General features: G+C 63.4%; 60 protein-coding genes and 1 tRNA gene (2 of these 61 only partly in view). 54 read left to right on the top strand and 7 right to left on the bottom strand.

Annotation, left to right across the window (positions count from 1 at the left end; genetic code table 11):
- On the bottom strand, nt 1-1,517 hold the 5' portion of the coding sequence (locus BLU88_RS15210) for a biotin carboxylase (RefSeq protein WP_231939454.1). The gene continues 229 nt to the left of window position 1, outside the view; the window shows 1,517 of its 1,746 coding nt (coding positions 1-1,517); it begins with the start codon at nt 1,515-1,517; its stop codon lies off the left edge, out of view.
- A 184-nt stretch (nt 1,518-1,701) separates the two neighbouring features.
- Between BLU88_RS15210 and BLU88_RS15205 the strand changes: the two genes are divergently transcribed.
- The 9 genes from BLU88_RS15205 (at nt 1,702) to rplA (ending at nt 8,306) form a co-directional block, all read left to right on the top strand.
- Entirely contained in the window at nt 1,702-2,151 is a 450-nt protein-coding gene (locus BLU88_RS15205) for an FAS1-like dehydratase domain-containing protein (RefSeq protein WP_092015743.1), read from the top strand.
- Complete coding sequence (locus BLU88_RS15200) at nt 2,148-2,591, top strand: MaoC/PaaZ C-terminal domain-containing protein (RefSeq protein ID WP_092015739.1); 444 nt, start codon at nt 2,148-2,150, stop codon at nt 2,589-2,591. Before BLU88_RS15205 ends, BLU88_RS15200 begins: the two co-directional genes overlap by 4 nt.
- On the top strand, nt 2,588-3,697 hold the full coding sequence (locus tag BLU88_RS15195) for a UDP-N-acetylmuramate dehydrogenase (protein ID WP_092015736.1): 1,110 nt from the start codon (nt 2,588-2,590) through the stop codon (nt 3,695-3,697). Before BLU88_RS15200 ends, BLU88_RS15195 begins: the two co-directional genes overlap by 4 nt.
- Before the next feature lie 10 nt (nt 3,698-3,707).
- Nucleotides 3,708-5,354 (top strand): metallophosphoesterase family protein, encoded by a 1,647-nt coding sequence (locus tag BLU88_RS15190; protein ID WP_231939453.1) that lies wholly within the window; start codon nt 3,708-3,710, stop codon nt 5,352-5,354.
- 125 nt (nt 5,355-5,479) lie between these two features.
- Nucleotides 5,480-5,552, top strand: a tRNA-Trp gene (locus tag BLU88_RS15185).
- Between the two features lie 95 nt (nt 5,553-5,647).
- Nucleotides 5,648-5,926 (top strand): preprotein translocase subunit SecE, encoded by a 279-nt coding sequence (secE, locus tag BLU88_RS15180; RefSeq protein WP_092015733.1) that lies wholly within the window; start codon nt 5,648-5,650, stop codon nt 5,924-5,926.
- Between the two features lie 82 nt (nt 5,927-6,008).
- On the top strand, nt 6,009-6,851 hold the full coding sequence (gene nusG / locus BLU88_RS15175) for a transcription termination/antitermination protein NusG (RefSeq protein WP_092015730.1): 843 nt from the start codon (nt 6,009-6,011) through the stop codon (nt 6,849-6,851).
- A 257-nt stretch (nt 6,852-7,108) separates the two neighbouring features.
- A complete protein-coding gene (gene rplK, locus BLU88_RS15170) occupies nt 7,109-7,546 on the top strand; it encodes a 50S ribosomal protein L11 (RefSeq protein WP_025776636.1) in 438 nt (145 codons plus the stop codon).
- 64 nt (nt 7,547-7,610) lie between these two features.
- Nucleotides 7,611-8,306: a 50S ribosomal protein L1 gene (gene rplA / locus BLU88_RS15165; protein WP_092015727.1), complete on the top strand. Its 696-nt coding sequence runs from the start codon at nt 7,611-7,613 to the stop codon at nt 8,304-8,306.
- A 110-nt stretch (nt 8,307-8,416) separates the two neighbouring features.
- Here the strand turns inward: rplA and BLU88_RS15160 are convergent, their stop codons facing one another.
- Entirely contained in the window at nt 8,417-9,493 is a 1,077-nt protein-coding gene (locus tag BLU88_RS15160) for an IS110 family RNA-guided transposase (RefSeq protein WP_092015724.1), read from the bottom strand.
- 441 nt (nt 9,494-9,934) lie between these two features.
- On the opposite strand from BLU88_RS15160, the gene BLU88_RS15155 reads away from it, so the two are divergent.
- From BLU88_RS15155 to BLU88_RS15110, 10 genes are all read left to right on the top strand, one after another.
- Nucleotides 9,935-11,212: a helix-turn-helix domain-containing protein gene (locus tag BLU88_RS15155; protein WP_092015721.1), complete on the top strand. Its 1,278-nt coding sequence runs from the start codon at nt 9,935-9,937 to the stop codon at nt 11,210-11,212.
- A gap of 145 nt (nt 11,213-11,357) precedes the next feature.
- On the top strand, nt 11,358-12,881 hold the full coding sequence (gene exaC / locus BLU88_RS15150; protein WP_092015718.1) for an acetaldehyde dehydrogenase ExaC: 1,524 nt from the start codon (nt 11,358-11,360) through the stop codon (nt 12,879-12,881).
- A 125-nt stretch (nt 12,882-13,006) separates the two neighbouring features.
- Nucleotides 13,007-14,026: an alcohol dehydrogenase AdhP gene (gene adhP / locus BLU88_RS15145; protein ID WP_092017544.1), complete on the top strand. Its 1,020-nt coding sequence runs from the start codon at nt 13,007-13,009 to the stop codon at nt 14,024-14,026.
- A 115-nt stretch (nt 14,027-14,141) separates the two neighbouring features.
- The gene (locus BLU88_RS15140; RefSeq protein WP_092011929.1) at nt 14,142-14,711 is read left to right on the top strand and encodes a helix-turn-helix domain-containing protein; all 570 of its coding nucleotides are present in this window, start codon (nt 14,142-14,144) and stop codon (nt 14,709-14,711) included.
- Between the two features lie 8 nt (nt 14,712-14,719).
- Complete coding sequence (locus BLU88_RS15135) at nt 14,720-15,586, top strand: IS3 family transposase (RefSeq protein ID WP_231939705.1); 867 nt, start codon at nt 14,720-14,722, stop codon at nt 15,584-15,586.
- A gap of 339 nt (nt 15,587-15,925) precedes the next feature.
- Nucleotides 15,926-16,459 (top strand): 50S ribosomal protein L10, encoded by a 534-nt coding sequence (gene rplJ, locus BLU88_RS15130; RefSeq protein ID WP_062244493.1) that lies wholly within the window; start codon nt 15,926-15,928, stop codon nt 16,457-16,459.
- A 59-nt stretch (nt 16,460-16,518) separates the two neighbouring features.
- A complete protein-coding gene (gene rplL / locus BLU88_RS15125; RefSeq protein WP_062244490.1) occupies nt 16,519-16,905 on the top strand; it encodes a 50S ribosomal protein L7/L12 in 387 nt (128 codons plus the stop codon).
- A gap of 185 nt (nt 16,906-17,090) precedes the next feature.
- Nucleotides 17,091-18,323, top strand: a complete 1,233-nt coding sequence (locus tag BLU88_RS15120) for a hypothetical protein (protein ID WP_092015715.1) — start codon at nt 17,091-17,093, stop codon at nt 18,321-18,323.
- Entirely contained in the window at nt 18,323-19,135 is an 813-nt protein-coding gene (locus tag BLU88_RS15115) for a hypothetical protein (protein ID WP_092015712.1), read from the top strand. Before BLU88_RS15120 ends, BLU88_RS15115 begins: the two co-directional genes overlap by 1 nt.
- Nucleotides 19,132-20,367 carry a hypothetical protein gene (locus BLU88_RS15110; RefSeq protein ID WP_092015709.1) on the top strand — a complete coding sequence of 412 codons (1,236 nt, stop codon included), beginning with the start codon at nt 19,132-19,134 and terminating at the stop codon, nt 20,365-20,367. The genes BLU88_RS15115 and BLU88_RS15110 overlap by 4 nt, the downstream gene beginning before the upstream one ends.
- 28 nt (nt 20,368-20,395) lie before the next feature.
- Here BLU88_RS15110 and BLU88_RS15105 read toward each other — a convergent pair whose 3' ends face one another.
- On the bottom strand, nt 20,396-21,196 hold the full coding sequence (locus BLU88_RS15105) for an MBL fold metallo-hydrolase (protein ID WP_092015706.1): 801 nt from the start codon (nt 21,194-21,196) through the stop codon (nt 20,396-20,398).
- Between the two features lie 99 nt (nt 21,197-21,295).
- On the opposite strand from BLU88_RS15105, the gene BLU88_RS15100 reads away from it, so the two are divergent.
- The 3 genes from BLU88_RS15100 to BLU88_RS15090 all read left to right on the top strand — a co-directional run bounded on the left by BLU88_RS15100 (nt 21,296) and on the right by BLU88_RS15090 (nt 29,992).
- A complete protein-coding gene (locus BLU88_RS15100; protein WP_092015703.1) occupies nt 21,296-22,354 on the top strand; it encodes a GNAT family N-acetyltransferase in 1,059 nt (352 codons plus the stop codon).
- Nucleotides 22,355-22,571: 217 nt separating this feature from the next.
- Complete coding sequence (rpoB, locus tag BLU88_RS15095) at nt 22,572-26,051, top strand: DNA-directed RNA polymerase subunit beta (protein WP_092015700.1); 3,480 nt, start codon at nt 22,572-22,574, stop codon at nt 26,049-26,051.
- A gap of 68 nt (nt 26,052-26,119) precedes the next feature.
- A complete protein-coding gene (locus BLU88_RS15090) occupies nt 26,120-29,992 on the top strand; it encodes a DNA-directed RNA polymerase subunit beta' (RefSeq protein ID WP_092015697.1) in 3,873 nt (1,290 codons plus the stop codon).
- A gap of 168 nt (nt 29,993-30,160) precedes the next feature.
- Here the strand turns inward: BLU88_RS15090 and BLU88_RS15085 are convergent, their stop codons facing one another.
- Both BLU88_RS15085 and BLU88_RS15080 read right to left on the bottom strand, forming a co-directional pair.
- Nucleotides 30,161-31,186 carry an ATP-dependent 6-phosphofructokinase gene (locus BLU88_RS15085; RefSeq protein ID WP_092015694.1) on the bottom strand — a complete coding sequence of 342 codons (1,026 nt, stop codon included), beginning with the start codon at nt 31,184-31,186 and terminating at the stop codon, nt 30,161-30,163.
- A complete protein-coding gene (locus tag BLU88_RS15080; protein ID WP_092015691.1) occupies nt 31,183-31,869 on the bottom strand; it encodes a DUF1707 SHOCT-like domain-containing protein in 687 nt (228 codons plus the stop codon). The genes BLU88_RS15085 and BLU88_RS15080 overlap by 4 nt, the downstream gene beginning before the upstream one ends.
- A gap of 146 nt (nt 31,870-32,015) precedes the next feature.
- Between BLU88_RS15080 and BLU88_RS15075 the strand changes: the two genes are divergently transcribed.
- Genes BLU88_RS15075 through BLU88_RS15060 form a run of 5 tightly spaced genes read left to right on the top strand, consistent with a single transcriptional unit; the run spans nt 32,016 to nt 35,658 of the window.
- Complete coding sequence (locus BLU88_RS15075) at nt 32,016-32,663, top strand: glycosyltransferase (protein WP_092015688.1); 648 nt, start codon at nt 32,016-32,018, stop codon at nt 32,661-32,663.
- A 39-nt stretch (nt 32,664-32,702) separates the two neighbouring features.
- Nucleotides 32,703-33,227: a hypothetical protein gene (locus BLU88_RS18420; protein ID WP_197678143.1), complete on the top strand. Its 525-nt coding sequence runs from the start codon at nt 32,703-32,705 to the stop codon at nt 33,225-33,227.
- A gap of 28 nt (nt 33,228-33,255) precedes the next feature.
- Nucleotides 33,256-33,417 (top strand): hypothetical protein, encoded by a 162-nt coding sequence (locus BLU88_RS18190; RefSeq protein WP_157689151.1) that lies wholly within the window; start codon nt 33,256-33,258, stop codon nt 33,415-33,417.
- Between the two features lie 16 nt (nt 33,418-33,433).
- Nucleotides 33,434-34,150: a response regulator transcription factor gene (locus tag BLU88_RS15065; protein ID WP_092015685.1), complete on the top strand. Its 717-nt coding sequence runs from the start codon at nt 33,434-33,436 to the stop codon at nt 34,148-34,150.
- The gene (locus BLU88_RS15060) at nt 34,147-35,658 is read left to right on the top strand and encodes a sensor histidine kinase (RefSeq protein ID WP_092015683.1); all 1,512 of its coding nucleotides are present in this window, start codon (nt 34,147-34,149) and stop codon (nt 35,656-35,658) included. Before BLU88_RS15065 ends, BLU88_RS15060 begins: the two co-directional genes overlap by 4 nt.
- A 433-nt stretch (nt 35,659-36,091) precedes the next feature.
- Here the strand turns inward: BLU88_RS15060 and katG are convergent, their stop codons facing one another.
- On the bottom strand, nt 36,092-38,299 hold the full coding sequence (gene katG / locus BLU88_RS15055) for a catalase/peroxidase HPI (protein ID WP_092015680.1): 2,208 nt from the start codon (nt 38,297-38,299) through the stop codon (nt 36,092-36,094).
- Between the two features lie 121 nt (nt 38,300-38,420).
- On the bottom strand, nt 38,421-38,894 hold the full coding sequence (locus BLU88_RS15050) for a Fur family transcriptional regulator (RefSeq protein ID WP_231939452.1): 474 nt from the start codon (nt 38,892-38,894) through the stop codon (nt 38,421-38,423).
- 555 nt (nt 38,895-39,449) lie between these two features.
- Here BLU88_RS15050 and rpsL point away from each other — a divergent pair.
- The 27 genes from rpsL to map form a co-directional block, all read left to right on the top strand.
- Nucleotides 39,450-39,824 carry a 30S ribosomal protein S12 gene (gene rpsL / locus BLU88_RS15045; protein ID WP_092015674.1) on the top strand — a complete coding sequence of 125 codons (375 nt, stop codon included), beginning with the start codon at nt 39,450-39,452 and terminating at the stop codon, nt 39,822-39,824.
- Nucleotides 39,824-40,294 (top strand): 30S ribosomal protein S7, encoded by a 471-nt coding sequence (rpsG, locus tag BLU88_RS15040; RefSeq protein ID WP_039206341.1) that lies wholly within the window; start codon nt 39,824-39,826, stop codon nt 40,292-40,294. Before rpsL ends, rpsG begins: the two co-directional genes overlap by 1 nt.
- A gap of 99 nt (nt 40,295-40,393) precedes the next feature.
- A complete protein-coding gene (gene fusA, locus BLU88_RS15035; RefSeq protein ID WP_092015666.1) occupies nt 40,394-42,499 on the top strand; it encodes an elongation factor G in 2,106 nt (701 codons plus the stop codon).
- A gap of 116 nt (nt 42,500-42,615) precedes the next feature.
- A complete protein-coding gene (gene tuf / locus BLU88_RS15030) occupies nt 42,616-43,809 on the top strand; it encodes an elongation factor Tu (RefSeq protein ID WP_092015663.1) in 1,194 nt (397 codons plus the stop codon).
- A gap of 513 nt (nt 43,810-44,322) precedes the next feature.
- Nucleotides 44,323-44,631: a 30S ribosomal protein S10 gene (gene rpsJ, locus BLU88_RS15025; protein ID WP_009379191.1), complete on the top strand. Its 309-nt coding sequence runs from the start codon at nt 44,323-44,325 to the stop codon at nt 44,629-44,631.
- A gap of 11 nt (nt 44,632-44,642) precedes the next feature.
- Nucleotides 44,643-45,317: a 50S ribosomal protein L3 gene (gene rplC / locus BLU88_RS15020; protein ID WP_025777931.1), complete on the top strand. Its 675-nt coding sequence runs from the start codon at nt 44,643-44,645 to the stop codon at nt 45,315-45,317.
- 5 nt (nt 45,318-45,322) lie between these two features.
- Nucleotides 45,323-45,976, top strand: a complete 654-nt coding sequence (gene rplD / locus BLU88_RS15015) for a 50S ribosomal protein L4 (RefSeq protein WP_092015661.1) — start codon at nt 45,323-45,325, stop codon at nt 45,974-45,976.
- Nucleotides 45,973-46,272 (top strand): 50S ribosomal protein L23, encoded by a 300-nt coding sequence (gene rplW / locus BLU88_RS15010; RefSeq protein ID WP_025777929.1) that lies wholly within the window; start codon nt 45,973-45,975, stop codon nt 46,270-46,272. The genes rplD and rplW overlap by 4 nt, the downstream gene beginning before the upstream one ends.
- Before the next feature lie 30 nt (nt 46,273-46,302).
- On the top strand, nt 46,303-47,139 hold the full coding sequence (rplB, locus tag BLU88_RS15005) for a 50S ribosomal protein L2 (protein ID WP_092015658.1): 837 nt from the start codon (nt 46,303-46,305) through the stop codon (nt 47,137-47,139).
- 15 nt (nt 47,140-47,154) lie between these two features.
- Nucleotides 47,155-47,436, top strand: coding sequence for a 30S ribosomal protein S19 (gene rpsS / locus BLU88_RS15000; RefSeq protein WP_039206333.1), 282 nt, complete (start codon nt 47,155-47,157; stop codon nt 47,434-47,436).
- Nucleotides 47,437-47,478: 42 nt separating this feature from the next.
- Nucleotides 47,479-47,865 (top strand): 50S ribosomal protein L22, encoded by a 387-nt coding sequence (rplV, locus tag BLU88_RS14995; RefSeq protein WP_092015655.1) that lies wholly within the window; start codon nt 47,479-47,481, stop codon nt 47,863-47,865.
- A complete protein-coding gene (gene rpsC / locus BLU88_RS14990) occupies nt 47,865-48,680 on the top strand; it encodes a 30S ribosomal protein S3 (protein WP_039206332.1) in 816 nt (271 codons plus the stop codon). Before rplV ends, rpsC begins: the two co-directional genes overlap by 1 nt.
- Before the next feature lie 3 nt (nt 48,681-48,683).
- Nucleotides 48,684-49,100 (top strand): 50S ribosomal protein L16, encoded by a 417-nt coding sequence (rplP, locus tag BLU88_RS14985; protein ID WP_025777924.1) that lies wholly within the window; start codon nt 48,684-48,686, stop codon nt 49,098-49,100.
- 2 nt (nt 49,101-49,102) lie between these two features.
- Nucleotides 49,103-49,354, top strand: a complete 252-nt coding sequence (rpmC, locus tag BLU88_RS14980; RefSeq protein ID WP_025777923.1) for a 50S ribosomal protein L29 — start codon at nt 49,103-49,105, stop codon at nt 49,352-49,354.
- Nucleotides 49,354-49,641, top strand: coding sequence for a 30S ribosomal protein S17 (rpsQ, locus tag BLU88_RS14975; RefSeq protein WP_092015652.1), 288 nt, complete (start codon nt 49,354-49,356; stop codon nt 49,639-49,641). Before rpmC ends, rpsQ begins: the two co-directional genes overlap by 1 nt.
- Nucleotides 49,642-49,786: 145 nt before the next feature.
- A complete protein-coding gene (rplN, locus tag BLU88_RS14970; RefSeq protein ID WP_025777921.1) occupies nt 49,787-50,155 on the top strand; it encodes a 50S ribosomal protein L14 in 369 nt (122 codons plus the stop codon).
- A 2-nt stretch (nt 50,156-50,157) separates the two neighbouring features.
- Entirely contained in the window at nt 50,158-50,526 is a 369-nt protein-coding gene (rplX, locus tag BLU88_RS14965; protein WP_092015649.1) for a 50S ribosomal protein L24, read from the top strand.
- A complete protein-coding gene (rplE, locus tag BLU88_RS14960) occupies nt 50,526-51,095 on the top strand; it encodes a 50S ribosomal protein L5 (RefSeq protein ID WP_092015646.1) in 570 nt (189 codons plus the stop codon). Before rplX ends, rplE begins: the two co-directional genes overlap by 1 nt.
- Nucleotides 51,096-51,162: 67 nt before the next feature.
- Nucleotides 51,163-51,561, top strand: coding sequence for a 30S ribosomal protein S8 (rpsH, locus tag BLU88_RS14955; protein WP_025777918.1), 399 nt, complete (start codon nt 51,163-51,165; stop codon nt 51,559-51,561).
- A 17-nt stretch (nt 51,562-51,578) separates the two neighbouring features.
- The gene (rplF, locus tag BLU88_RS14950; protein ID WP_092015643.1) at nt 51,579-52,115 is read left to right on the top strand and encodes a 50S ribosomal protein L6; all 537 of its coding nucleotides are present in this window, start codon (nt 51,579-51,581) and stop codon (nt 52,113-52,115) included.
- 2 nt (nt 52,116-52,117) lie between these two features.
- Nucleotides 52,118-52,498, top strand: a complete 381-nt coding sequence (rplR, locus tag BLU88_RS14945) for a 50S ribosomal protein L18 (RefSeq protein WP_092015640.1) — start codon at nt 52,118-52,120, stop codon at nt 52,496-52,498.
- Nucleotides 52,495-53,169 (top strand): 30S ribosomal protein S5, encoded by a 675-nt coding sequence (gene rpsE, locus BLU88_RS14940; protein ID WP_092015637.1) that lies wholly within the window; start codon nt 52,495-52,497, stop codon nt 53,167-53,169. Before rplR ends, rpsE begins: the two co-directional genes overlap by 4 nt.
- Nucleotides 53,169-53,351 carry a 50S ribosomal protein L30 gene (gene rpmD / locus BLU88_RS14935; protein ID WP_092015634.1) on the top strand — a complete coding sequence of 61 codons (183 nt, stop codon included), beginning with the start codon at nt 53,169-53,171 and terminating at the stop codon, nt 53,349-53,351. The genes rpsE and rpmD overlap by 1 nt, the downstream gene beginning before the upstream one ends.
- Nucleotide 53,352: 1 nt before the next feature.
- Nucleotides 53,353-53,805, top strand: coding sequence for a 50S ribosomal protein L15 (gene rplO / locus BLU88_RS14930; RefSeq protein WP_025777913.1), 453 nt, complete (start codon nt 53,353-53,355; stop codon nt 53,803-53,805).
- 260 nt (nt 53,806-54,065) lie between these two features.
- Nucleotides 54,066-55,367 carry a preprotein translocase subunit SecY gene (gene secY, locus BLU88_RS14925; RefSeq protein WP_092015631.1) on the top strand — a complete coding sequence of 434 codons (1,302 nt, stop codon included), beginning with the start codon at nt 54,066-54,068 and terminating at the stop codon, nt 55,365-55,367.
- A gap of 49 nt (nt 55,368-55,416) precedes the next feature.
- Entirely contained in the window at nt 55,417-55,983 is a 567-nt protein-coding gene (locus BLU88_RS14920; RefSeq protein WP_092015628.1) for an adenylate kinase, read from the top strand.
- On the top strand, nt 55,980-56,521 hold the 5' portion of the coding sequence (map, locus tag BLU88_RS14915; protein WP_092015624.1) for a type I methionyl aminopeptidase. Its footprint extends 295 nt past the window's final position; 542 of the gene's 837 nt are visible here — the first part of the coding sequence; its start codon is at nt 55,980-55,982; the stop codon falls past the right edge of the window. The genes BLU88_RS14920 and map overlap by 4 nt, the downstream gene beginning before the upstream one ends.

The raw sequence follows: 56,521 nt of genomic DNA, 5'->3' as shown, positions 1-56,521 counted from the left end.
TCATTGCCGTTCTGCAGAGGGTGCCAGTCCAGGGCCGCACGTTTGTACGTCAGGGTTCCGTACTGATCGAGATGGTACTGACCGGTCAGCGGCGAATGCGTGATGTACTCGGTGATGGGAGCCGACTCCTTGATGATCATCTGGCTCCACTCATCGGCGCCGGAGAGCTCCTCCCAGCGCTCGTTGATCTCCTTGACGTCGAGGTCGAATTCGACATCGAGGTATTCGAGCAGGTGGAACAGGAACAGCGGCACATCGGCATAGGCGCCCGCGGTGACGTTCGTTATCGCCGACGCTCCGGAGATGCGCGGGTTGAGCTCACCGAGGTAGCAGTCGTCGGTGTCGAGATCGACGAGGACATCGACTTCGAAGAACCCGCGGTAGCCGCGCTTGCGCAGACCTTCGCCCATTTTGCGCACGAGCTCACGGGTCTGTGCGCGCTGCTCGGCATTGAGCACATCGGGTTTCATCTCGTTGCCGCACCAGCCGCCCTTGTACGGGGTGAGCTCGGCGAAGCCGGCCAGCTCGGTCAGATACGGACCGACGACGACGCCGCTGGAGGTGATGACCGCCTCGACGGCGACCGGGGTGTTGTTGATCCGTTTCATCACCTTCAGCTGCTCGCCGATGATGTCGTCCTTGTGCGTTTCCCAACCGGAGGCATCGGAGATGAAGAACGTTGTCTTCCCCGAATCACCATAGGGAGTCTGCACGACGAGATCCGTGCCCAGCCCCGCCTCGGCGGCCCGATCATTGAGCTCTTCATAGGTGTCGGCGGTAGTCAGTACGTTCGGGACGGAGAACGCACCGGCCTCATTGCCGAGCTTCGTCGTCTCGATCTTCGAATCGAGCTGATTGCGCAGCGCCGCCGACGGCAGGATGAGGTCATATCCGAGCTCCCGGCAGATCCGCTCCGTCTCCTCGTCGAAGAAGACCATGGCGACCTTGACCCGCTCACCATGGGGGACATTGCTCGTCATGTGCGCGCGCACCTCGGCGTTGAGCAGCAGCCAGTTGTTGATCGCCTCACCCGATTCGAACTCGACATAGGGCTTGTAGCGCGGGGAGAAGACGCGCGGATGACCTCCGTCCCAGCCGTCGTAGTAGGTGATGTAGGAGAAGTTGCGCACCCACCGGTCGAGACCCAGCAGGTTGAACGGGGTGGCGCCGACGAAATAGATCGGAGTCTGATTGGTGCGGAAGAAGTGCCGAACCTCGGAGACGTTGCGCAGCGGTCGGCGCAGCTGGACTCTGCCGGCTTCCTTACCGGCATAGGCGGCGTCCGTGGCCACGGCCACCTCGACCTGCGGCGGGGCGGCATCGGCTGACGCCGGTGCCCGACTGGAGTCAGCGGCAGCAGACGGCGCAGCGGCTGCAGTCTGCGCGGCGACTGCGGGGGTGCCGGGACCGGGCTTGTGCGGTGACGGGACCGCGACAGCATCTTTGACTCGTGGGCTGGGATTCGCCGTCTGTGCCTCGGGGCTCTGCGGGTCGGCGTTGGGGGATTCGTTCGTCATCGCACTACTCCTTACCGAATGTGATGTGGACAACATATATCAGTTTCGAAGCCATGAGCCCGATGGTGCGTCACTTGTATGAACCGGATACGAACGCGCGATCAATTCTTCGCCGGTGAGCCTCATCCAGAAGCCGTGCTTTAGGCTGGTGTCGATATTGAACCCAGCGGAAGAGAGAGCGCATATGCCGGTGAATACGGAGAAGCAGGGGGCAACGTTCTCCCTGCCTCAGTCCTATGAGGTCTCCAGGGAGGCGATCGCCGAATTCGCGCTCGCCACCGGGGCGAATGCCGAATACCATTTCGACACCGAGGTGGCCACCGCACTGGGCTACCGCGACGTTGTCGCACCGACCACCTTCGCCGTGATCATCGCCCAGAAATCGGAAGCGGCCTATATCTCCGATCCCGATTCGGGCATCGACTTCTCGAAGGTCGTCCACGGTTCCGAACAGTTCTCGTTCACCCGCCCCATCGTCGCCGGTGACGTCCTGTCCGCCGTCACCCATGTCGACGGAGTACGAGTCGCCGGCAGCAATGCCATGATCACCACCCGCACCGAGATCACCGATGTCGCGCAGCAGCCCGTCGTCACCGTGACCTCGACCATCGTCGTGAGAGGAGACGGAGAATGAGCGCCATCGACTTCTCCACACTGACCATCGGAGACACCGTCGTGGAATCCGAGATTCCGCTGTCGCGTGCCTCTCTGGTGGACTACGCCGCAGCCTCGGGCGATCACAACCCGATCCACTGGAACGAGCGCTTCGCCCGCGAGGTCGGGCTCGACGACGTCATCGCCCACGGCATGCTCTCGATGGCGGCGGTCATCGCACCGGTGGCCGAATGGCTCGGCGACCCAGGTGCGATCGTCGACTATCGGACCCGCTTCTCCGCACCCGTCGTCGTTCCCGATGCCGAAACCGGATCACCGGCGACCCCGACGACCTCGCTCAAGCTCGCCGCCACCGTCGGCGCCGTCGATCCTGCCGTTGGCACCGCCCGCATCGACATCACCGTGAAGTCCGGTGAGGCCGATGTCCTCAGCCGCACTCAGGTTCGGGTCTCGGCGTGACCGAAGCCCACCCACAGGAACTGTCGGCGTTCACCACCTTCCGCCTCGGTGGACCGGCCCCGCAGGTCACCGTCGCGAGCACCCGCGACGAGCTGCTCGACTTCTGTGCGGCCCACCCGCTCGAGCTCAGCGGTCAGGAGCGGTCGCAAGTGCTGTTCATCGGCGGCGGATCGAATCTGCTCATCGCCGATGCCGGGTTCGACGGTGCGGTCTGCGTGGTCCGAACCACCGGAGTGGAGACCACGGAGACCACGACGACCGATACCCGGGTCACCGCCGAGGCGGGGGAGGACTGGGACGCATTCGTCGCCCATACCCTCGACCTCGGTCTCTCGGGGCTCGAAGCGCTGTCCGGGATCCCGGGATCGGTCGGTGCGACCCCGATCCAGAACGTCGGCGCCTACGGCACTGAGGTCGGCGAGCTCATCTCCTCCGTCGAGGTCTTCGATCGTGTGGCCGGTCAGATCCGTCACCTCACCGCCGTCGAACTCGAATTCGGCTACCGCACCTCGGCGCTCAAGCGCGCTCAGATTGCGGCCGGAACCCCGCAGTTCGTCGTGCTCTCGGTGACCTTCGACCTCCAGCGCAGCAGTGAATCGCTGCCGGTTCGCTACGCTCAGCTGGCCTCGACCCTCGACGTCGAGATCGGCACCCGTGTGGCGGCTGCGCATGTGCGTGAGAACGTCATTGCGCTGCGTCGGTCGAAGGGCATGGTCCTCGACGCAGCCGACCACGACTCCTGGTCGGCGGGGTCCTTCTTCACCAACCCCATCGTCGACGACGTTGAGGTCCTGCCCGCCGAGGCGCCTCGCTACCCGGTGACAGACCCGCTCAGCGGAGCGAAGATCGAGGGGAAGACGAAGACCTCGGCGGCCTGGCTGATCGAGCACGCCGGGTTCTCAAAGGGCTTCAGCATCGGTGAAGGTCGAGCTTCGCTGTCGACCAAGCACACTCTGGCGCTGACGAATCGGGGACACGCGAGCACGGCCGATGTGATCGATCTCGCCTCGACCGTCGTCGCCGGGGTCGAGGACGCCTTCGGCATCACCCTTGAACCCGAACCGACCTTCATCGGCTGCTCCATCGACGACGGGATACGTCTTTAGACTGGTGGCCGTGTCAGCACGTCGGAGAATCACTGCGCTCGTCATCACTTTGGCGGCGGTTGCACTCGTGACCCTGCCCTGGGCGCTGTTCACCTCGCGGGCCGATCTCAGCTTCGGCCCGCATGAGGCGCAGTATCGGGTCACCGCCGACTCTCGGCTCACAGTCGATTTCGGCCCTTTGGGCAAGCTGCTCGTCCCCGCCGAGGATGTCGTCCCCCTCGGTCTGGGAATGCACGTCGACATCGGCGAGATCCCCGTGTCTGGTGAGTCCAGCGACGACGAGCGACCCGCGGCCGACCCCGAGAAGGTAGCGGATCCCGGTGGGGGCACCGTCGACGCCCTCGGAGGCGACATCGCCTCCTACGCCTCGCTGTTCTCGGCCCCGCAGGCGCAGATCGACCAGGTCATCGAAGGGCTCAGCCAGGAGATCCTCACCCGCTGGGCTTTGGCCGTCTGCATCATCACCGGAGGGCTCGTCGGCCTGGCCCTGTTCCTCGGACCCACCCGGGTCGAAACCATCACCCGCGCTTTCGTCGGCAAGGAGCTCCTCGGCGTCGGGCTGGTGCTCGTGCTCGTCCTCACCGGCCTGGGCACCGTCGTGCTCAACCGTCCGAAGCCGATCTCCGCCGATCCGGCGTTCGAGGGCACGCCGCTGGCCGGATCCCAGGTCACGGGCCGCCTCGGCGGGATCATCGACACAGCGTTCGGCGCAGTGCAGGACTTTGCGGCCGAAAACTATGCCTTCTATGACGATGTCCTCGAGACCCTGCGGGCGCAGTGGGTCGACCGTCCGATCACCGGCAACTGGACCGATCGGGGACTCGTTCCATCCGCGGGAGTCGGGGCATCCGCCGCCGGCACCGGTGAAAGTGCCGGGCAGAAGGGCGTGACCACGTTCGTCTACGGCTCCGATATCCACTGCAATATCGGAATGGCCCGCGTTGTCGGCGTCGTCGCAGGGATGAGCCGGGCCGATGCCTATATCGACGGCGGGGACATCTCCATGACGGGCACATCAGCCGAGAACTACTGCCTCGACGTCCTCGACGACGAACTGCCGGAGAAGCTGCCGCGCATGATCGTCAAGGGCAACCACGATTCGATGGGCACGACTCAGCACGCGAAAGCCCGCGGCTGGAAGGTGCTCGAGGACTCCACGGCGGAGATGGCCGGGGTGAGGTTCTTCGGTGCCGCCGATCCGCGTCGCACCGTGTTCGGGTCCGGCCCGCAACTGGAGACGGACCTCACCGCCGACCAATATGCGCAGCGTCTGCGCGACGAGGCCTGCGCTGCCGATTTCGACATCATGCTCATCCACGATCCTGCCGTCGGCGGACCGAGTCTGCGTTCGGGCTGCGCCGACTACGCTCTCAGCGGACATTGGCACCGCCGGGTCGGACCGGAGAACTTCGGTGCCGGAACCCGCTATGTCAACTCGACGACTGGGGGAGCCCTGGCGAATGCGTTGACACCGGGACCGCTGAAGATGAACGCGGAACTGAGCATCATCCGCGTCGACAACGAGACGAAGCGGCCCATCGACGTGCAGATCATCACCGTCACACCGGATAAGAAGGTGCAGATCGACCCGTGGGTGCGCTTCCCCGAACCCAGGCCTCTCGTGGGCCAACCGCCGGTCGACGAACCCGGTCGCTGAGTGAGCGTCGACACGTTCGAGACATTGCTTCGAGGCTCGGTTCGACGAACGGCCGTCGGGCACGGTATGCTCGTTTCTCGTGGTCGGACACCACGGGAGCGACAAGGTCTATCAGGTCCGATCAGAGGGGTGTGGCGCAATTGGTAGCGCAACGGTCTCCAAAACCGTAGGTTGCAGGTTCGAGTCCTGTCACCCCTGCGCAGTTGACTCTGCCGAAGTCTCATCGGCCAGGCGCCGTCCTCGACAGGCACGAACAATTGTGAAGCCAAACGAAACCGACCGAGTGAGGATGTGTGAGCGACACACCGGCAAAGAAGACTGGCAGCGCACCCGACAGTGCCTCCGGTCCTAAGAAGCTCGGATTCTTCGGACGAATCCTGCAGTTCTTCCGCGAAGTTGTGGCAGAGCTCAAGAAGGTCGTCACTCCGACCCGGAAGCAGCTGCTCAACTACACGCTCGTGGTGCTGGGCTTCATCCTGTTCATGATGCTTCTCGTCACGGGCCTCGACCTGGTATTCGGCAAGCTCGTCGGATGGGCGTTCGGCGGAACTCCGCTGTGGCCCCTGTGGTGACACGGCTTCAGCCGTGACCTACCCTAAGCTCAAACTTCACTCCCGAATGGGAGTCACAAAACGCGAAGCGAGGAATTGATCGGTGTCGGATACCAACTCACCTGAGCAGGAGACCCCTGAGACCCAGGACGTCACTCCCGAGGAGTCGGGTGCCGCTGTGGTGCCCGAAACCGAAGAGACGGCCAACGACGCCGAGGCGACCGCGCCCGAGACTGCCGACGTCGAGTCCGCAGATGCCGAGTCCGCTGACGCGGCCGACGGCGAGCAGGACGAAGCCGCTGTCGACAGCGCTGCCGCCGACGAGGTCGACCCGGCCGAGGAATTCAAGGCCGAGCTGCGCATGCAGGAGGGTGACTGGTACGTCATCCACTCCTACGCCGGCTACGAGAACCGCGTGAAGCAGAACCTCGAGAATCGCACCGTCAGCCTCAACCTCGAAGAGTTCATCTTCGAGTCGCAGGTGCCGATGGAAGACGTCGTCGAGATCAAGAACGGGCAGCGCAAGCAGGTCCGCCGCGTGCGCATCCCCGGCTACGTGCTCGTCCGCATGGAACTGACTGACGAGTCGTGGGGCGCCGTCCGCCACACCCCGGGTGTCACCGGATTCGTCGGCAACGCCTACGACCCCACCCCGCTGTCGATCGACGAGGTCTTCTCGATGCTCGCGCCGATCTTCGAAGAGCGCCAGGCCGAAGCCGCCGCATCCGAAGGCCCGGCCGCCGAAGCCGCAGCGAAGTCCGCGCCCATCACCGAGGTGGAGTTCGAGGTCGGCGAGTCCGTGCTCGTCAAGGAGGGATCCTTCGAGGGTCACCCCGCCACGATCCAGGAGATCCGTCCGGAGTCGCAGAAGCTCACCGTGCTGCTGTCGATCTTCGAACGCGATGTTCCCGTCGAACTCGGCTTCGACCAGGTCTCGAAGCTCTGACGACCGCACAGCTGTGCTGATCGCCTCGGCGCGATCATGACCGAAGGGGCCCGGATTTTCCGGGCCCCTTCGGCGTTTTCCGGGTCGGCCGCCTCGGCGAGGCATCGATCCGGTGATGCGCATCACGAGCATTTGCCCACATGTGTGCGCGCATGGAATACTGGTGTGGTTTGATCGCGGCCCTTATCGGAAGGCCGCCGTCGAACGATGTGCTGTATATGTCTGGCACATCGAAACCTCAAGATTAAGGACCGTACATGCCTCCCAAGAAAAAGGTAGCCGGCCTCGTCAAGCTCCAGATTCAGGCAGGTGCCGCTAACCCGGCTCCTCCGATCGGTCCGGCGCTTGCCCAGCACGGCGTCAACATCATGGAATTCTGCAAGGCCTACAACGCCGCCACAGAATCCCAGCGCGGAAACATCGTTCCCGTCGAGATCACCGTGTACGAAGATCGTTCGTTCGACTTCGTGCTCAAGACCCCGCCGGCAGCCGAGCTGATCAAGAAGGCCGCCGGAGTGAAGTCGGGTTCGGCCACCCCGCACACCGTCAAGGTCGCTCACCTGAGCGCCGACCAGGTGCGCGAGATCGCCACCACGAAGATGCCCGACCTGAACGCCAACACTCTGGATCAGGCCGACCGCATCGTCGCCGGAACCGCGCGTTCCATGGGCATCACCACCGACATCGAGGTCTGAGACCTCACCCCACACAGTGGCAGGGCCCACGCAGCCCACACCACGACTGCAAGGAGTAAAGCAGATGGCAAAGCGTTCCAAGGCCTACCTGGCCGCGGCCGAGAAGATCGCCGCAGATGTGAACTATGAACCGGCTCAGGCAATCGCCCTGGCCAAAGAGACCAGTGTGGCGAAGTACGACGCCACCGTCGAGGTCGCTCTCCGCCTGGGTGTTGACCCCCGCAAGGCGGACCAGATGGTGCGCGGCACCGTCAACCTTCCGCATGGTACCGGTAAGACCGCTCGGGTCCTGGTGTTCGCTGCCGGCGACCGTGCAGAAGCTGCCCGTGAAGCAGGTGCTGACTTTGTCGGTTCCGATGACCTGCTGGAGAAGGTGGCCGGAGGGTTCACCGACTTCGATGCCGCTGTTGCGACCCCCGACATGATGGGCAAAGTCGGTCGTCTCGGTAAGGTGCTGGGTCCCCGCGGCCTGATGCCGAACCCGAAGACCGGCACCGTGACCATGGACGTCGCCAAGGCGGTCAACGACATCAAGGGCGGAAAGATCGAATTCCGCGTCGACAAGCACTCGAACCTGCACTTCATCATCGGAAAGGTCTCCTTCTCCGAGGAAGCTCTGCAGGCGAACTTCGATGCTGCGATCGAAGAGATCCTGCGTCTGAAGCCGTCCTCGTCGAAGGGCCGCTATATCAGCAAGGCTACGATCACGACCTCGAACGGCCCGGCCGTTCCGGTCGACCACTCGGGTCTGCGCATCTGATCGATTCGATGCGCTGAGAGAGGGCGGGAAGCGAGCAATCGCTCCCGCCCTCTCCCCTTCCCAATTGCTACCTGACGGCGGCCCAGATACCTCGATCCTTCTATGTCTTGTCAAGCGGGTTGAGGAACGGTATCGAGCGCGTTGAGGATCTTGTAGACCCGGCGCGCTAGATACCGTTTGAGGTTGCGCTTGATCTCCCTCTTGGATTTCTTCGTCGGTTCTTCACCGTAGTGGCGGGCCACGTAGTTCCTGGTCCGTTCGTCATGGACCATTCGGTTCATGACCACTGTGTGTAGGGCCCGGTTCAACTGCCGATCCCCGCCCCGGTTCAACCGGTGCCGGCGCGTGTTGCCCGACGACGCAGGTATCGGGTTCACTCCCGCCAGAGCTGCGAACGCGGCCTCGTTCCGCACCCGCCCCGGGTGGGACCACGCGGTGAAGCACACAGCGGCGCTGAATGGGCCGATCCCGGGCTCATCCAGCAAGGGTGCGGCCGGACTAGCTTCAACAAGCTCGGTGAGCCTGTCATGGTTGGTCTGCAGATCATCGTTCAAAACGAGGACGCGTTTGGCCAGACGGATCGCTTCTTCCCGGGCGGTGGACAAGTCGACGTCTTCGTTGCGGGTCCGCCATTTCGCGATCTCGTCGACCTGGTCACTGGTCAATGACTTGCGGGCATCGATGCCCAGATCGATGGTGCGCACCAGAGCTGTCAGGGAGTTGATCATCCGAGTCCGTTCCGTGGTCATCGCGTCCCGGGCTGCCAGCAGGACACGCAGCGCCTGCCGGACACCTTCACCGTGACGCGGCCACCGCAGTTGATCGGCGTCGAGAGGCAATACAGATGCCGCGATCCGGCGGGAATCAAGCTCGTCGCTCTTACCGACACCGTGGCGGGCTTTGGCATCCATACGCCCGGCTTCGACTACCGGATACCCGGCTGCGGCGATGTGTCCGGTCAGCACCGCACCGTACGAGGCAGCACCTTCAACGACCCAGAGGGTGTCGAGGTCACCGCTGGTGCGCCTGCCGGCCCAGGTGAGGGCTCGTTTGATTCCTGCTGACGTGGTGGGGAAGGAACGGGTTTCGACGAGAATTCCAGTGTTGGTGACGATGGAATACGCGTGGTTTCTGGCGTGTGTATCAACACCGATGAAGAAACTGTATAAGTGCGCGACAATAGACATAGCGGTTCGAAGCTCCCTGTTTGACCGATGGGTTGCGTGGCCGCTTGCGGCCGGTACCGGTCCGGGTTAGAGATCACTTCGGAACAACACTGTGATGAGTCACGCCCCTGGATTTTCGGGGGGTGGACAGCCTTCTGATCAAGTTACCGATGTGGGCCGAGCTGGTGCCGGCCGCACCATCCATGTGATCGGACAAATCGAGGGCAAGACACCACGGTGTGGGTCAGCGCGAGGTGGAGTCACGATTACTGGACGGAGAGGCCAACACCTACTCTGCCAGCCAGTCCCAGACCAGCCACTGTCAATACTCACAGCGCGAGGTAGCTGGGCCGCCGTCAGGTAGTTCTAGGGGTGGACGGGGCCTTGTTCACGGAACGGTTCGCGATTAGATTATGAGCAGTCTCTCTTCCGACACCCGCCGATGGAGGTGGACCGTCCGCCATGGATTCGACGCTGCTGCTCGAGGACACCTATCAGCGTGCCGTTCGACGTGCACATGAGCGTCTGGCCGGACCATCGGAGTCGAGCCTCCAACTGCCGTCCTCAGGGCCGGGCGTGCGGGCCTCGGTCTTGGAATCATGGGACCGGTCCCTGGCCCGGTTGCGCGATCCCGACAGCGTGCAGGTCCAAGTCGCCTTGGAAACCGATCGTCTCGCGGAGGTGCGGCGACGCCATCCCTTCCACGCGATCATGCCGCTGCTGCGATCCCACCTCATCGAACCCGCCAGAGACGCCGGACTCCTCGCCGCCCTCGGCGACGAACAGGGTCGACTGCTGTGGGTCGAGGGGGAGCGGGGCGTGCGCAACCGCGCCGAAGCCATGGGATTCGTCACCGGCTCGGACTGGTCGGAAGAGGTCATGGGCACCTCCGCCCCGGCGTTGGCGCTGCGTTCGGGGCAACCCGTGCAGGTCAGCCGCGCCGAGCATTTCGCTCCCGACGTCCATTCCTGGAGCTGCAGTGCGGTCCCCGTCACTCACCCGCTGACCGGGCAGGTCATCGGCATCATCGACGTCACCGGGGGAGACGACGCCGTGTCCTCCATCGTGCTGCCGCTGCTGTCATCGACGGCGAAGGCCGCCGGTGCGCAGCTGTCCCAACTCTTCACCCCGCAGCAGATGCACAACGGCGCCGAGGCGGCCGGAACCAGACTGACCGTGCTCGGCCCCAGCCCCGCCTTGGAAAGCCCCGGCGGAACGCGTATTCCCCTGACCCGCCGACATGCCGAGATCCTGCTCCTGCTGCACCGGTTTCCCGACGGCATCAGCGGTGCCGGACTGGTCGAACGACTGTGGACGGTCGGCGGCAGCGAAGTCACGGTCCGGGCGGAGATCAACCGACTGCGCAGAACGATCGGCAGCCTCGGCGATCTGCGCATCGATGCCCGCCCCTATCGCCTGCGCGGAGAGCTCGATTCGGATCTTGAGCGAACCGTTCAGGCACTGGCCAGTGGTGACGCGGATTCGGCCCTCGAACAGTTCACGGGAACTGTTCTCCCTGATTCCGAAGCGCCGGGGGTGCGTGAGATCGGCGCGGAGGTCGAAGCGCTCGTGCGCGAGACCCTGCTGCAGGACGGAACCTGGCAGCAGCTGTGGAGGTTTGCGAACCTGCCGGATTTCCGTGACGACGTCGAAGTCCTCATGACCGTGCTGCGTCTGGCCCCTCCCGAGGCCGCCGAACGCAATGCTGCGGTCGTACGTCTGGAGGCGCTGGGTCTCTGAACTCGGCGAACCCGCTGAGGTTCGGTATGCGGGATGGTTCGGCCGCCTCGGCGATGTGATGCAACCCACTTGCAACGTTGCGCTCGGTAGCGTCGTGGTCACACGGAGACAATCCGGTGGAATCAGACGCATCAAAGGAGTTGCAATGACTGTCTACGCACAGCCTGGTCAGGACGGGTCGCTCGTCACCTTCAAGTCCCGCTACGAGAACTTCATCGGCGGTCAGTGGGTGCCGCCGGTCAAGGGCAACTATTTCGAGAACCCCAGCCCGGTGACCGGCAAGACCTTCACTGAAGTTCCTGCCAGCACCTCTGAGGACATCGAACTTGCTCTCGACGCCGCGCACAAGGCGGCTCCGGCCTGGGGCAAGACCTCGGTCGCCGAACGAGCCACCATCCTCAACAAGATCGCCGACCGGCTCGAGGACAACCTCGAGATGCTCGCTGTCGCCGAGACCTGGGACAACGGCAAGGCGATCCGCGAACCTCTCAACGCCGACCTGCCGCTGGCGGTCGACCACTTCCGCTACTTCGCCGGAGCGATCAGGGCGCAGGAGGGCGGACTCTCGCAGATCGACGATGACACCGTGGCGTATCACTTCCATGAACCTCTCGGTGTGGTCGGTCAGATCATTCCCTGGAACTTCCCGATCCTCATGGGCGTGTGGAAGATCGCCCCGGCGCTGGCCGCCGGCAATGCGATCGTCCTCAAGCCCGCCGAGCAGACTCCGGCATCGATCCTCGTCCTAGTCGAACTCATCGCCGACCTTCTGCCCGAGGGTGTGCTCAACGTGGTCAACGGCTTCGGTCTCGAAGCCGGCAAGCCGCTGGCGTCGAACAAGCGGATCTCGAAGATCGCGTTCACCGGTGAGACCACGACCGGTCGTCTGATCATGCAGTACGCTTCGCAGAACATCATCCCGGTGACACTGGAACTCGGCGGGAAGTCGCCGAACATCTTCTTCGAGGATGTGCTGGCCAAGGACGACGCGTATGCGGACAAGGCCCAGGAGGGCTTCACGATGTTCGCGCTCAACCAGGGCGAGGTCTGCACCTGCCCGTCGCGTGCGCTCATCCAGGAATCGATCGCTGATCCTTTCCTCGAGAAGGTCGTGGCCAGGACGAAGAACATCGTCCAGGGCAATCCGCTCGACACCGACACGATGATGGGCGCCCAGGCTTCGAACGACCAGTTCGAGAAGATCATGTCCTACCTCGACATCGGCCGTCAGGAAGGCGCCGAAGTGCTCACCGGCGGCGGCAAAGCCGAGCTCGACGGGGATCTGGCCGGTGGCTTCTACGTGCAGCCGACGATCTTCAAGGGCACGAACAAGATGCGTATCTTCCAGGAAGAGATCTTCGGGCCCGTCGTCTCGGTTGCGACGTTCTCCGACTATGCCGACGCGTTGGCCACGGCCAATGACACGCTCTACGGCCTCGGTGCCGGTGTCTGGTCGCGTGACGGCAACACCGCCTACCGGGCCGGTCGTGAGATCCAAGCCGGGCGCGTGTGGGTGAACAACTACCACGCCTACCCGGCACATGCGGCCTTCGGCGGGTACAAGGCATCGGGCATCGGACGTGAGAACCATAAGATGATGCTCGACCACTACCAGCAGACGAAGAACCTGCTCGTCAGCTACTCGGAGAACGCCCAGGGCTTCTTCTGACCCCAATTGCTACCTGACGGCGGCGCAGCAACCTCGCGCCAGGTATCTGGGCCGCCGTCGGGTAGTTCCACCCAGAATTCAAACCTCGCATAGCCTCATCAATCATCATCACAAAGGAGCGAATGATGTCCGCAATGAAAGCTGCAGTGGTCGAGGGCTTCGGCCAGGAACTCGTCGTCGGAGACAATGCGATTCCCGAACCAGGCCCGGGTCAGGCACTGGTCAAACTCATCGCCTCCGGCGTCTGCCACACCGACCTCCACGCCGCACACGGTGACTGGCCGGTCAAACCGAAGGTACCGCTCATCCCCGGACACGAAGGTGTCGGCGTCGTCGAGAAGGTCGGCGAGGGCGTCACCGATGTCGAGGTCGGACAGATGATCGGCAACGCCTGGCTGTGGAGCGCGTGCGGAACCTGTGAGCACTGCCGTCAGGGATGGGAGACTCTCTGCGAATCGCAGGTCAACGGCGGCTACGGCATCGACGGGTCCTTCGGTGAGTACATGCTCGTCGACACGAAGTTCGCCGCCATCATCCCCGACGGTGCCGACCCTTATGAGATCGCCCCGGTCCTGTGCGCCGGCGTCACCGTGTACAAGGGACTCAAGCGCACCGAGGTGAAGCCAGGCCAATGGGTCGTCATCTCCGGAATCGGCGGACTCGGCCACATCGCCGTCCAGTACGCCGTCGCCATGGGCATGCGCGTCGTCGCCGTCGATGTCGCCGACGACAAGCTGGCGCTGGCGAAGAAGCACGGTGCCGAGATCGCCGTCAATGCCTTCGCCGAGGATCCGGCCGAGATCATCCAGGACAAGATCGGCGGCTCCCACGGAGTCCTCGTCACCGCCGTCCACCCGGCCGCGTTCGGTCAGGCGATCGGAATGACTCGCCGAGGCGGAACCATCGTCTTCAATGGACTGCCGCCCGGTGACTTCCCGGCTCCGATCTTCGACATCGTGCTCAAAGGTCTGACGATCCGCGGGTCGATCGTCGGAACACGGCAGGACATGGTCGAGGCGCTGGAATTCTATGCCGCCGGCAAGATCCATCCGACGTTCACGAAGCGACCGCTCGAGGACATCAACGCGATCTTCGATGAGATGATCCACGGCAAGATCGACGGCCGCGTCGTCATCGAATACTGACAAATCAGCTCACCCGCGCTCTAGAACTACCTGACGGCGGCGCAGCAACCTGGCGTGGAGTGGTCCCCGAAAGTTGGACTGTGATCAACACAAACCAACTTGAAGGGACTACTCCATGCGCAAGGACTGTCTGATCACCAACGTCCAAGCCCGTGCCGCGATCGAACTGTTCGACCACGGCTACGGATACGCTGCGACAGCCACGAAGCTCGACGTCCACAAACCCACACTCAAACTCCTCCACGACCGGTGGTTAGTGCGTGGAACAATATCGTTCATGGAACCCCACCAGCCCCGGCGCATACCAGCAGAGCAGAAGATCGCGACCGCGAAGCGATACCTCGACGGTGAACACAAAGTCGAACTCGCCAAGGAACTCGGCCTGGCATCATCGCGACCGATCCTCGACTGGGTCAAGGAATACCGAGACAAGGGCGAGGACGCTTTCACCCCACGCAAAGCATCGGGGAAGGGCAAAACAGCTCGCATGCGCGCGATCGATCACGGGCAGGACCCGGATGCCGACCCGGCACCGTCGAAGCCGGATGTGATGGCGAAGAAGACTCGGGTCGAGGACATCAGCCTGGCCGAGTACCGGCAGCTACAAGACCGGCTGCTGCGGGCGGAAGCGGAGAACGCGTACTTAAAAAAACTGAAGGCCTTGAGGCAGAACGGGCAGCTGTAAAAGCACGCATTGTTGCCAGTCTCAAGGCGGACTACCCACTGTCACTGCTGCTGAGCATTGCGGGGTTGGCGCGGTCGACGTTTTTCTATCACCAGAAACGCTTCGGTCAGAGACCTGACCCGTATGTGCAGGTGAGGGCCCGGATCCGGGAGATCTTCACCGACAGCAACGAACGCTACGGGCACCGCAAGATTATGACTGTCTTGGTCAAAGAGGGCCTGTCGATTGCGAAGAAGACCGTGCTGCGGTTGATGCAGGACATGGGGATCAAGACCAAGGTGCGCCGGAAGCGGTACAACTCCCACCGCGGCACGGTCGGCCGTGTGGCTGGCAATGTCCTCAACCGGGACTTCACTGCTGAGGAACCGAATGAGAAATGGGTCTCTGACGTCACGGAATTCGCTGTGGCGGATCAGAAACTGTATCTGTCACCGGTCATTGATCTCTTCGATACCAGTGTGGTGTCGTACTCGATGTCGACGTCACCGAACACGGCGTTGACGAACGAGTCACTGATCAGGGCATGCCAGGGGCTTCGGCCGGGTCAGGCACCGTTGGTGCACACGGACCAGGGGTTTCAGTACCAGCACGTGTCGTGGGCGGCGATCTTGGCCGAGTATGGTGCACGCCCGTCGATGTCGCGGAAGGGAAATTGTTGGGATAACGCGGTCGCGGAGAACTTCTTCGGGCAATTGAAGTCTGAAATGTTCTATCTGCAGAAGTTCGACACTGTCGAGGACCTCAAGACCGCGATCGATGAGTACATTCACTGGTATAACTTTGAGAGGATCTCGACACGACTTGGCGGTCTTGCTCCGATGGAGTATCGGACCAAGACCGCCAATGCCACAGAGGCCGTAACCGCTCTATGCTGACCCCACAGCAGTCCAACTATTGGGGACCACTCCAGCGCCAGGTTGCTGCGCCGCCGTCAGGTAGTGTGGGAGGGGTCTCGGTGGGTGGATTGGACTTGCCGGGAAAGACTTAGTTAGACTTGAACCACCCAAGACCGTCGGTCTCTGTGGAATCACCAGGATTCGCCATCGGATCTCGGTGCCCGCAGACGAAGACTCCTAGTGAGTGACCCACGCAGGTGAGCTCGAAATCCTTCCGTCGGATTCCTATGGAATCGACGGCGCAGCGTTTCACGCCTTCCTGCGTGGAGCGCTTTTTCTGTTGTCGGGACAGACCGGACGACTTATGAAAGGAACACCATGGCGAGGCCAGACAAGGCAGCCGCAGTCGAGGAGATCAAACAGCAGTTTGAGAACTCCGACGCTGTGTTGCTGACCGAGTACCGCGGTCTCACCGTCGCGCAGATGAAAGAACTGCGCGTCTCTCTCGGTGAGAACGTCAGCTACGCCGTGGTAAAGAACACGCTGACCAAGATTGCAGCCAAGGAAGCCGGAGTCACCGGTCTCGATGAGCACCTCAATGGGCCCACCGCGATCGCGTTCGTCAACGGCGAACCACCTGAGGCTGCCAAGGCTCTGCGTAACTTTGCCAAGGCGAACGACAAGCTCGTGGTGAAGGGCGGCTACTTCGATGGAGCCGCACTCAGCCCCGAACAGGTCAACCAGCTCGCCGACCTCGAATCCCGCGAAGTGCTGCTTGCAAAGGCAGCCGGTGCCATGAAGGCAAGCCTCCACCAGGCGGCTTACCTCTTCACCGCTCCGCTGGTCAAGGCCGTGCGCACTGTCGATGCCCTCCGCGAGAAGCAGGACGACGCTCCTGCTTCCGACGCCTGAGCATCACCCCAAACCGAACCGGTCACTGACAGTGACCAAAACAGGAAGGACTAGCCACCATGGCTAAGCTCACCACCGACGAGCTCCTCGAGGCTTTCAAGGAGCTCACCCTCATCGAACTGTCCGAGTTCGTCAAGAAGTTCGAAGAAGAGTTCGACGTCGAGGCTGCCGCTCCGGCCGCCGTCGCCGCTGCTCCTGCCGCCGCTGGTGGCGGAGAAGCTGCTGCTGAAGAGCAGACCGAATTCGACGTCATCCTCGAATCGGCCGGCGAGAAGAAGGTTCCCGTCATCAAGGAAGTCCGTGGACTCACCTCCCTCGGACTCAAGGAAGCCAAGGACCTCGTCGACGGAGCTCCCAAGGCCGTCCTCGAAGGCGCTTCGAAGGAAGACGCCGAGAAGGCCAAGGAGACCCTCGAGGCTGCCGGCGCCACCGTCACCCTCAAGTGATCTTCTGGGCAGCAGCCTGACTGCTGCCTGAGGCTTCGAACCCCCACAGTCCGCTGTGGGGGTTCTTTGCATCCCCGCCGAGGATGCCCACCCCACCGAGGCTGCCCACCCCGTCACGCTGCCATGTGGCCGATTCGGAACACCGACCGACAGAGGCCGGTCGCAACCTGACTTATCCTTGACTGGTGACCGAGACGACGAGCTACGCCCGCGCGCAGCAGCAGCTGCGCGACCGCATTCGCGACGCTTGGGCGCAGCAACCCCTCTACATCGACGAGATCGTCAGGCCCGGACTGACCCAGAACCAGCTCAAAGCCATCCGGCACGCCTCTCGGCAGACCGAGGACACCGGTCTCACCCATTTCCTCGCGATCATCCCCGGCCTCCAGACCATGGGCTACGGCGATTGGGCGAAGTTCACCTCCGACTTCGCATTCGACATGCACGAGGAGTCGGGGGCGAAGCAGACCCTCGTCCTCTTCAGCGAGGGTGAGACCTCCGCCCGCTCGTTCGCCTACCTCGTCACCGACAACGGACCCGTCGTGCCCCCGGGCGCCCCCGAGCTGATGAAGTCGAAATCCGATGACTTCATTCCCGTCGAGCTCGCCGTCCCCTATTATCTGCAGGTCCTCGTCGCCGCCGCCGAAGGCACCGAGCCTCCGCCTGCACCGGATTTCGATACCCGCGACGTCGGCACCCGCAGTGAGGACTACATCGAACGCTTCGGCCTCGACAACTCCGACCCCGACACGCTCGTCTTCGGTGCGACGACCGCCGCAGCTCTCGGCGCGACCCTGTGGCTGCTCAGCCGCCGCAATCGCTATTCCTGGCGGAAGGAGCTGACGACGAAGCCGGAACTGGTCAAGTCGCACAATCTGAAGAAGGCCGTCACCGAGGCGGCCACCCCGATCCCCGAACCTGTCCGTCCCGATGACGAGACGTGGGCACTGTACGACCGTGGCAGACGAGTCCAGGATGCTCTGACGGCTCTGACCTCGACCCACCCGGATTGGGCCGAATCCGTCGACTTCGCCCACCGCAACGGTGTGCTCGTCCTCGTCACCCTCGACCGCTGGGTGCGCCGACAGCTTCGCCGGCGTTCCGGCACCGTCGACGACGAGCCGCGGTTCTGCTTCCTCTTCCCGCACCATCGCAGAGACATCGACGACCACGTGCTCAAACAGTCGGGCCGCAGCCTCACTGTCGGGCTGTGCGCGGACTGCCGTGAGGAGCTGGGGACCGGCCACGACCCGGAACGACTGATGGTGCCCAAACTGCCCGGCTCTCGCCGCGCAGTACCGTACTTCCAGCGTGACGACGCCTACGCGCTCTCCGGTTTCGGCAGCTTCCAATCCCTCGACGAGGCGGTGCTGGACGAGATGAGCCCGGAGCCGTCCGCAGCCGGAAGGAGTCGATGATGGCAGCCGCCGGAGACTCGCAGCCGATCGGGATCCTCAACTGGCTCATCGCCGTCGTCGCTGTCGCCGCCGTATCGATCGGCGCCACCCTGCTCAGCGGGCACTTCTTCGACGAGACGAAGGCCGAGCGCATCGAGGCAGCTGACAGCGACCGGATCGACGTCGAATCGATCTTCACCGACCGCATCGAGGGCGCCATCGACCCCGACTACGACCCGGCCCGCTATCAGGCGATCGCGAAGTCCTTCTCCACGGACTCCGTCTACTTCGACGGCTACCCCGAATTCGACATCAAGGACGACGAGATCGCAGCGATCAGGACCGCCATCGCCGGCGCCGACACCCCTATCTACGTCGCCTTCCTCAACACCTCCGACCTCGACGATGCCGACGGCGACCTCGATCTGCTCGCGGCCCGAATCGTCACTGAGATGGACGACGCCGAGGCGGCTGTGCTGACCGTCGACGCCACCGGCATCATGGGAGTGGCCGAAAAAGGGGTGTACCGACCCCAGATGCCCTACCTCAGCGGTGAGTACAAAGACACGGATTCCCGCAGCGCACTGAAAGGCGTCCGACAGATGATCTCCGCAGAGACCGAGGACCTCGCCTCAGGCCATTCGTACAAGCACGACGACAACGGCAACCCGCAGGTGGTCGATCAGGACACCGCGAACGACCCCCACGACCTCGAGTACAGCACCGGCGGTGCAGTGGCCGGAGGCGTCTTCGGCATCCTCGTCGGCGGGGGAGCCGGGATCGGAATCCACTTCATCCGCCGTGCCCTGAAGAAACGGACAGCCAAGCAGTGACTCAACAGGCCCAGACGATCGCCGAGGCGCTCAACACCGACCCCGTCTACGTGACGAACAGCGCGAAGGGGGAAGTGAACGAAACGCTGCTGCAGAAGGCGGAGACGAAGGTCGACAACCTCGACTTCGACGTCTTTGTCATCGTCACCGGAGGCGAAAGCAGCGACTACGACCTGCTCGAGCAGGTCAAGGTCTTCAACGGCGGTGAGGGTGCATTCATCATGATCGACACGAAGACCGACCTCGCCGTCGACTACACCTTCGAAGACCAGCACGACCTGCAGATGCAGGTGATGGACCAGCTCTCCGTCGGCCGCGACCAGTGGAGTATCAGCACACCGTCGGTGACGAAGCTGAACATGCTGCTCGACCTCTACGCCGACCCGCAGGAGGCCCCGAAGCATGAAAGCGGGCAGGAGGTGCCGGGCAGTGAAGTGCAGACTGTCGACAATTCGGGTTCGACGGCCACGCTGTTTCTCGGGGGAGCGGTTCTGGTCCTGGCACTTGTCATCGCCCTCATCTGGTTCGCCAAGGCTCGGCGGGAACGCGCGAAAGCCTCACGCACTCGCCGCCGCTTCGAACTGCCCGCACGACTGCTCGACAGGGTCGATGACCTGCAGCGGAAGACCCTGCGGGAGGGACTGAACGAGGACACGACGGAACTGGCCGACGAGATCACGAAGCTCCAGACCCAGGACCTCAGCAGCACGGATGCCGAAGGGGTGGAACGGGCACTCGACGCCTATCAGATGGCCCGAACCATCGTCGACGACGCCGAGGCCGAACGCATCGACCTCGCCGGAGCCATGGTGCTGCTGCGCCAGGCCGGACGTGAGATCGCCGAGGTGAAGCTGCACAGATCAACCAAGCGCGGGGCAAGGGCTCGGAAGTCCGATGGTGCAAGGGCCTCCGGCTCGACGAAGTCGACAAAGCCCCGGGGGCTCCCGCAGAGTCTGTGCACGGTCAACCCCCTCCACGGAGAAGCACGGTCGAACCAGCTGGTGAGCACTGAGCGCAAGGGCCACCTGACGGGAAAGAGCGTCCGTGTGCCCGTCTGCGCCACCTGCCTGTCCGATCTGCACTCTGGCCGCGAACTGCAGTGGATCTTCGACGGCGACCGCCCCTATGTCGAGGGGCGAAGTGTCTGGGCGCAGACGCTGTTCGGGGCCATCGGCGGCGATCTCGTCACCGCCCTGCACCGGCAGGACTCCCAGCCCTGGCAGGAATCCTAGTCCCTGGCCGGCTGCTCGCCCCAACGGATCAGACCAGACGGTGCTCCCGCGGAATCGACCGATCACGGTCACCCGGCATGGAGCGGGCGGGCAGGGCCACCTCGGCGTCTCCCTGATCGACCATCAGCCCTTCGATATCGGCGAGCTGGCGAGCGAGGAAATCACGATCGACCGGAATTCCATGTCCGGGAACGAACGTCTTCGCCTCAGGAAACGACAGCAGGTTGTGCAGACTCGATGCCCATTCGCTCAGGGCGGCATCGGCACCGGCCTGAGGAGGAGCGGCCTCCTCGACGAGGTCACCGGCGAAGACGATGCCGAGCTCGGGCAGGCGGACTACGAGATCGGCCGTCGAATGCCCACCGAGGACATGGAATTCGACCGGGCAGTCGCCGAGGTCGAGGTGCCAGACATCGCCGGGGGTCGGATCGACAGGGGAGACGTCGACGATGAGGTCGCCGGGGTCATCGGGAAGGCTCGACCGATAGTCATCCGGGAAGTCGCCGCCTGCGACGCCGTCGAGAGCGATCCACGCCGTAGCCTCCTGATCGGCGGCGAACGACGATGATGCGTACACGGCGGTGACCCCGGCGGACACCGCCGCGGCGGCACCGAAGAAATGATCCCAATGGTCATGGGTGATCGCGAGTTCGATCGGGTGCGGACGGTCACCTCCGATCTCCTCGCCGAGGCGGCCCGCCCGCTCCACCAGATGCGCGGCGGCCGCGGGGCCGGGCCCCGCATCGACGAGCAGAGTGCGATCGATGCCGACGATGATTCCGCAGTTGACGGAGGCAGGATCGAAGCTGAGGACATTCACTCGTGTCATGGTCGCAGTCTAGAATGTCTCACACCGGCTGTCAGCGCGACGATGGGCGAAGAAGGCATCTCAGGGCGAGGCGGCCACCTGCGACGACAGAGGTCACAGATGGAGATCACCCGGATCGGATCCGGACTCGGCGACCCGGCAGCAATCGAGGCGCTGATGCCCGAGCTGCTGGCCTTCGACACAGTCGTCAACCGAGCATCCGGGTTAGGAGCGGATTTCGACCCGATTCCCGAGGACCTGCGGCACTCGCTGACCAGTACGAGCCGATACCGGACCACTCTCACCTGGATCGGGCGCATCGATGGGGTGATCGTGGCCAAGGGCGTGGCCGAACTTCGCCTGACCAGCAATACCGACACTGCGGAGGTCTGGTGCGGAGTGCATCCGGACCATCGCCGCCGCGGACTGGGTTCCGCACTGCTGACAGTGATGGAGAACGAACTGCGCGCAGAGGGCCGCACAGCACTGTCGAGCTACTGCGAGATTCCGGAATCTGTCAGGGTTGCGGAACTGCGCGGTGCCCATCTGCCCACCGAGACCGGTGCCGGCACGCTGCCGGTCGCAGTTCCCGAGGTGGCGTTCCTCCACCGTCGTGGGTACGGATTCGCTCAGATCGAACGGTGCGCGGTCGCTCCGACCGCTACCGCAGCCGGTCTCGACCTCGGTGCAGACGCCGACGACTACGTCATCGAGACCTGGCGAGGTCCCGTCCCGGAGCAGCGACTGGAGCACATCGCTCTGCTCAAGCGCCGGATGAGCACGGACACGCCGGGAGCGGAGAGATTCGGGGGAGAGGAGAGCTGGGACGGCGAGCGGGTGAGCGCCCTTGACGAAGAGAAGAAGGTGAGAGGAGAAGAGATGGCCACTGCGCTGGCTCTCCTCGACGGGGAGCCGGCAGGCTTCACGCAGGTCGGGCATTCGGCCGACAGGCCGGCCGTGGGCTGGCAGGGAGGAACCCTGGTGCGCAGAGAGCATCGGGGCCACCGCCTCGGTGCGCGTCTCAAGGTCGCCAATCACCGCAGCCTCGCCGAGCGTACGGCAGTCGAGCGGGTATACACGTGGAACGCCGTGGAGAATTCGTGGATGCTGGCGATCAATGATCAGGCGGGATTCTCCACTTGGGCCTGGGTGGGATTGTGGACGAAGAATCGACGCTGAAACCGCCTTGCCAGACTTGACCAGATGCTATAAGCTTGATATTTGCATCGTTCTGCCTGTGGTGTGCCTTCATATAGCGGTGGGCACAGCATTTCCACTCAAGTGAACCATGCCGACGGCGGGAGTCGAAATCTGACACACCCCGTAGAGGTCCGGACGTCGCCGGAGCGAGTGGGCAGACGAAGTATCAGATGGTGAAGCACTCGGAAGGAACCAATTGGCCGCCGCCAACGACAACACCAGGACCGCTAATCCCCCCAAGAGAATTTCCTTCGCGAAGATTCGCGAGCCCCTCGAGGTTCCTGATCTGCTCGGTCTGCAGACGGACAGCTTCGACTGGCTGATCGGATCGGAAGCGTGGCAGGACCGCGTCGCCGAGGCCATCGAGGTCGGGGACGACTCCGTCGCAACCACCTCGGGACTCGAAGACATCTTCGAAGAGATCTCGCCGATCGAAGACTTCGGCGGATCCATGTCGCTGTCGTTCCGCGAGCACCGGTTCGAAGCTCCCAAGTACTCTATCGATGAGTGCAAGGAACGCGATATGACCTACTCGGCGCCGCTGTACGTCACCGCCGAGTTCATGAATAACAACACGGGCGAGATCAAGAGCCAGACTGTGTTCATGGGTGACTTCCCCCTCATGACCGACAAGGGCACGTTCATCGTCAACGGCACCGAGCGCGTCGTCGTCTCCCAGCTCGTGCGTTCGCCCGGCGCCTACTTCGAATCCAGCGTCGACAAGACCACGGACAAGGACATCTTCACCGCGAAGATCATCCCCTCCCGCGGTGCCTGGCTGGAGTTCGAGGTCGACAAGCGCGACCAGGTCGGCGTTCGCCTCGACCGCAAGCGCAAGCAGTCCGTGACGGTTCTGCTCAAGGCCCTCGGTTGGTCCGAAGCGAAGATCCTCGAAGAGTTCGGCGAGTTCGAATCGATCCGCGAGACGATGGCCAAGGACACCGTCACCACGCAGGACGAAGCGCTGCTCGACATCTACAAGAAGCTGCGCCCGGCAGAGCCCGCGACCGCTGAGGCCGCCCGCAACCTGCTCAACAACCTGTACTTCAACCCGAAGCGGTACGACCTGGCCAAGGTCGGCCGCTACAAGGTCAACCGCAAGCTCGGCGTCGAAGCCCCGCTGTCGGACTCGGTGCTCTCCACCGAGGACGTCGTGGCCACCATCCGCTACCTCGTGTCGCTGCACGCCGGAGTGGACACGGCCAAGGGCACCCGCGATGGTGAAGAGGCCGAGATCAGCGTCAAGCTCGACGACATCGATCACTTCGGCAACCGTCGCATCCGCGCCGTCGGCGAGCTCATCGAGAACCAGATCCGCACCGGCCTGTCCCGGATGGAGCGCGTCGTGCGTGAGCGCATGACCACCCAGGACGTCGAGGCGATCACCCCGCAGACCCTGATCAACATCCGCCCCGTGGTGGCTGCGATCAAGGAGTTCTTCGGCACCTCGCAGCTCTCGCAGTTCATGGATCAGAACAACCCGCTCGCGGGTCTGACCCACAAGCGCCGTCTGTCCGCACTGGGACCGGGCGGTCTCTCCCGTGACCGTGCCGCCATGGAAGTCCGTGACGTGCACCCCTCGCACTACGGCCGCATGTGCCCGATCGAGACCCCCGAAGGTCCGAACATCGGTCTGATCGGTTCGCTGGCGTCCTACGCCCGCATCAACCCCTTCGGCTTCATCGAGACGCCTTACCGCAAGGTCGTCGACGGAGTCGTGACCGATGAGACGCAGTACCTGACCGCCGATGATGAACTCGAGTTCAACATCGCCCAGGCTAACGCGCCGCTGACCGACGACCAGCGTTTTGCCGAGGTCGAGGTCCTGGCCCGTCCGAAGGGCGGCGGCGGTGAAGCCGAACTGGTCCAGCACGACCAGATTGACTTCATGGACGTCTCCGCACGTCAGATGGTGTCTGTGGCTTCGGCTCTGATTCCGTTCCTCGAGCACGACGATGCCAACCGCGCCCTCATGGGTGCGAACATGCAGCGTCAGGCCGTCCCGCTGGTGATGGCGGAATCCCCGGTCGTGGGCACCGGCATGGAATACCGTGCCGCCGTCGACGCCGGCGATGTCATCACCGCTGAGAAGTCCGGTGTCATCACCGAGGTCTCGGCCGACTTCGTCACGTTGCTCGCCGATGACGGAACCCAGCTGACCTACAAGGCTGCGAAGTTCAAGCGTTCGAACCACGGCACCTCGTACAACCAGCGCATCCTCGTCGACGAAGGCGACCGTGTCGAAGCCGGCACCGTCCTCGCCGACGGACCGTCCACCGAGAACGGCGAGATGGCTCTGGGCAAGAACCTCCTCGTGGCGTTCATGTCTTGGGAAGGCTACAACTACGAGGATGCGATCATCCTCTCCCAGCGTCTCGTCCAGGACGATGTGCTCTCCTCGATCCACATCGAGGAGCACGAAGTCGATGCGCGCGACACCAAGCTCGGTGCCGAGGAGATCACTCGAGACATCCCGAACATCTCGCCCGATGCTCTGGCCGACCTCGACGATCGCGGAATCATCCGCATCGGCGCCGAGGTCACCGACGGCGACATCCTCGTCGGCAAGGTCACCCCGAAGGGTGAGACCGAGCTGACTCCGGAAGAGCGTCTGCTGCGCGCGATCTTCGGTGAGAAGTCCCGTGAGGTCCGCGACACCTCGCTGCGCGTTCCCCACGGCGAGATCGGCACCGTCATCGGTGTGCGCGTCTTCGACCGTGAGGACGACGACGAGCTCTCGCCCGGCGTCAACCAGATGGTCCGCGTCTACGTGGCCCAGCGCCGCAAGATCACTATCGGTGACAAGATGGCCGGCCGCCACGGAAACAAGGGCGTCATCTCGACGATCCTGCCAGTCGAGGACATGCCGTTCCTCGCCGACGGCACCCCCGTCGACGTCATCCTCAACCCGCACGGTGTTCCCCGTCGTATGAACATCGGCCAGGTCTTCGAAGTCCACCTTGGATGGATCTCGAAGCAGGGTTGGAAGATCGAAGGCAACCCCGAATGGGCCGCCGAGCTGCCCGAGGCTGCTCGCGAAGCCGAGGCCGGCACCAACCTGGCCACCCCAGTCTTCGACGGTGCGCACGAGCAGGAGCTGCGCGGACTGCTGGATTCGACGACCCCGAACCGCGATGGGGACCGCCTCATCGACTCCTCGGGCAAGGCTCAGCTGTTCGACGGCCGCTCCGGTGAGCCGTTCCCGTACCCGATCTCGGTCGGCTACATGTACATGCTCAAGCTCCACCACCTCGTCGACGACAAGATCCACGCGCGTTCGACCGGACCGTACTCGATGATCACCCAGCAGCCGCTCGGTGGTAAGGCGCAGTTCGGTGGTCAGCGCTTCGGTGAGATGGAAGTCTGGGCCCTCGAGGCCTACGGCGCCGCCTACACCCTGCAGGAGCTTCTGACGATCAAGTCCGATGACATCCCAGGCCGTGTGAAGGTCTACGAAGCCATCGTCAAGGGTGAGAACCTGCCCGATCCGGGTATCCCGGAATCGTTCAAGGTCCTCATCAAGGAGATGCAGTCCCTGTGCCTCAACGTCGAAGTCCTGTCTTCCGACGGAGGCCATGTCGAGATGGGCGAGTCGGAGGACGAGGTCTACCGCGCCGCCGAGGAACTCGGCATCGACCTCTCTCGCCGCGAAGCACAGACCGTAGAAGAAGTCTGAGGACTTCCACTTCAACCGACACAACTTTTTGATGAACGATTCGTTCATCGCCAGGAAAGAGGATTTACGTGCCTGACGTCAATTTCTTTGATGAACTGCGCATCGGTCTTGCCACCACGGAGAACATCCGCGGCTGGTCACACGGTGAGGTGAAAAAGCCTGAGACCATCAACTACCGCACCCTGAAGCCGGAGAAGGACGGACTCTTCTGCGAGAAGATCTTCGGCCCCACCCGCGACTGGGAGTGCGCCTGCGGAAAGTACAAGCGCGTCCGCTTCAAGGGCATCATCTGCGAACGCTGCGGCGTCGAGGTGACCCGTGCCAAGGTGCGTCGCGAGCGGATGGGCCACCTCGAGCTCGCAGCTCCCGTGACCCACATCTGGTACTTCAAGGGTGTGCCCTCACGTCTGGGCTACCTGCTGGACCTGGCTCCGAAGGACCTCGAGAAGGTCATCTACTTCGCGGCCTACATGATCACCTCGGTCGACGAGGATTCCCGTCACCGTGATCTGCCCAGCCTGCAGAACAAGATCGACGTCGAGAAGCAGCAGATCGGCACCCGCCGTGACGCCGACATCGACCGTCGTGCCAAGAAGCTCGAAGAGGATCTCGCCGCACTCGAGGCCGAAGGCGGAACCGCCCAGGCCAAGAAGAAGCTGCGCGACACCGCCGAGAAGGAAATGGACAAGCTGCGCAAGAACGCCGACCGTGAGGTCGATCGTATCGAGCAGGTGTGGGACCGGTTCAAGAACCTCAAGGTCAACGACCTCGAGGGCGACGAGAGCCTGTACCGCGAGATGTTCCACCGCTTCGGCCTGTACTTCACCGGTGCCATGGGCGCCGAAGCCATCCAGAAGCGCCTCATCGACTTCGACCTCGAAGGCGAAGCCGAGAAGCTGCGTGAGCTCATCGCCACCGGCAAGGGACAGCGCAAGACCCGTGCCCTCAAGCGCCTCAAGGTCGTCAACGCGTTCCTGACCACCGACAACAACCCTGAGGGCATGGTCCTCGACGTCGTGCCGGTGATCCCGCCGGAGCTGCGCCCGATGGTGCAGCTCGATGGCGGCCGCTTCGCCACCTCGGACCTCAACGACCTCTACCGTCGCGTCATCAACCGCAACAACCGCCTCAAGCGTCTGCTCGACCTCGGTGCTCCCGAGATCATCGTCAACAACGAGAAGCGGATGCTGCAGGAGGCCGTGGACTCGCTGTTCGACAACGGACGTCGCGGACGGCCGGTGACCGGACCGGGCAACCGCCCGCTCAAGTCGCTGTCGGACATGCTCAAGGGCAAGCAGGGACGTTTCCGTCAGAACCTGCTCGGCAAGCGTGTGGACTACTCGGGCCGTTCGGTCATCGTCGTCGGTCCTCAGCTGCACCTGCACCAGTGCGGTCTGCCCAAGACCATGGCTCTGGAGCTGTTCAAGCCCTTCGTGATGAAGCGTCTGGTCGATCTCAACCACGCTCAGAACATCAAGTCGGCCAAGCGCATGGTCGAGCGTCAGCACCCGCAGGTGTGGGATGTCCTCGAAGAGGTCATCACCGAACACCCTGTGCTGCTCAACCGTGCACCGACCCTGCACCGTCTGGGCATCCAGGCGTTCGAGCCGCAGCTCATCGAGGGCAAGGCCATCCAGCTGCACCCCCTCGTCTGCTCGGCGTTCAATGCTGACTTCGACGGTGACCAGATGGCTGTGCACCTGCCGCTGAGCCCCGAGGCGCAGGCCGAGGCCCGCATCCTCATGCTCTCGGCCAACAACATCCTCAAGCCCTCGGACGGCAAGCCCGTGACCATGCCTTCGCAGGATATGATCATCGGTCTGTTCCACCTCACCTCCGAGCGCAAGGGACTCGCAGGCGACGGACGCGCGTTCTCCGGAATGGGCGAAGCCATCATGGCCTTCGACCGGGGAGAGCTCGACCTCGGTTCGCCGATCACCATCCGTCTCGATGATGTCGTGCCCAATGCGGACATGGAACTTCCCGAAGGCTGGGAGGCCGGCGATCCGCTGGACGTGCAGACCACTCTGGGGCGCGCAACGTTCAACGAGTACCTGCCTGCCGACTACGCGTTCGTGAACTCGACGATCGACAAGAAGGCCCTGAGCCGGATCGTCAACCACCTCGCCGAAGAGTACCCGAAGGTCGAGGTCGCACAGACGCTGGACAACTTCAAGGCCGGCGGCTTCTACTGGGCCACCCGCTCGGGCATCACCATCGCGATGTCGGACGTCGTCTCGCCCGAGGCGAAGACCGAGATCATCGACAACGCCGAAGTCATCGACACGAAGGTTCAGCAGCAGTACGAACTCGGTGCGCTGACAGACGATGAACGCCGCAACGAGCTCGTCAAGCTGTGGACCGAGACGACCGAGAAGGTCGACCAGATCATGCGCACGAACTTCCCCGAGGAGAACTCGGTGCTGCGGCTGGTCGAGTCCGGTGCATCCGGTAACTGGATGCAGGTGCGTCAGCTGGCAGGTATGCGCGGTCTGGTGACGAACCCACAGGGTGAGATCATCCCGCGTCCGATCGTGTCGAACTACCGTGAGGGACTCGCAGTGCTCGAGTACTTCATCGCCTCGCACGGTGCCCGTAAGGGTCTGGCTGATACCGCTCTGCGTACCGCTGACTCCGGCTACCTGACCCGTCGTCTCGTCGACGTCTCGCAGGATGTCATCATCCGCGCGGCAGAGGCCGAGTCGAACAAGGGCATCACCCTGCCGATCGCCGAACGCGATCATGAGGGCAACCTGGTTCCGCACGAGTACGCCGAGACCACCGTCTACGGTCGTCTCACCGTCTCCGACGTCACCGACGCCGAGGGCAATGTGCTCCTGCCGGCCAAATCCGATGTCACCGGAGCTGTGGTGGACATGCTCGTGGCCAACGGCATCGAAGAGCTCAAGGTCCACTCCGTGCTGACTGCCGATTCCGATGCGCAGATCTCCGCCGAACACTACGGTCGCTCGATGGCGACCGGCCAGCTCGTCGACATCGGCGAGGCCATCGGCACCGTCGCTGCACAGTCGATCGGTGAGCCCGGCACCCAGCTGACTATGCGTACGTTCCACACCGGTGGTGCTGCCGCATCTACGGGTGATATCACGCAGGGTCTGCCGCGTGTGACCGAGCTCTTCGAAGCTCGCACGCCGAAGGGCTTCGCCCCCATCGCCGAGGCGACCGGACGCGCGAAGATCGACGACAGCCGCAAGACCCGCTTCGTCATCATCACCCCCGATGACGGCAGCGACGAGATCGAGCACGCAGTGTCCAAGCGTGCACGGCTCATGGTCGAGGACGGCCAGCACGTCAAGGCCGGCGAACAGCTCATCGTCGGTGCAGTCGATCCGAAGCAGGTGCTGCGCATCCGCGGTCGCCGTGAGGCCGAGCGCTTCCTCGTCGAAGAAGTCCAGAAGGTCTACCGGTCGCAGGGTGTGGGCATCCACGACAAGCACATCGAGGTCATTGTGCGGCAGATGCTGCGTCGCGTGACCGTGATCGAGTCGGGCGACACGAACCTGCTGCCCGGTGAGCTCGTCGACCGCGGCCGCTACCAGGCGGAGAACCGTCGTGTGGTCGCCGAAGGCGGCCAGCCGGCATCGGCTCGTGACGAGCTGATGGGCATCACGAAGGCTTCGCTGGCCACCGAGTCGTGGCTGTCGGCCGCATCCTTCCAGGAGACCACCCGCGTCCTCACCGAGGCGGCCATGGAAGGCAAGTCCGATGCGCTAATGGGCCTGAAGGAGAACGTCATCCTCGGTAAGCTCATCCCTGCCGGCACCGGCCTGCAGACCCACCGCAACCTCGTGGTGGAGCCGACCGAAGAGGCCAAGGCCGAGATGTTCACGAACAGCTACGGCGACTTCTACGCGGGCATCGGGGCCGATTCCGGTTCCGCCATCCCGCTGGAGGACTACGACTACGGAGCGTTCAGCTGATCCGCTGATCCGTCAGCCTTGAGGCAGACAGGAGGGGGCATCCACCAGATGGTGGATGCCCCTTTTGTCATTCGCTCTGACATCGAGAAACGGGTGGAGTGTCGAAATACGCGGGTGCACACACGTGTGTCGACACTCCACCCGTTTCTCGGTGAAGGTACCGCGCTCTCAGCCGAAGAGCACCTGTGCCTCTTCCCAGCGGTGCAGCGGCACCGATTTGAGACTGTGCACGGCCGAGGACATCTCCACGGAGACGATATCCGTGCCCTTGAGGCTGGCCATCTTCCCCCAATGCCCGTGCTGGGACAGGTCGGCGGCCGCCATGCCCAAGCGGGTGGACAGCACACGGTCGTACGCGGTGGGGGAGCCGCCTCGCTGCAGGTGCCCGAGGATCGTGGCGCGGGATTCGATTCCGGTGATCTCTTCGATCTTCGGAGTAAGGTAGTTCGCAATCCCGCCGAGGCGGACACGGCCCTGGTTGTCCACGCCGTGATCGGCGACCTGAGAGTCGAAGCCCTCGGGGACGAACCCCTCTGCGACGACGACGATCGGGGCACGCCCGCGGTCCTTCGCTGACGTCACCCATTCGGCGATCTGGTCGAAGTCGACGGGGAATTCGGGCATGAGGATCGCATGGGCTCCGGCCGCCATCCCTGCGTGCAGAGCGATCCAGCCGACGTTGCGCCCCATGACCTCGATGACCATGCAGCGGTGATGGGATTCCGCCGTGGTGCGCAGCCGGTCGATCGCTTCCGTGGCGATCGACTGGGCGGTGTCGAATCCGAACGTGTAGTCGGTGTTGCCGAGGTCGTTGTCGATAGTCTTGGGGACGCCCACGATGTGCAGCCCCTCCTCGTTGACCAGACGCGAAGCGCCCGCGAGAGTGCCTTCGCCGCCGATGGCGATGAGCGAATCGATACCGTGGGCGGCCATGACTTCGCGCATGCGCTCGGGACCGCCGTCCTCATAGGGGTGAGTACGGGAGGTGCCGAGGATGGTGCCACCCCGGCCGGACAGACCGCGCACATCGAGCATCGTCATATCGAACATGTCATCCTCGAGGAGACCGCGCCAGCCATCGCGGATGCCGACGAATGAGGCATCGTGAGTGCGGATTCCCTTGCGGACGATGCCGCGGATGACAGCGTTGAGTCCCGGGCAGTCTCCGCCCGAAGTGAGTACACCGATCTTCATTCCAGTTGACCCTGATCCTTTGCTCGGTAGCCTTTGGCCAGATGGACGTCGTGTCCGGCCATGAGTGAGAAGCCCTTGAGGACGATGGTGCCGTTCGAACCGTCGCCGCGCGCGGACTGACGGACCTCATTGCCCGCCATGATGTTGATCGTCTCGTCACGGACGCGCACGCCCGGCGGGACGTAGATGTCGTTGCCGCCCCACATCGAGTAGGAGGTCAGTTCAACGGTCACACCGGGTCCCATGACGGCGCACAGATCGATGTTGTCCCCGCCCATGAGCGCATAGGTGGTGACCTGAGCGGTGCCGGGCGCGACGTCGATCTCACGACCGGACATGATAGCCACGGAGTTTGCGGGCGGGGCGGAACCCGGATCGACGCTCGGACTGAGTTCGGCCGGTCCGCGTGGCTGCAGGGCCGAACCCGAGCCGGCGTCGTGTCCGTGCCCGGTCTGCCGGGCGAGTCTCTGGTGGAGGCGGTGGCCTTCCGGCAGGTCGTCGATGAGCGGCATGAGGTCATCGAGGAACTTCGCGGAGATTGCGTCATCCTGACGCTGCGCGGTCTCTTCGGGGTCGAGGCGTCCGTTCGTCACCGCCTCCGTGATCACAGAGAGGACCTCGTCACGGTCCTTGTCGGAGGCACGGATCCTACGCGGCGGGGGAGGGGAGTCATCATCGGCCATGGCCCCCAGTGTAGCGGGATTCACACGGCCAGACCGGGCTCTTCGCCCAGGCGGTCGGATAGGGCGATCTGTCACATCGTCGTGTCGACAGCCGAGCCACAGCTGCGACCGATGCTGGCCCTAGCGGGAACGCGGATGTGGACACCATGAGATTCGAGTGCACCGCCGGGAACCAGCCCGCAGCGCCCCCCCCCCCAGGAGCCCCGTCCCTCCGATCGAGTGTGACCGTCGTCCTCGTCGTTCCGGTGTATCACGAGGAGGCGACGATGACCTCTTCCGTCCAGACTCTTCTCGCCGCCGACGCCGGCCCCGGAGTCGAGGTCACGATCATCATCGCCGACAACGCGTGCACCGATTCGACCCCGAGGATCGCCGCTGCCCCGGCGACCGAGCATCGGAACGTCGAGTACGTGCGATTCGAGGAGAAGGGGCGCGGTCGCGCACTCTCCCGGGTGTGGCAGGCTTCGTCGGCGGATATCGTCGCCTATACGGATGTCGATCTCGCCACGGACATCAGAGTCCTCGGACCTGTGGTCGAGGTGATCCGCTCGGGACTGGCCGATGTGGCCATCGCGTCTCCGCTGCAGCCGGGTCTTCAGGTCGAACGCGGAATCAGACGCGAGATCATCTACCGCTGCTGCAACCGACTGTTCAAGCTCAGCCTCGGTGTCGGTTTCAGCGACGCGCAATGCGGGTTCAAGGCGATGTCGGCAAGCGCAGCACGTGAGCTGCTGCCGAACGTCGAGGACACCGAATGGTTCTTCGCCACGGAGCTGCTCGCCCGCACCTCATAGCCGAGGCGACTGCTGTGGCAGTTCGTTCCCATCGCTTCGATGGTGCTCAGCGCCGAATGGTGGATAGCACTCGTCGAACTCACCCCTACGGACTCCCGACCCTATGCCGAAGGCTCGCAGACGAACTCTTTTCTCGAACTCACCTTCGGCTACAACGGGTTCGGCCGCCTCACCGGAATTGAGACCGGGTCCGTCGGCGGCGGTGGCGGAGGCAGCTGGGGTGAGACCGGTCTGACGCGCCTGTTCACTGGCAGCTTCGGCCAGCAGGAGTCCTGGTTCCTGCCCACCGCGCTCTTCCTCCTCGTCGTCACCGCTGTTCTGCTCATTCTCGCCGAGGCGGCCCGACGCAGAGCCGCCCCCGCCGTCACGGACGGCGCAGATTCGGATACGACCGACAGGGGCAGCCTCGGTGCCGCCTTGCTCATCTGGGGCGGCTGGCTCATCGTCTCCGCGATCGGAGTGGTGGTGCTCATCGCCACGGCCCATGGCGAATCGGAGCGGCGATCGTCTCGGCGCTCGTCGGGCTCGAGATCATGGGCAGTGCGGCGATTCCTGCACAGCTAGGCGTGCGCACGATCGTCGGCACGACTCAGTGTTCGATCGTGACGATCGCCGGCACCAGCTCCGGCAGCGGACGAGGCCCGGAGGTTCGGACTCAGGTTCCTCCTCGGCGCAGATCGCAGCCTGGGTGGAGGCGAACTTCGAATCCACGACTCTCCACCCGGTCACGATCTACGATCCCAGCGCCGATTGAGGGTGATAATCGTTCTATGACTCCGACAGAGAACCCGCCGGCACGCATCCTCATCGTCGATGACGAAGCGAACCTCGCCGAACTCCTCGTCATGGCCTGCCGGGTTCGCGGGTGGGACGCCGAGGGAGTCGGTACGGGCCGCGAAGCGGTGGCTCTGGCCCGAAGCGAGCACTTCGATGCGATCGTACTCGACGTCATGCTGCCCGACCTCGACGGTTTCGCCGTCATCGAGAAGGTCAGGGGCGAGGGCATCGACACCCCGGTGGTCTTCCTCTCCGCCCGTGACGAGGTCGATGACCGGCTCACGGGGCTGCGCCTCGGCGGGGATGACTATGTGACGAAGCCGTTCAACCTCGACGAGGTGATCGCCCGGATCGAGGCCCGACTGCGGCGCAGCGTACCGGCGGGGCCGGGCGATGAGGAGGATGTGCTGCGGGTCGGCGACCTCGAACTCGACGAACGGTCGCATGAGGTCACTCGCGCCGGTCGGCAGATCGAGCTCACAGCCCGCGAATTCGAGGTGCTGCTGCTGTTCATGCGCAACCCGAGAGTGGTCCTGTCGAAGGCGCAGATCCTCGACCGCGTCTGGGACTACGACTTCGGAGGCAACGGAAATATCGTCGAACTCTACGTGTCCTACCTGCGGAAGAAGATCGACGCACCGTTCCCGGACCTGCCGAATCTCTTCCACACGAAGCGCGGGGCCGGCTACATCCTGCGGGCGGAGCAGTGAGACTGCGACGGTGGCGGCTGCAGACGAGACTCATCGTCCTCGCCGGCCTCGTGCTGTTGCTCGTCGGCACCGGAATCGGCACCGCCTCCTGGCTGAGCGTACGCACCTCCCTGATGTCCGACCTCGACGAGCAGCTGACGTCGATGACTTCGCACGCGCGGTCCGGCGGGGCGGGCAGCGGGCCCGGAGCGGGGCCGGGCACCGATTCATCGTCGGCGGTCGATTCAGCTCTGCGTTTCCTCTTCCAGCCGGGAGTCGGTGACGGTGCGCTCGCCGTCGTCGACTCCGGCGGCGGGGGAGAGGGGCTCATCGCCGAGGCGGGGCTGAGCCGTCCCCGGTCCCTGTCCTCGGACGCCATCGAAGCTCTGCTGTCGGTCGAACCTGGGAACAGCGAGACCAGTCACGAATCCGTGCGTGTGCCCGGGTTCGGCGATTATCGGGTCGTGGCCTTCGAAGACAACGAAACGAGGATCATCTATGGAGTTCCGCAGGGCCGCGTCGATGCCGCAATGGATCGCACCGCCTGGACGACGGCGGTCGTCGTCCTCACCGGGGTCCTCATCACCGCCGGTCTCATGGCCGTCATCATCCACCGCCAGCTGCGTGACCTCAGGGACGTCGCGCGCACCGCACGCGAGGTCACAGACCTCGAACTCAGTGCCGGAAAGCCCGAGCTCGCGCTGCGTGTATCCTCGGAACTCGCAGTCCCCGGAACCGAAGTCGGCGATGTCGGCGCCGCGGTCAATCGGATGCTCGACCATGTCGGGACCGCCCTCGACGAGCGCTACCGTGGCACCGAGCAGATGCGCCGCTTCGTCGCCGATGCCTCCCATGAGCTGCGCACGCCGATCGCGACGATCCGCGGATGGGCCGACCTCACTCGGCCGTACCGTGCGGACCTGCCCGCGGAGGTGACCACCTCCTTGGCGAAGATCGATTCCGGGGCGATGCGGATGTCCTCCCTGGTCGATGACCTGCTGCTCCTGGCCCGTCTGGAAGCCGGCCGGCAGCCGACGAACGAGGACACGGTCGATGTGTCATCGCTGCTGGTCGAACTCGTCGACGATGCCCATGTGGTCCATCCCGATCATTCGCTCATCCTCGACGTGCCCCCGGACCCTCTTGAAGTCTGCGGTGCTCTCGACCATGTGCGGCGCGTCGTATCGATCGTGCTGACGAACGCCTGCGTGCACACACCTCCGGGAACGCGTGTCAGCGTTTCGGCTGCGGCCGTGCGAAAGCCGGTGGCGGGGAAGGCACCCAGCGACGACGTAGCCATCCGCATCGGCGACGACGGTCCGGGCATCCCGACGGAGATTCGCGACACGGTCTTCGACCGCTTCGTCCGCGGAGACCCCTCACGGACGCGCCAGACGGGAGCTCAAGGAGGATCCTCGGGCCTGGGCCTGGCGATCGCTTCGGGCCTCATCAAGCTCATGCACGGCAGCATCACGATGGCGAGTTCGGACGAAGGCACGATCTTCGAACTGCGGCTGCCTGCGGCGTGAGCGGACGGGCCCTGAACTCGGGGTCCGGCACGACAGTCGGAATGGCGTGTAGAAGGCACAGCTTGGCCACAGCCTCGGCTGGGACTGTAGACAGCGCCGGAACGAGCCAGAGACCGGGCGGGCAGAACGGCCCAGGAGGAACGGGCGGACAGAATGGGATGGCGCTCAGTCAGGAGGACAATCCGACGCTGGCGGAATGCCCGGCGGACAATCCAAACGGGGGAGGGCCTGGCGGGCAATCGAATGGGATGCCCGGAGCCCAGAACGGGAACTCCTCGGACAGCTCCAGCTCTGACGGGGGAACCCAGGACTGAGCGACTGCGGATATGACGATGCCCCCATCGAAATCGATGGGGGCATCGTCCGCGATCAGCCCAGTGCCGCCTCGGCGGGGGAGGACCGAAGTGTCACCTTGGTGAGGAGACCATCCGGATCAGCGCTTGAGGTCGAAGCGGTCGGCTTCGACGAGCTTCGTCCAGGCCTTGACGAAGTCGGCGACGAACTTCTCGTTCGCGTCGTCGGAGCCGTAGACCTCGGCGATCGCACGCAGTTCGGAGTTCGCTCCGAACAGGAGGTCGATCCGGCTGCCGGTCCACAGCTTCTCGCCCTCGGGGGAGTAGCACTCGTAGACATTGGCCGTCTCGGACGGTCCGACGGGCTTCCAGACGTTGCCGAGATCGAGCAGATTGACGAAGAAGTCGTTCGTCAGCTCGCCGGGGCGATCGGTGAAGACACCGAGTTCGGAATCTTCGTAGTTCGCACCGAGGACGCGGAGCCCGCCGATGAGGACCGTGAGCTCCGGCGGGGTCAGACCCAGCAGGCTGGCCTTGTCGAGCAGGAGGTACTCGGCCTTGAGCGGAAGGCCCTCGGTGAGGTAGTTGCGGAAACCGTCGTGGGTCGGCTCGAGGTAGCCGAACGAGTCGACATCGGTCTGTTCCTGGGTGGCGTCCCCGCGGCCGGTGGAGACCGGAACCGTGATCGAGTGACCGGCCGCCGCGGCAGCGGTCTCGACTCCGACGGCGCCGGCGATTGCCAGCACATCGGCAAACGATGCGCCGGTGGACTCGGCGATGCCCTCGAGCACGGGAAGCACCTCGGCGAGCTTGGCGGGCTCGTTGGCCTCCCAGCTGCGCTGCGGTTCGAGACGGAGACGACCTCCGTTGACGCCGCCGCGCATGTCCGAGACGCGGTGTGACGAGGCCGCGGCCCATGTCGTCGACACGAGCTGTGAGACGGTCAGCCCGGACTCGCGGACGGCTGTCTTGACGGCTTCGAGGCCGGCGTCATCAAGCGGGGTGCCGGCCGGAACCGGGTCCTGCCAGATGAGCTCCTCGCTCGGAGCTTCGGGGCCGAGGTAACGGGTCGCCGGGCCCATATCGCGGTGGGTGAGCTTGAACCAGGCGCGAGCGAAAGCATCTTCGAACGCTTTCTGGTCGTCCTTGAAGCGGCGCGAGATCTTCTCGTACGCGGGATCGAAGCGCAGTGACAGGTCGGTCGTGAGCATACGGGGCTCGCGGCGCCCGTCACCTTGGGCCATGGGGACCATATCGTCCCCGCCGCCGTCCTTGGGACGCCACTGCAGGTGTCCGCCTTCGTTCTCGAAGACCTCCCACTCGTAGGCGAAGAGAATGTGGAAGAATTCGTTGTCCCAGCGGGTCGGGTGGTAGGTCCAAGTGACCTCGATGCCCGAGCCGATGGAGTCGTTGCCCTGCCCCGTGCCGAAATCGGACTTCCAGCCCAGGCCCTGCTCTTCGAGCGGAGCGGCTTCCGGGTCGGCACCCTTGTGCGATTCAGGACCGGCACCATGCGTCTTGCCGAAGGTGTGTCCGCCGGCGATGAGTGCGACGGTCTCCTCGTCGTTCATAGCCATGCGTGCGAAGGTCTCGCGGATGTCGATTGCGGCCTTGACCGGATCGGGTTCACCCTCCGGGCCCTCGGGGTTGACGTAGATGAGGCCCATGGTGGTCGCCGCCAGAGGCTTCTGCAGCTCACGGTTGCCCACGTAGCGTTTGTCGGTGCCCAGCCATTCGGTCTCGGAGCCCCAGTACACATCGTTGTCGGGTTCCCAGACGTCCTTGCGGCCGCCGGCGAAGCCGAAGGTCTTGAAGCCCATCGATTCGAGAGCGACGTTGCCGGCGAGGATGAAGAGGTCGGCCCAGGAGATCTTCTTGCCGTACTTCTTCTTCACCGGCCACAGCAGACGGCGAGCCTTGTCGAGCGAGACGTTGTCGGGCCAGGAGTTCAGCGGTGCGAAGCGCTGCTGACCCTCGCCGCCGCCTCCGCGGCCGTCCTGAACGCGGTAGGTGCCGGCCGAGTGCCAGGCCATGCGGATCATGAACGGGCCGTAGTGCCCGAAGTCAGCGGACCACCAGTCCTGGTTGTCCTTCTGCAGAGCTTCGATGTCGGCCTTGAGCTGGTAGTAGTCGAGGCTGTTGAACTCCGCGTCGTAGTCGAAGTCAGGATCCATGGGGTCGCGCGCCGGCTGCCCCTTGGCAAGGATCTTGAGGTTGAGGCGATTGGGCCACCACTGGGCGTTGGCATCACCCTGGACGGGGTTGACCAGCTGGTCGGAATCCGGCGCCGCAGCCGGTTCCGTGGAGGTGTGGGCGACCGGGCAGCCGCCGGTGGTCGTCTGGGTCATCGTGTTCCTTTCACAGTCGAGTCGCAGTCGACGACTCGGATGACGGGATGGGCAACCCTCGCAGAAAGGGCATAGTCGGGTCCTCGGAAGAAGACGGGTGGTGGTGAACGGAATCCGGGAATCACACGGACGAGAACTGATCGTCACCGGTCAGCTGAGCATCGGCAGACGCACATTCGGGACACAGGCCCCAAAATGTCACTTCGGCCTGATCGACGACGAAGCCGGCATCGTGGGACGGGGTCAGGCACGGGGCCTGCCCGACCGTGCAGTCGACATCGACGATGAGATTGCACGATCGGCACACCAGGTGATGGTGATTGTCCCCGATGCGACGCTCGTACCGAGCCACAGAACCCGAAGGTCTGATGCAGCGGACGAGCCCCACCTCGGTGAGAGTGTGGAGAGAATCATAGACCGCTTGATGGGAGACCGCTGGCAGCGATTCCCGCACCGAGCGGATCACGGTCTCGGTATCGGCGTGCGGGTGGTCCCGCACGGCATCGAGAACTGCGACTCGCTGCTTCGTCACACGCAGCGACGTCCGCCGCAGAGCCGCGGCGGCGTCGTCGTGTTCATGCTTCGTCCCGTTCACAGCACCAGAATGCCTGCTTCTTTTGAACGAGTCAAGGAAAGAATCGAGAGAACCTCGCCGAGGCGGCCCGCAGTTGCCGCTTTGAGCGCGGCTGCCCGGGTGGTGCAGCGCGAGGAGATAGAGCGACATGCCTTGAGCTCGCATCTTCGGAGGTGGGGCACGTGGTTTCGGCACGGCGGGCGATGCCGCGTGAAATCGACGACAGGACGCAGTAGGATGGATAATCGCCATTTTGACCAGACGTGCTCGAGAGAGATATTCTGGTAGGCGACTGATTGTGTTATCTGCGTCGTCGATCGATCCTGCCGGGTGTTCTGTGAGACCCGGAATCCCTGAGAGAAATCGTCGCTGCAGGCCGCCGAGAAGTCGTCGCTGCGCTTCCGTGTCCTTGCGACACACCCGGGCGCAGGGGCCGACGACTCGCGTGTTTACTGGCATCGGGAGCCGAGCTTCACCCGGTGTCCGGTCGGATATGTCCCACGGTTCACAGAGACGACTGCGATCGTGGCCGACATTGGGAATTAGGTCTATCGAGAAGCAAATGGAGAACGCTTAGTGCCGACTATCCAGCAGCTCGTCCGCAAGGGACGGCATGTCAATTCAGCAGGATCGGACGCTCCTGCCCTCAAGGGCAGCCCGCAGCGTCGTGGAGTGTGCACCCGTGTGTACACCACTACCCCCAAGAAGCCGAACTCGGCTCTTCGCAAGGTCGCTCGTGTCAAGCTTTCGAGCCAGATCGAGGTGACCGCCTACATCCCGGGCGAGGGACACAACCTGCAGGAGCACTCGATCGTGCTCGTGCGCGGTGGCCGCGTCAAGGATCTGCCCGGTGTCCGCTACCGGATCGTCCGCGGTTCGCTCGACACCCAGGGCGTCAAGGGTCGCCAGCAGGCCCGCAGCAAGTACGGTGCGAAGAGGGAGAAGAAGTAATGCCACGTAAAGGTCCTGCACCCAAGCGACCGATCGTCGTTGACCCGGTCTTCAGCTCACCGCTCGTCACGCAGCTGATCAACAAGATCCTGCTCGACGGCAAGCGCTCGACTGCAGAGCGGATCGTCTACGGTGCCCTCGAAGGCACCCGCGAGAAGAACGGCAACGACCCCGTTGTCAACCTGAAGAAGGCTCTCGACAACATCCGTCCGTCCCTCGAGGTCCGCTCCCGCCGCGTCGGCGGTGCGACCTACCAGGTCCCGATTGATGTTCGTCCGGCTCGTTCGACCACCCTGGCTCTGCGGTGGCTCGTGGGTTACTCCCGCCAGCGCCGTGAGAAGACCATGACCGAACGCCTCATGAATGAGATCCTCGACGCCGGCAACGGCCTCGGCGCAGCAGTCAAGCGTCGCGAGGACACTCACAAGATGGCCGAGTCCAACAAGGCCTTCGCCCACTACCGCTGGTAATCGCCTGCCCTGTGCGCTGGTCGGCGGACCTCGTCCGCGAGGGTCGCCGGCCGGCGGCGCAGGGGAGTCGAGCAAATCATCGATTGAGAGAGAGACACCGTGGCACTTGACGTGCTCAGCGACCTGAACAAGGTCCGTAATATCGGCATCATGGCCCACATCGATGCCGGTAAGACAACTACGACCGAACGCATCCTCTTCTACACCGGCGTGAACTACAAGATGGGCGAGACCCACGACGGCGCCGGCACCATGGACTGGATGGACCAGGAGAAGGAACGCGGCATCACGATCACGTCGGCCGCGACGACCTGCTACTGGAACGACAACCAGATCAACATCATCGACACCCCTGGTCACGTCGACTTCACGGTCGAGGTCGAGCGCTCGCTGCGCGTCCTCGATGGTGCCGTCGCAGTGTTCGACGGCAAGGAGGGCGTTGAGCCCCAGTCGGAGACCGTGTGGCGTCAGGCCGACAAGTACGACGTTCCGCGCGTCTGCTTCGTCAACAAGATGGACAAGCTGGGTGCTGACTTCTACTTCACCGTCGACACCATCAAGGAGCGCCTCGGTGCGAAGCCGCTGGTCATCCAGCTGCCGATCGGTGCCGAAAGCGAATTCTCCGGTGTCGTCGATCTGCTCGAGATGACGGCCTACACCTGGCCCGACGAGAGCAAGATGGGTCAGGACATCACCGAGATCGAGATCCCCGAGGATCTCAAGGAAAAGGCTGTTCAGTACCGTGCGCAGCTCGTCGAGGACGTCGCCGAGAGCTCGGAAGAGCTCATGGAGAAGTACCTCGAGGGCGAAGAGCTCACGACGGCTGATATCAAGGCCGGGATTCGCGAACTCGTCATCAAGTCCGAGGCCTTCCCGGTCATGTGCGGTTCCGCGTACAAGAACAAGGGTGTGCAGCCCATGCTCAACGCGGTCATCGACTACCTCCCCTCGCCGCTCGATGTGCCTCCGATGATCGGACACAACCCGAGCAACGACGAGGAGGAGCTGACCCGCAAGCCTTCGACGGAGGAGCCGTTCTCGGCGCTGGCCTTCAAGGTCGCCTCTCACCCGTTCTTCGGATCGCTGACCTATGTGCGCGTGTACTCCGGTCACGTGAAGTCCGGTGATCAGGTGCTCAACACCTCGTCGGGCAAGAAGGAACGTGTCGGCAAGCTCTTCCAGATGCACTCCAACAAGGAGAACCCTGTCGAAGAGGCATTCGCCGGTCACATCTACGCCTTCATCGGTCTCAAGGAGACCACGACGGGCGATACTCTCAGCGACCCGGCCAACCCGATCGCCCTCGAATCGATGACCTTCCCGGAGCCTGTGATCTCCGTGGCCATCGAACCGAAGACCAAGAGCGACCAGGAGAAGCTGTCCTCGGCCATCCAGAAGTTCGTCAAGGAAGACCCGACCTACCAGGTCGAACTTGATGAGGAGACCGGCCAGACCGTCATCCGCGGAATGGGCGAGCTGCACCTCGACATCCTCGTCGACCGCATGCGTCGCGAGTTCAAGGTTGAGGCGAATGTCGGCAAGCCGCAGGTCGCCTACCGTGAGACCATCCGTCGCACTGTCGAGAAGTACGATTACACCCACAAGAAGCAGACGGGTGGATCGGGACAGTTCGCAAAGGTCCAGGTCACTTTCGAGCCCCTCGAGGTCGAAGGCGATACGATTTACGAGTTCGAGAATGCCATCACGGGCGGACGCGTTCCGCGCGAGTACATTCCGAGCGTCGACGCCGGCATCCAGGACGCCATGCAGTTCGGTGCCCTCGCCGGTTACCCCATGGTCGGTGTCAAGGCCACTCTGGTCGATGGCGCCTACCACGATGTCGACTCTTCAGAGATGGCATTCAAGATCGCCGGTTCGATGGTCTTCAAGGAGGCCGTCCAGCGGGCGAACCCGGTTCTTCTCGAACCGGTCATGGACGTCGAGGTGCGTACCCCTGAGGAATACATGGGTGACGTCATCGGCGACCTGAATTCCCGGCGTGGACAGATTCAGTCGATGGACGATGCTTCCGGTGTGAAGGTCGTCAAGGCTGTGGTCCCGCTGTCGGAGATGTTCGGTTACATCGGTGATCTGCGGTCGAAGACCCAGGGCCGTGCGGTGTACTCGATGACGTTCTCCAGCTATGCGGAGGTCCCGAAGGCTGTTGCCGAGGAGATCATCCAGAAGGTGCGCGGCGGAGAGTAATCTCCGAATTCCGGTCGCCCCGGTGATCAAGAACATGATTGCCGGAATGAAAGATAACCAACAAAAGGTCTAAGATATGAACCGCATATCTTTTGACAACCACGAGGAGGAACCCAGTGGCAAAGGCTAGTTTCGAACGGACTAAGCCGCACGTCAACATCGGCACCATCGGCCACGTTGACCACGGAAAGACCACCCTGACCGCTGCGATCACCAAGGTCCTGGCGGATCAGTACCCGGATCTCAACGAGGCTCGCGCCTTCGACCAGGTCGACAACGCACCTGAGGAGAAGGAGCGCGGCATCACCATCAACGTCTCGCACGTTGAGTACCAGACGGAGAAGCGTCACTACGCTCACGTCGATGCCCCGGGTCACGCCGACTACGTGAAGAACATGATCACCGGTGCCGCTCAGATGGACGGTGCGATCCTCGTCGTTGCCGCCACTGACGGTCCGATGCCCCAGACCCGTGAGCACGTGCTGCTCGCGCGTCAGGTCGGTGTTCCCTACATCGTGTGCGCGCTGAACAAGTCCGACATGGTCGATGACGAAGAGCTGCTCGAGCTCGTCGAATTCGAGGTTCGCGACCTGCTCTCGAGCCAGGAGTTCGACGGAGACAACGCTCCGGTCATCCCGGTTTCCGCTCTCAAGGCGCTGGAAGGCGACGAGAAGTGGGTCAAGAGCGTCCAGGATCTCATGGCCGCCGTCGATGACAACGTTCCGGAGCCGGAGCGCGACGTCGACAAGCCGTTCCTCATGCCCGTCGAGGACGTCTTCACGATCACCGGTCGTGGAACCGTCGTGACCGGTCGTGTCGAGCGCGGCGTCCTGCTGCCGAACGATGATATCGAAATCGTCGGCATCAAGGAGAAGTCGTCCAAGACGACCGTCACCGCCATCGAGATGTTCCGCAAGACCCTGCCGGATGCCCGGGCAGGTGAGAACGTTGGTCTGCTGCTCCGCGGCACCAAGCGTGAAGACGTTGAGCGCGGTCAGGTCATCGTGAAGCCGGGTTCGATCACCCCGCACACCAAGTTCGAAGCTCAGGTCTACATCCTGAGCAAGGACGAGGGCGGACGTCACAACCCGTTCTACTCGAACTACCGTCCGCAGTTCTACTTCCGGACCACGGACGTCACCGGCGTCATCACGCTGCCTGAGGGCACCGAGATGGTCATGCCCGGCGACAACACCGACATGTCGGTCGAGCTCATTCAGCCGATCGCCATGGAGGACGGCCTCCGCTTCGCTATCCGCGAGGGTGGACGCACCGTCGGCGCCGGTCGAGTCACCAAGATCAACGCCTGATCTGACTCACTGAGTACCACCGGCAGGGGCCGCAGCTCTTCGGAGCTGCGGCCCTTTCCGTATTCCTGTGAACCAGTCGAGTCGGTGACCGGTCGGATGATGCAGGTGGGGGAGTTGCCGAGGGGCAATGTGTCGAAGCAGGCCGCGAGTCGCGCCGAAATGATCCTTGAGAGTTCCCTCACAGGCATGGCGCCCGGAATTGCGCGGGCGAAGTGCTCTATGACAAGATGGTGAGGTTGCGTTTTGGGCGTTGACCCCTGCACTGCGGTAGTGATACCGCGAACAGCCCGAAACACTATCGGATCGATGAATCTGCATCATGCGGGTTCGGACCGAGCAGCCAATGAGTAGAAGCGCCGTCGGCGGTTGAGGGAGAAGTGAGAATTTCTCCGTCAGGATCAGCCGACACGCCCGACCTCGGGGGTCGGTCATGGTCAGCCGGCACAGACGGCAGAGAGTCGGAAGTCCTCTGCGAGTTGATGGCCGGAAGCAACTAAAGAAAGAGACGACGCCATGGCGGGACAGAAGATCCGCATTCGGCTCAAGTCGTACGACCACGCTGTGATTGACAGTGCCGCACGCAAGATCGTGGACACCGTCACTCGGGCAGGTGCGACTGTAGTGGGCCCCGTGCCGTTGCCAACGGAGAAGAACGTGTACTGCGTCATCCGTTCGCCGCACAAGTACAAGGACAGCCGTGAGCATTTCGAAATGCGCACGCACAAGCGTCTGATCGACATCGTCGACCCGACGCCGAAGGCAGTCGACTCGCTGATGCGTCTCGACCTCGCTGACGACGTCAACATCGAGATCAAGCTCTAAGGGAGGCAGCAATGGCGAACACTCGTTCATCCGCTCTCCCGACCACCAGCAAGGTCAAGGGCCTGCTGGGAACCAAGCTGGGTATGACCCAGGTCTGGGATGAGCAGAACAACCTCGTGCCGGTGACCGTTGTGGCCACCGGAAACAACGTCGTAACTCAGGTCCGCAACGAGGAAACCGATGGTTACCCCGCTGTGCAGATCGCGTTCGGCGAGATCGATCCTCGCAAGGTCAACAAGCCGACTGCAGGCCACTTCGAGAAGGCCGGCGTGACCCCACGCCGTCACCTTGTCGAACTGCGTACTGCAGATGCTGCTGACTACGAGCTCGGCCAGGAGCTCGGCGTCGACACGTTCGAAGCCGGTATCAAGGTCGATGTCACTGCGAAGACCAAGGGCAAGGGCACTGCCGGTGTCATGAAGCGTCACGGCTTCGCCGGCGTCGGCGCCTCCCACGGTCAGCACCGCAACCACCGCAAGCCAGGTTCGATCGGCGGAGCCGCGACACCTGGTCGCGTGTTCAAGGGTATGCGCATGGCCGGCCGTATGGGCGCTGTCAAGCACACCACCCAGAACCTCACGATCCACGCCGTGGACAACGAGAACAACTTCCTGCTCATCAAGGGCGCCGTTCCCGGCCCCAAGGGTGGAGTCGTCCTCGTTCGCTCGGCCGTGAAGGAGGCCTGAACGTAATGACTGATGTCAAGACAGTCGACGTCATCGATGCCGCTGGTGCCAAGGCCGGCTCGGTTGATCTTCCCGCCGAGGTCTTCGGCGTGCCGACCAACGTGCCCCTGATCCACCAGGTCGTCGTTGCACAGCTGGCTGCGGCCCGTCAGGGTACGCACAAGACGAAGACCCGCTCCGAAGTTCGCGGTGGCGGTCGCAAGCCATACCGCCAGAAGGGAACCGGAAACGCCCGTCAGGGTTCGATCCGCGCTCCTCAGTACAACGGCGGCGGAATCGTGCACGGACCTGTCCCGCGTGACTACTCGCAGCGGACACCTAAGAAGATGAAGGCCGCGGCTCTGCGCGGAGCTCTGTCCGATCGTGCACGCCTGGATCAGGTCTTCGTGGTGAAGAACCTGGTCACCGGCGACGCCCCGTCGACCAAGCAGGCTAAGGCCGCACTGGCCGGCTTGTCCGAGCGCAAGAACACTCTCGTGGTGCTCGAGCGTGACGACGAGCTCACCTACCTGAGCGTGCGCAACCTGCCCCACGTTCACGTGCTCACCTCCGATCAGCTCAACACCTATGATGTGCTGCTCGCCGATGACATCGTGTTCACCGAGGCAGCCCTTGCCGCGTTCCTGAGCGGAAACCGCAAATCGGAGGACGCATCATGAGTCTGAACTTCAAGGACCCGCGCGACATCATCGTCGCTCCGGTCGTCTCGGAGAAGACCTACAGCCTGATGGACGAAGGCAAGTACACCTTCCTCGTCGACCAGGACTCGAACAAGACCGAGATCAAGCAAGCCATTGAAACGATCTTCGATGTGCAGGTCGCCAAGGTGAACACCCTGAACCGTCAGGGCAAGCGCCGCCGCACCCGCACCGGTTGGGGAAAGCGCAAGGACACCAAGCGTGCCATTGTCGCCCTCAAGGACGGATCGATCGACATCTTCGGTGGATCGCTCTAAGCGATCCTTCGTCAAAGAAGGACAAGACTCATGGGAATCCGTAAGCACAAGCCGACGACCCCGGGCCGCCGTGGCTCGTCGGTCGCCGACTTCGTCGAAGTGACCCGGTCTACACCGGAGAAGTCGCTTCTGCGCCCGCTGCCCAAGCGCGGCGGCCGCAACAGCCAGGGACGCGTGACCACCCGCCACCAGGGCGGCGGTCACAAGCGTCAGTACCGTGTCATCGACTTCCGCCGCCATGACAAAGATGGCGTTCCGGCGAAGGTCGCACACATCGAATATGACCCGAACCGTACCGCTCGCATCGCTCTGCTGCACTATGCAGACGGAGAGAAGCGCTACATCATCGCCCCGCAGAACCTCAAGCAGGGCGCGCAGGTGGAAGCCGGTCCGGGTGCAGACATCAAGCCGGGCAACAACCTTGCCCTGCGCAACATCCCAGTCGGCACCGTGGTACACGCAGTCGAAATGCGTCCCGGCGGCGGTGCCAAGATCGCTCGTTCTGCAGGCTCGTCCGTGCAGCTCGTGGCGAAGTACGGTCGTTTCGCGCAGCTGCGGATGCCTTCGGGCGAAATTCGCAACGTCGATGCGCGCTGCCGTGCGACGATCGGCGAGGTCGGCAATGCCGAGCAGTCGAACATCAGCTGGGGCAAAGCAGGCCGCATGCGTTGGAAGGGCAAGCGCCCCTCCGTCCGCGGTGTCGTGATGAACCCGATCGACCACCCGCATGGTGGTGGCGAGGGCCGTACTTCGGGTGGTCGTCACCCAGTCAGCCCGTGGGGTCAGTTGGAGGGCCGCACACGCCGGCCGAACAAAGAGAGCGACAAGTACATCGTGCGCCGTCGCCGGACCGGCAAGAAGCGCTGATTGGAGTACTGACTTATGCCTCGTAGCCTCAAAAAGGGTCCTTTCGTCGACGAACACCTCTTCCAGAAGGTGGCTCGTCAGAACGAGAAGAACACCAAAAATGTCATCAAAACATGGTCTCGTCGCTCGATGATCGTCCCGGACTTCCTGGGACACACCATCGCAGTACATGACGGACGCAAGCATGTCCCCGTCTTCATCACTGAGTCGATGGTCGGACACAAGCTCGGCGAGTTCGCACCGACACGGACGTTCCGTGGCCACGAAAAGGACGATCGCAAAGGGCGCCGCCGCTGAGGCGGGGCACTCTTTCGATCCTAGAGAAGAGAGAAGGAAGCGATGGAAGCCAAGGCTAAGGCGCGGTACCTGCGCGTTACGCCTCGCAAGGCTCGGCGCGTCATCGACCTCATTCGTGGTCAGCAGGCGACCGAAGCACTTGCAGTGTTGAAGTTTGCAGAACAGTCGGCATCAGATCCGATTTACAAGCTCGTGGCCTCCGGCATCGCCAATGCGCGTGTCCGGGCCGACGAGGAAGGGCTTGCGTTCGACGAGAACGAACTGGTCATCTCCGAAGCCTTCGTGGATGAGGGGCCGACCATGAAGCGGTTCCGTCCGCGTGCCCAGGGTCGTGCATTCCGCATCGAGAAGCGCACCAGCCACGTGACAGTCGTCCTGGCCAGCGGTGACGACCTGCCTCAGCGCAAGAGCCGGAAGGGGAACCGCTAATGGGCCAGAAGATCAATCCGAATGGATTCCGACTCGGAATCACCACGGATCACAAGTCGAAGTGGTTCGCTGACTCGACCAAGCCGGGGCAGCGCTACAAGGACTACGTGCTCGAAGATGTCAAGATCCGCCAGATGATGAACACCGGCCTCGAACGGGCCGGCATCTCGAAGGTCAACATCGAGCGCACGCGTGACCGTGTTCGCGTCGACATCCACACCGCACGTCCGGGCATCGTCATCGGCCGTCGCGGAGCCGAAGCAGACCGCATCCGCGGTCAGCTCGAAAAGCTCACCGGCAAGCAGATTCAGCTCAACATCCTTGAGGTGAAGAACCCCGAGGTCGATGCACAGCTCGTCGCCCAGGGCGTTGCCGAGCAGCTCGCCAGCCGCGTGGCCTTCCGCCGTGCGATGCGCAAGGCGATCCAGAGCGCTCAGCGCGCAGGTGCCAAGGGCATCCGCGTGCAGTGCTCCGGCCGCCTCGGCGGTGCTGAGATGAGCCGGTCCGAGTTCTACCGCGAAGGCCGTGTGCCCCTGCACACCCTGCGTGCGAACATCGACTTCGGCGTTCACGAAGCCCACACCACTTTCGGACGCATCGGCGTCAAGGTGTGGATCTACAAGGGCGACATGACCGACAAGGAACTTGCTGCCGAGCAGGCCAAGGCTCCTGCTGCTCGTGGTCCGCGTGGCCGTGGGCGCGGTCGTGGAGGCCGCGGACGTGGTCAGGAAGGCGCACCGCGCCGAGGCGACCAGGCCCGTAATACTGAGAACAGTGCCGAAGCCCCCGCGGCTGAGGCCGGATCGGAGGGCTGAGAAATGCTGATCCCTCGTCGAGTGAAATTCCGCAAGCAGCACCACCCCAACCGGGGCGGCGCTGCCAAGGGAGGCACGACGGTGTCCTTCGGTGACTACGGCATTCAGGCTCTCGAGCCCGCTTATGTCACCAACCGTCAGATCGAGGCCGCACGAATTGCCATGACGCGCTACATCAAGCGCGGTGGCAAGGTGTGGATCAACATCTACCCTGATCACCCGCTGACGAAGAAGCCTGCCGAAACCCGCATGGGTTCCGGTAAGGGATCGCCCGAGTGGTGGATCGCCAATGTCAAACCCGGTCGAGTCATGTTCGAACTCGGCGGTGTGTCCGAGGAAGTTGCTCGCGAGGCCCTGCGCCTGGCGATCCACAAACTTCCGCTGAAGGCCCGTATCGTGGCCCGCGAAGGTGGTGAGTGAGAATGGCTATCGGTTCGAAGAACCTTTCCATCGACGCGCTGGACGGTTACGACAACGAGCGTCTGCAAGAAGAGCTCAAGAAGGCCAAGGCCGAGCTGTTCAACCTGCGTTTCCAGTCGGCCACCGGTCAGCTGGAGAGCCACGGACGCCTCAAGGCCGTGCGTCGCGACATCGCTCGTATCTACACCGTGCTCAACGAACGGGAGCTGGACATCCGTCCGAACCCCGCTGATGCCAAGGAAGAGAGCAAGTGATGGCGGAGACCACGAATACCGAGGCCACTGCTGCGGAACGCAACTCCCGCAAGACCGCACGTGGTTACGTTGTATCCGACAAGATGGACAAGACCATCGTCGTCGAGGTTGAGGAGCGCATGAAGCACCGCCTCTACGGCAAGGTCATGCGCAAGTCGGTCAAGTACAAGGTTCACGACGAAGAGAACACCGCCGGTATCGGCGACCTCGTCCTCGTGGCCGAGACGCGGCCGCTTTCGGCCGCGAAGCGTTGGCGGCTCGTCGAAATCATCGAACGCGCCAAGTAGTCAACGCCACCCCACCCACCCGGTCCCGCCCGCGGCCTCCTGCAGGCCGCGGGCGGCTACCGGGAACGGGGTGAAATGTCAATGAATACGTTCCGCAAGGCTCGCGCGTCAGGCGTGAGAACCAGCGCGACGACAGGAGAAAATAGTGATTCAGCAAGAGTCGCGACTCAAAGTCGCCGACAACACTGGCGCCAAGCAGATCCTGGCAATCAGGATCCTGGGTGGCTCCGGTCGGCGCTACGCCTCGATCGGTGACACCATCGTGGCAACCGTCAAGGATGCAATCCCGGGCGGCAACGTGAAGAAGGGTGACGTCGTCAAGGCCGTCATCGTTCGCACTGCCAAGGAACGTCGTCGTCCCGACGGCTCCTACATCAAGTTCGACGAGAATGCAGCTGTCATCCTCAAGAACGATGAGGAACCTCGCGGCACCCGTATCTTCGGACCCGTGGGACGCGAACTCCGCGACAAGAAGTTCATGAAGATCGTCTCCCTGGCACCGGAGGTGTTGTGAGCATGGCGAACAAGCTCAATATCAAGAAGGGCGACCTCGTCCAGGTCATCGCCGGCGCTCGGCAGTCCCGTGGTGGCGATCGTGGGAAGCAGGGCAAGGTTCTTGCCGTCTACCCCGAACGCAACCGCGTCCTCGTTGAGGGCGTCAACCGCGTGATCAAGCACAAGAAGGCTACGCAGACTCAGGCCGGCGGCACCGCTGGTGGCCGTGAGACCCACGAAGCCCCCATCCACGTGTCCAACGTGGCGCTCGTTGATCCCAAGGACAACAAGCCCACCCGCGTCGGATACCGCGAGGAGAGCGTCGAGCGCGACGGTCGCACCAAGACCATTCGGGTTCGCTTCTCGCGTCGCACCGGGGAGGAGATCTGATGACGGAAACAACCACCAGCCGTCCCGCACCGCGTCTCAAGCAGATTTACCGCGAAGAGATCGTTGCGAAGCTGCAGGAAGAGTTCAACTACGCCAACCCCATGCAGGTTCCCCGACTGACCAAGGTCGTCGTGAACATGGGTGTGGGTGACGCAGCACGCGATTCCAAGATGATCGAAGGCGCGATCAACGACCTGACTCTGATCACCGGTCAGAAGCCTGTCGTGACACGTGCCCGCAAGTCCATCGCACAGTTCAAGCTGCGCGAAGGTCAGCCCATCGGCGCTCACGTCACCATGCGCGGAGCCCGGATGTGGGAGTTCATCGACCGCGTCATCACTCTGGCACTGCCGCGTATCCGCGACTTCCGCGGACTCTCGGATCGTCAGTTCGACGGAAACGGTAACTACACCTTCGGCCTCACGGAGCAGTCCATGTTCCACGAGATCGACCAGGACCGGATCGACCGTGTCCGCGGTATGGATATCACCGTCGTCACCACCGCGGCAACCGACGACGAGGGACGTGCACTGCTGCGTCACCTCGGGTTCCCGTTCAAGCAAAGATAATCTCTACGTTGCAGGTCCAAGCACAGTACGTGGGCGGAAACCGTAACGAGGAAGGGCAAGTGCCCAAATGACAATGACTGATCCAGTCGCAGATATGCTTACGCGTCTGCGCAACGCTAACTCGGCTTATCACGAGGACGTCAGCATGCCGTTCTCAAAGCTCAAGTCGAACATCGCCGAGATCCTCAAGACCGAGGGCTACATCACTGGCTGGAGCGTCGAAGACGCCGAGGTCGGCAAGACGCTGCTCCTGGACCTGAAGTTCGGACCCAACCGGGAACGTTCGATCGCCGGCCTGCGCCGTGTGTCGAAGCCGGGGCTGCGCGTCTACGCGAAGTCCACGAACCTGCCCAAGGTTCTCGGCGGCCTCGGCATCGCCATCCTGTCGACCTCGTCGGGCCTCCTGACGGACCGTCAGGCCGCCAAGAAGGGTGTGGGTGGGGAAGTCCTCGCCTACGTCTGGTAAAGGAAGGAGAGAAGAACATGTCACGTATTGGCAAGAACCCGATCTCCGTTCCCAGCGGCGTCGAGGTCAAGGTCGACGGCCAGGATGTCGCCGTCAAGGGACCTAAGGGCGAGCTGTCCGTCACCATCTCCGAGCCGATCACCGTATCGCTCGAAGACGGTGTCATCACAGTGGCCCGTCCGGACGAAGAGCGTGAATCGCGTTCGCTGCACGGATTGTCCCGCACGCTCATCAACAACATGATCGTCGGTGTGACCGAAGGCTACTCCAAGGCCCTCGAGATCGTCGGAACCGGTTACCGTGTCCTGGCCAAGGGATCGAACCTCGAGTTCGCCCTCGGCTACAGCCACCCGATCGTCGTCGAACCGCCGGAGGGAATCTCCTTCAGCGTCGACGGTCAGACCAAGGTCGCTGTCCACGGAATCGACAAGCAGCTCGTCGGTGAGACCGCTGCGAACATCCGGAAGCTGCGCAAGCCCGAGCCTTACAAGGGCAAGGGTGTGCGTTACGCCGGCGAAATCGTCCGTCGCAAGGTCGGAAAGGCTGGTAAGTGAAGATGGCCTTTGGCAAGAAGGAAAGCTACGGCAAAGGCAGGGCAGCTGCTCGCAAGCGTCGTCACGCTCGTCTGCGCAAGCATGTCAGCGGCACGACCGAGCGCCCTCGCCTCTCAGTGACGCGCTCCACGCGCCACGTCTTCGTCCAGGTCATCGACGACACCGTCGGCAAGACCCTGGTCTCGGCCTCCACCATGGAAGCCGACCTGCGGACATTCGAAGGCGATAAGACCGGCAAGGCCCGCAAGGTGGGCGAGCTGGTTGCTCAGCGCGCAAAGGACGCCGGAATCGACTCCGTCGTCTTCGACCGTGGAGGCAATGCCTACCACGGCCGTGTGCAGGCAATCGCCGAAGGTGCCCGTGAAGGAGGATTGGCCCTATGAGCACAGAAGAGAACAAGGAACAGCAGGAGACTGCTGAGACCCGCACCGACAACAACGGTGACCGTTCCTCCCGTGGCCGCGGCCAGGGCGGTCAGGGTCGCGGACGCGGCGAAGGCCGTGGACGCGGCGGTCGCAACGACCGTGAAGACAAGAACCAGTTCATCGAACACGTCATCACGATCAACCGCGTGTCGAAGGTCGTCAAGGGCGGACGTCGGTTCTCCTTCACGGCTCTCGTCGTGGTCGGAGATGGCGACGGCATGGTTGGCATGGGCTACGGCAAGGCGAAGGAAGTTCCTGCCGCCATCGCCAAGGGTGTCGAGGAAGCGAAGAAGAACTTCTTCCGCGTTCCCCGCATCCAGAAGACCATTCCGCACCCGATCCAGGGCGAGGAAGCCGCAGGCGTCGTCCTGCTGCGTCCGGCCGCTCCTGGTACCGGTGTCATCGCCGGTGGACCTGTTCGTGCGGTCCTCGATGCGGCAGGCGTCCAGGACGTCCTGTCCAAGTCGCTGGGCTCGGCGAACGCGATCAACATCGTGCACGCCGCGATCACCGCACTGAAGGGCCTTGAGCGTCCGGAAGAGGTTGCGGCTCGCCGTGGCCTGCCCGTCGACGAGGTTGCTCCGCACGCTTTGCTGCGAGCAGCTGCTGAAAGTGGGGCGAAGTCCTGATGGCAAAGCTCAAGATTACTCAGCGCAAGTCCGCAATCGGATACCGGCAGAACCAGCGCGACACGCTGCGTTCGCTCGGTCTCAAGCGGACCAACGACGTTGTGGTGCAGGAAGATCGCCCAGCGATCCGGGGTATGATCAACACTGTCCGCCACATCGTGACTGTGGAAGAGGTCGATTGATATGTCGAACAACGACTCGCTGAAGCTGCACGATCTGCGCCCCGCCCCCGGAGCCAAGACCGCCAAGACCCGCGTCGGTCGTGGTGAGGCTTCGAAGGGCAAGACGGCCGGACGCGGAACCAAGGGCACGAAGGCCCGTTACCAGGTTCCGCACGGCTTCGAGGGCGGCCAGACCCCGATGCACATGCGTCTGCCGAAGCTGCGCGGATTCAAGAACCCTGCCAAGGTGGAGTTCCAGGTTGTCAACCTCGACAAGCTGTCCAGCCTGTTCCCCGAGGGCGGAGACGTCACCGTCGCCGATCTCGTGGAGAAGGGCGCTGTGCGCGCTAAGCAGCCCGTCAAGGTTCTCGGCACGGGTGAGATCACCGTGGCGCTGAACATCACTGCAGATAAGTTCTCCGGCTCTGCAGCCGAGAAGATCAAGGCTGCAGGCGGAAGCGCCAACGAGGCCTGATCCGTTCCACCCGGAACGGTTTCCCGGCTTCTGCGCTGGTAAGGGGCGGTCACTTCGGTGGCCGCCCCTTTCTGCATCCCGCAGCACCGGGCCTGAGACCTCTCCGGTGCCTCCCGGAACACAGCCTGAGAGTACTCCGGACGAGGCTTCGCCGGTTTCGGCCTGGGGGGCATACCCTGATAGTCTTTTGCAGGTATTTGTCTCAATCGCCAGGTCGCGACCACGACTCTGACTTTTTCATCCCCCAACGAGGAGGACGCTTGATCGGCGCAATCCGGAGGGCCTTCAGAACGCCCGACTTGAGGAAGAAACTCCTCTTCACCCTGGGCATTCTTGTCATCTTCCGACTCGGCTCGTTCATTCCCTCGCCTGGCATCGACTACACCAAGGTGCAGGAATGCGTGGCTTCGCCTCAGCTCAATGAGGGCGGATTCGCAATGATCAACCTCTTCAGCGGCGGCGCGCTGCTGCAGCTGTCGATCTTCGCCCTGGGCATCATGCCGTATATCACCGCGAGCATCATCGTCCAGCTCCTGCGCGTGGTCATTCCCCGCTTCGAAGCCCTCCACAAGGAAGGTGCCTCCGGTCAGGCGAAGCTGACCCAGTACACCCGCTACCTGACCATCGGTCTAGCAGTCCTCAACTCGACGACCCTGGTGGCGACCGTCCGCTCCGGCGCACTGTTCGGCGACGTCCAGAACTGCCAGGACCTCATCGCCAACGACACCTGGTGGGGCATCGCAGTCCTCGTCCTCACTCTGACCGCAGGCACCGGCCTGATCATGTGGCTGGGCGAGCAGATCACCGAGCACGGTGTGGGCAACGGAATGTCGCTGCTCATCTTCACCTCCGTCGCCTCCGCCTTCCCGTCCTCTCTCGGCGCGATCTTCCGCGAGCAGGGCGTCGACATCTTCCTCATCGTGATGGCGGTCGGTCTCGTCCTCGTCGCCCTCGTCGTATTCGTCGAGCAGTCGCAGCGTCGAGTTCCCGTCCAGTATGCCAAGCGCATGGTGGGCCGCCGGATGTTCGGCGGAACCTCGACCTATATCCCGATCAAGGTGAATATGGCCGGTGTCATCCCAGTCATCTTCGCCTCCTCGGTGCTCTACCTGCCGAGCCTGATCTCGCAGTTCTTCGATCCCGAGTCGAAGTGGGTCGAATGGATCAACACCTACTTCACTCGCGGTGATCACCCGATCTACATCACCGTCTACGCACTGCTGACGATCTTCTTCGCCTACTTCTATGTCGCCATCACCTTCAACCCGGAAGAGGTGGCGGACAACATGAAGAAGTACGGCGGCTTCATCCCAGGTATCCGTGCCGGTCGCCCGACCGCCGAATACTTGAGCTACGTACTCAGCCGCATCAACTTCCCCGGCTCGCTCTACCTTGCCTTCGTCGCCCTCATCCCGCTGATCGCGCTGGTGCTCATCAACGCCAACCAGAACTTCCCGTTCGGCGGCACCTCCCTGCTGATCGTCGTCGGTGTCGGCCTCGAAACGGTCAAGCAGATCGACGCGCAGATGCAGCAGCGCCACTATGAGGGCCTGCTGCGCTGATTCGACCGGACGCTGACGTTCAGCGGACATCCCATTGGAAGGACACCTTATGAGTTCACGCATCATCCTGATCGGCCCTCCCGGCGCCGGCAAGGGCACCCAGGCTGCACGCCTGTCCGAGGCGCTCGGCGTCCCGGCCATCTCGACCGGAGACATCTTCCGCGCGAATGTGAAGGGTGAGACGGAGCTGGGCAAGCTCGCCAAGCGCTATATGGACGCCGGAGAGTACGTACCCGACGAGGTCACGAACTCCATGGTCGCCGATCGCCTGGCCCAGGATGATGCTGCCGATGGGTTCCTCCTCGACGGTTATCCCCGCACGAGCGCTCAGGTCGATGAGCTCGACAGGATCCTCGCTGCCGAGGACAAGTCCATCGAACACGTCGTCGAACTCACGGCCGACACCGACGAGGTCGTCGCCCGTCTGCTCGCCCGTGCTCAGACCGACGGCCGCAGCGACGACAGCGAAGACGTCATCCGCCACCGCCTCGACGTCTACGAAGAGCAGACGCAGCCGCTGACCGATATCTACCGCAGCCGCGGACTGCTGCGCCAGGTGGACGGACTGGGCGAGGTCGAGGACATCACCGAACGCATCCTGTCGACCATTCGATGATCTTCGGACCTCGTATCGAGCTGAAGACTCCCGCGGAGCTTGAGCTCATGCATCGGGCCGGGCAGCTGACACGCAAAGTGCTGACAGCGGCCCGGTCCGCGGCCGTTCCCGGGGCCAGCACCGCCGAGGTGGACGCCGCCGCCGAAGCCGTCATCGACTCCGCCGGCGCCCGCTCGAACTTCAAGGGGTATCAGGGATTCCCCGCGGTCGTGTGCATCTCCGTGAACGAGGAGATCGTCCACGGCATCCCGGGCTCCCGTGTCCTCGAAGCCGGGGACATCGTCTCAATCGACGGCGGTGCGATCGTCGAAGGCTTCCACGGAGACTCGGCACTGACGATGATCGTCGGAGGCGACGAAGCCGGCACAGCCGCCGATCGTGAGCTGTCAACCGCCACCGAGGCGGCCATGTGGGCCGGCATCGCAGCGTTCGCAACAGGCACGAAGGTCAGCGACATCGGAGACGCCATCGATGACTTCGTCTCGGAGTCCTACCCTCATCTGGGTCTCGTCGAAGAGTTCACCGGCCATGGCATCGG

Source organism: Brevibacterium siliguriense, assembly GCF_900105315.1.
In the GTDB taxonomy this organism is placed as follows: Bacteria; Actinomycetota; Actinomycetes; order Actinomycetales; family Brevibacteriaceae; genus Brevibacterium; species Brevibacterium siliguriense.
The sequence above is the reverse complement of the archived record's forward strand: the minus strand, read 5'-3'. Positions and strand labels throughout refer to the sequence as shown.

What these genes read in the sequence shown, in the direction of transcription:
- BLU88_RS15205 (WP_092015743.1), top strand. Translation starts at nt 1,702, where the DNA reads ATGCCGGTGAATACGGAGAAGCAGGGGGCAACGTTCTCCCTGCCTCAG.
- BLU88_RS15200 (WP_092015739.1), top strand. Translation starts at nt 2,148, where the DNA reads ATGAGCGCCATCGACTTCTCCACACTGACCATCGGAGACACCGTCGTG.
- rplK (WP_025776636.1), top strand. Translation starts at nt 7,109, where the DNA reads ATGCCTCCCAAGAAAAAGGTAGCCGGCCTCGTCAAGCTCCAGATTCAG.
- rplA (WP_092015727.1), top strand. Translation starts at nt 7,611, where the DNA reads ATGGCAAAGCGTTCCAAGGCCTACCTGGCCGCGGCCGAGAAGATCGCC.
- BLU88_RS15160 (WP_092015724.1), bottom strand. Translation starts at nt 9,493, where the DNA reads ATGTCTATTGTCGCGCACTTATACAGTTTCTTCATCGGTGTTGATACA.
- BLU88_RS15155 (WP_092015721.1), top strand. Translation starts at nt 9,935, where the DNA reads ATGGATTCGACGCTGCTGCTCGAGGACACCTATCAGCGTGCCGTTCGA.
- exaC (WP_092015718.1), top strand. Translation starts at nt 11,358, where the DNA reads ATGACTGTCTACGCACAGCCTGGTCAGGACGGGTCGCTCGTCACCTTC.
- adhP (WP_092017544.1), top strand. Translation starts at nt 13,007, where the DNA reads ATGTCCGCAATGAAAGCTGCAGTGGTCGAGGGCTTCGGCCAGGAACTC.
- BLU88_RS15140 (WP_092011929.1), top strand. Translation starts at nt 14,142, where the DNA reads ATGCGCAAGGACTGTCTGATCACCAACGTCCAAGCCCGTGCCGCGATC.
- rplJ (WP_062244493.1), top strand. Translation starts at nt 15,926, where the DNA reads ATGGCGAGGCCAGACAAGGCAGCCGCAGTCGAGGAGATCAAACAGCAG.
- rplL (WP_062244490.1), top strand. Translation starts at nt 16,519, where the DNA reads ATGGCTAAGCTCACCACCGACGAGCTCCTCGAGGCTTTCAAGGAGCTC.
- BLU88_RS15115 (WP_092015712.1), top strand. Translation starts at nt 18,323, where the DNA reads ATGGCAGCCGCCGGAGACTCGCAGCCGATCGGGATCCTCAACTGGCTC.
- BLU88_RS15105 (WP_092015706.1), bottom strand. Translation starts at nt 21,196, where the DNA reads ATGACACGAGTGAATGTCCTCAGCTTCGATCCTGCCTCCGTCAACTGC.
- BLU88_RS15100 (WP_092015703.1), top strand. Translation starts at nt 21,296, where the DNA reads ATGGAGATCACCCGGATCGGATCCGGACTCGGCGACCCGGCAGCAATC.
- BLU88_RS15085 (WP_092015694.1), bottom strand. Translation starts at nt 31,186, where the DNA reads ATGAAGATCGGTGTACTCACTTCGGGCGGAGACTGCCCGGGACTCAAC.
- BLU88_RS15080 (WP_092015691.1), bottom strand. Translation starts at nt 31,869, where the DNA reads ATGGCCGATGATGACTCCCCTCCCCCGCCGCGTAGGATCCGTGCCTCC.
- BLU88_RS15075 (WP_092015688.1), top strand. Translation starts at nt 32,016, where the DNA reads ATGAGATTCGAGTGCACCGCCGGGAACCAGCCCGCAGCGCCCCCCCCC.
- BLU88_RS18420 (WP_197678143.1), top strand. Translation starts at nt 32,703, where the DNA reads ATGGTGCTCAGCGCCGAATGGTGGATAGCACTCGTCGAACTCACCCCT.
- BLU88_RS15065 (WP_092015685.1), top strand. Translation starts at nt 33,434, where the DNA reads ATGACTCCGACAGAGAACCCGCCGGCACGCATCCTCATCGTCGATGAC.
- katG (WP_092015680.1), bottom strand. Translation starts at nt 38,299, where the DNA reads ATGACCCAGACGACCACCGGCGGCTGCCCGGTCGCCCACACCTCCACG.
- rpsG (WP_039206341.1), top strand. Translation starts at nt 39,824, where the DNA reads ATGCCACGTAAAGGTCCTGCACCCAAGCGACCGATCGTCGTTGACCCG.
- rpsJ (WP_009379191.1), top strand. Translation starts at nt 44,323, where the DNA reads ATGGCGGGACAGAAGATCCGCATTCGGCTCAAGTCGTACGACCACGCT.
- rplC (WP_025777931.1), top strand. Translation starts at nt 44,643, where the DNA reads ATGGCGAACACTCGTTCATCCGCTCTCCCGACCACCAGCAAGGTCAAG.
- rplD (WP_092015661.1), top strand. Translation starts at nt 45,323, where the DNA reads ATGACTGATGTCAAGACAGTCGACGTCATCGATGCCGCTGGTGCCAAG.
- rplW (WP_025777929.1), top strand. Translation starts at nt 45,973, where the DNA reads ATGAGTCTGAACTTCAAGGACCCGCGCGACATCATCGTCGCTCCGGTC.
- rplB (WP_092015658.1), top strand. Translation starts at nt 46,303, where the DNA reads ATGGGAATCCGTAAGCACAAGCCGACGACCCCGGGCCGCCGTGGCTCG.
- rpsS (WP_039206333.1), top strand. Translation starts at nt 47,155, where the DNA reads ATGCCTCGTAGCCTCAAAAAGGGTCCTTTCGTCGACGAACACCTCTTC.
- rplV (WP_092015655.1), top strand. Translation starts at nt 47,479, where the DNA reads ATGGAAGCCAAGGCTAAGGCGCGGTACCTGCGCGTTACGCCTCGCAAG.
- rpsC (WP_039206332.1), top strand. Translation starts at nt 47,865, where the DNA reads ATGGGCCAGAAGATCAATCCGAATGGATTCCGACTCGGAATCACCACG.
- rplP (WP_025777924.1), top strand. Translation starts at nt 48,684, where the DNA reads ATGCTGATCCCTCGTCGAGTGAAATTCCGCAAGCAGCACCACCCCAAC.
- rpmC (WP_025777923.1), top strand. Translation starts at nt 49,103, where the DNA reads ATGGCTATCGGTTCGAAGAACCTTTCCATCGACGCGCTGGACGGTTAC.
- rpsQ (WP_092015652.1), top strand. Translation starts at nt 49,354, where the DNA reads ATGGCGGAGACCACGAATACCGAGGCCACTGCTGCGGAACGCAACTCC.
- rplX (WP_092015649.1), top strand. Translation starts at nt 50,158, where the DNA reads ATGGCGAACAAGCTCAATATCAAGAAGGGCGACCTCGTCCAGGTCATC.
- rplE (WP_092015646.1), top strand. Translation starts at nt 50,526, where the DNA reads ATGACGGAAACAACCACCAGCCGTCCCGCACCGCGTCTCAAGCAGATT.
- rpsH (WP_025777918.1), top strand. Translation starts at nt 51,163, where the DNA reads ATGACAATGACTGATCCAGTCGCAGATATGCTTACGCGTCTGCGCAAC.
- rplF (WP_092015643.1), top strand. Translation starts at nt 51,579, where the DNA reads ATGTCACGTATTGGCAAGAACCCGATCTCCGTTCCCAGCGGCGTCGAG.
- rplR (WP_092015640.1), top strand. Translation starts at nt 52,118, where the DNA reads ATGGCCTTTGGCAAGAAGGAAAGCTACGGCAAAGGCAGGGCAGCTGCT.
- rpsE (WP_092015637.1), top strand. Translation starts at nt 52,495, where the DNA reads ATGAGCACAGAAGAGAACAAGGAACAGCAGGAGACTGCTGAGACCCGC.
- rpmD (WP_092015634.1), top strand. Translation starts at nt 53,169, where the DNA reads ATGGCAAAGCTCAAGATTACTCAGCGCAAGTCCGCAATCGGATACCGG.
- rplO (WP_025777913.1), top strand. Translation starts at nt 53,353, where the DNA reads ATGTCGAACAACGACTCGCTGAAGCTGCACGATCTGCGCCCCGCCCCC.
- BLU88_RS14920 (WP_092015628.1), top strand. Translation starts at nt 55,417, where the DNA reads ATGAGTTCACGCATCATCCTGATCGGCCCTCCCGGCGCCGGCAAGGGC.